This window comes from Streptomyces fructofermentans (assembly GCF_014651055.1).
Classification (GTDB): domain Bacteria; phylum Actinomycetota; class Actinomycetes; order Streptomycetales; family Streptomycetaceae; genus Streptomyces; species Streptomyces fructofermentans.
Genome location: NZ_BMWD01000028.1, coordinates 1 through 57,671, shown reverse-complemented (window position 1 = coordinate 57,671; position 57,671 = coordinate 1). Strand labels below are relative to the sequence as shown.

The 57,671-nt window shown below is 71.3% G+C and carries 53 protein-coding genes (1 of these 53 running past the window's edge); 39 read left to right on the top strand and 14 right to left on the bottom strand.

The window, feature by feature from the left end:
* The 4 genes from mqnE to IE265_RS30700 all read left to right on the top strand — a co-directional run.
* Positions 1-1,015: the 3' portion of an aminofutalosine synthase MqnE gene (gene mqnE, locus IE265_RS30715; protein WP_190039005.1), read on the top strand. Its footprint begins 149 nt before the window's first position; the window shows 1,015 of its 1,164 coding nt (coding positions 150-1,164); the start codon falls outside the window, past its left edge; the stop codon is at positions 1,013-1,015.
* Positions 1,016-1,190: 175 nt separating this feature from the next.
* Positions 1,191-1,721 carry a GNAT family N-acetyltransferase gene (locus IE265_RS30710; RefSeq protein ID WP_190039004.1) on the top strand — a complete coding sequence of 177 codons (531 nt, stop codon included), beginning with the start codon at positions 1,191-1,193 and terminating at the stop codon, positions 1,719-1,721.
* 109 nt (positions 1,722-1,830) lie between these two features.
* Positions 1,831-2,133 (top strand): DUF4229 domain-containing protein, encoded by a 303-nt coding sequence (locus IE265_RS30705; RefSeq protein WP_190039003.1) that lies wholly within the window; start codon positions 1,831-1,833, stop codon positions 2,131-2,133.
* Positions 2,134-2,223: 90 nt separating this feature from the next.
* On the top strand, positions 2,224-2,865 hold the full coding sequence (locus tag IE265_RS30700; protein WP_190039002.1) for a TetR/AcrR family transcriptional regulator: 642 nt from the start codon (positions 2,224-2,226) through the stop codon (positions 2,863-2,865).
* Here IE265_RS30700 and IE265_RS30695 read toward each other — a convergent pair.
* On the bottom strand, positions 2,851-3,726 hold the full coding sequence (locus IE265_RS30695; protein WP_190039001.1) for a MaoC/PaaZ C-terminal domain-containing protein: 876 nt from the start codon (positions 3,724-3,726) through the stop codon (positions 2,851-2,853). The two genes, IE265_RS30700 and IE265_RS30695, sit on opposite strands and share 15 nt — an antisense overlap.
* Positions 3,727-4,106: 380 nt before the next feature.
* Here IE265_RS30695 and IE265_RS30690 point away from each other — a divergent pair, with 380 nt between their 5' ends.
* A complete protein-coding gene (locus IE265_RS30690) occupies positions 4,107-6,008 on the top strand; it encodes an AMP-dependent synthetase/ligase (protein WP_190039000.1) in 1,902 nt (633 codons plus the stop codon).
* Positions 6,009-6,181: 173 nt separating this feature from the next.
* On the opposite strand, the gene IE265_RS30685 is transcribed toward IE265_RS30690, so the two are convergent.
* Complete coding sequence (locus IE265_RS30685) at positions 6,182-6,385, bottom strand: cold-shock protein (RefSeq protein WP_033319512.1); 204 nt, start codon at positions 6,383-6,385, stop codon at positions 6,182-6,184.
* A gap of 357 nt (positions 6,386-6,742) precedes the next feature.
* On the opposite strand from IE265_RS30685, the gene IE265_RS30680 reads away from it, so the two are divergent.
* Both IE265_RS30680 and IE265_RS30675 read left to right on the top strand, forming a co-directional pair.
* Positions 6,743-7,615 carry a menaquinone biosynthetic enzyme MqnA/MqnD family protein gene (locus tag IE265_RS30680; RefSeq protein WP_190038999.1) on the top strand — a complete coding sequence of 291 codons (873 nt, stop codon included), beginning with the start codon at positions 6,743-6,745 and terminating at the stop codon, positions 7,613-7,615.
* Between the two features lie 59 nt (positions 7,616-7,674).
* A complete protein-coding gene (locus IE265_RS30675; RefSeq protein WP_190038998.1) occupies positions 7,675-9,444 on the top strand; it encodes a serine/threonine-protein kinase in 1,770 nt (589 codons plus the stop codon).
* Positions 9,445-9,559: 115 nt separating this feature from the next.
* Here the strand turns inward: IE265_RS30675 and IE265_RS30670 are convergent, their stop codons facing one another.
* Positions 9,560-14,158, bottom strand: a complete 4,599-nt coding sequence (locus IE265_RS30670) for an FtsK/SpoIIIE domain-containing protein (protein WP_190038997.1) — start codon at positions 14,156-14,158, stop codon at positions 9,560-9,562.
* 281 nt (positions 14,159-14,439) lie between these two features.
* Between IE265_RS30670 and IE265_RS30665 the strand changes: the two genes are divergently transcribed.
* Together IE265_RS30665 and IE265_RS30660 are read left to right on the top strand one after the other, a co-directional pair.
* Positions 14,440-14,745, top strand: coding sequence for a WXG100 family type VII secretion target (locus tag IE265_RS30665; protein ID WP_190038996.1), 306 nt, complete (start codon positions 14,440-14,442; stop codon positions 14,743-14,745).
* Between the two features lie 266 nt (positions 14,746-15,011).
* Positions 15,012-15,572: a hypothetical protein gene (locus IE265_RS30660; protein ID WP_190038995.1), complete on the top strand. Its 561-nt coding sequence runs from the start codon at positions 15,012-15,014 to the stop codon at positions 15,570-15,572.
* Between the two features lie 61 nt (positions 15,573-15,633).
* Here the strand turns inward: IE265_RS30660 and IE265_RS30655 are convergent, their stop codons facing one another.
* From IE265_RS30655 to IE265_RS30625, 7 genes are all read right to left on the bottom strand, one after another.
* Entirely contained in the window at positions 15,634-16,233 is a 600-nt protein-coding gene (locus tag IE265_RS30655) for a hypothetical protein (protein WP_190038994.1), read from the bottom strand.
* Positions 16,230-16,868 carry a hypothetical protein gene (locus IE265_RS30650; protein WP_190038993.1) on the bottom strand — a complete coding sequence of 213 codons (639 nt, stop codon included), beginning with the start codon at positions 16,866-16,868 and terminating at the stop codon, positions 16,230-16,232. The genes IE265_RS30655 and IE265_RS30650 overlap by 4 nt, the downstream gene beginning before the upstream one ends.
* A complete protein-coding gene (locus tag IE265_RS30645) occupies positions 16,861-17,253 on the bottom strand; it encodes a hypothetical protein (RefSeq protein WP_190038992.1) in 393 nt (130 codons plus the stop codon). Before IE265_RS30645 ends, IE265_RS30650 begins: the two co-directional genes overlap by 8 nt.
* A 34-nt stretch (positions 17,254-17,287) precedes the next feature.
* Entirely contained in the window at positions 17,288-18,640 is a 1,353-nt protein-coding gene (locus IE265_RS30640; RefSeq protein ID WP_190038991.1) for a hypothetical protein, read from the bottom strand.
* 88 nt (positions 18,641-18,728) lie between these two features.
* Positions 18,729-19,031, bottom strand: coding sequence for a DUF6317 family protein (locus tag IE265_RS30635; protein WP_190038990.1), 303 nt, complete (start codon positions 19,029-19,031; stop codon positions 18,729-18,731).
* Positions 19,032-19,430: 399 nt separating this feature from the next.
* A complete protein-coding gene (locus IE265_RS30630) occupies positions 19,431-20,423 on the bottom strand; it encodes a hypothetical protein (RefSeq protein WP_190039061.1) in 993 nt (330 codons plus the stop codon).
* A 41-nt stretch (positions 20,424-20,464) separates the two neighbouring features.
* On the bottom strand, positions 20,465-21,118 hold the full coding sequence (locus IE265_RS30625) for a hypothetical protein (protein WP_190038989.1): 654 nt from the start codon (positions 21,116-21,118) through the stop codon (positions 20,465-20,467).
* Between the two features lie 315 nt (positions 21,119-21,433).
* On the opposite strand from IE265_RS30625, the gene IE265_RS30620 reads away from it, so the two are divergent.
* From IE265_RS30620 to IE265_RS30575, 10 genes are all read left to right on the top strand, one after another.
* Positions 21,434-22,081, top strand: a complete 648-nt coding sequence (locus IE265_RS30620) for a hypothetical protein (protein WP_190038988.1) — start codon at positions 21,434-21,436, stop codon at positions 22,079-22,081.
* Between the two features lie 662 nt (positions 22,082-22,743).
* On the top strand, positions 22,744-23,457 hold the full coding sequence (locus IE265_RS30615) for a hypothetical protein (protein ID WP_190038987.1): 714 nt from the start codon (positions 22,744-22,746) through the stop codon (positions 23,455-23,457).
* Positions 23,458-23,479: 22 nt separating this feature from the next.
* Complete coding sequence (locus IE265_RS30610; RefSeq protein ID WP_190038986.1) at positions 23,480-24,331, top strand: hypothetical protein; 852 nt, start codon at positions 23,480-23,482, stop codon at positions 24,329-24,331.
* On the top strand, positions 24,328-25,638 hold the full coding sequence (locus IE265_RS30605; RefSeq protein WP_190038985.1) for a TadA family conjugal transfer-associated ATPase: 1,311 nt from the start codon (positions 24,328-24,330) through the stop codon (positions 25,636-25,638). Before IE265_RS30610 ends, IE265_RS30605 begins: the two co-directional genes overlap by 4 nt.
* Positions 25,639-25,669: 31 nt before the next feature.
* Positions 25,670-26,605 carry a type II secretion system F family protein gene (locus tag IE265_RS30600; RefSeq protein ID WP_190039060.1) on the top strand — a complete coding sequence of 312 codons (936 nt, stop codon included), beginning with the start codon at positions 25,670-25,672 and terminating at the stop codon, positions 26,603-26,605.
* Positions 26,602-27,528 carry a type II secretion system F family protein gene (locus IE265_RS30595; protein WP_190038984.1) on the top strand — a complete coding sequence of 309 codons (927 nt, stop codon included), beginning with the start codon at positions 26,602-26,604 and terminating at the stop codon, positions 27,526-27,528. The genes IE265_RS30600 and IE265_RS30595 overlap by 4 nt, the downstream gene beginning before the upstream one ends.
* Positions 27,529-27,571: 43 nt before the next feature.
* Positions 27,572-27,823 carry a hypothetical protein gene (locus IE265_RS30590; RefSeq protein ID WP_055610899.1) on the top strand — a complete coding sequence of 84 codons (252 nt, stop codon included), beginning with the start codon at positions 27,572-27,574 and terminating at the stop codon, positions 27,821-27,823.
* A 73-nt stretch (positions 27,824-27,896) separates the two neighbouring features.
* Positions 27,897-28,346, top strand: a complete 450-nt coding sequence (locus IE265_RS30585) for a TadE family protein (RefSeq protein ID WP_229916732.1) — start codon at positions 27,897-27,899, stop codon at positions 28,344-28,346.
* A complete protein-coding gene (locus tag IE265_RS30580; protein WP_373303066.1) occupies positions 28,347-28,877 on the top strand; it encodes a TadE/TadG family type IV pilus assembly protein in 531 nt (176 codons plus the stop codon). It abuts the gene before it with no gap.
* A complete protein-coding gene (locus IE265_RS30575) occupies positions 28,877-29,368 on the top strand; it encodes a pilus assembly protein TadG-related protein (protein WP_373303065.1) in 492 nt (163 codons plus the stop codon). The genes IE265_RS30580 and IE265_RS30575 overlap by 1 nt, the downstream gene beginning before the upstream one ends.
* A 31-nt stretch (positions 29,369-29,399) precedes the next feature.
* Here the strand turns inward: IE265_RS30575 and IE265_RS30570 are convergent, their stop codons facing one another.
* Positions 29,400-29,723: a hypothetical protein gene (locus tag IE265_RS30570; protein ID WP_190038983.1), complete on the bottom strand. Its 324-nt coding sequence runs from the start codon at positions 29,721-29,723 to the stop codon at positions 29,400-29,402.
* Between the two features lie 497 nt (positions 29,724-30,220).
* Here IE265_RS30570 and IE265_RS30565 point away from each other — a divergent pair, with 497 nt between their 5' ends.
* From IE265_RS30565 to IE265_RS30545, 5 genes are all read left to right on the top strand, one after another.
* Positions 30,221-33,268 carry a bacterial transcriptional activator domain-containing protein gene (locus tag IE265_RS30565; RefSeq protein WP_190038982.1) on the top strand — a complete coding sequence of 1,016 codons (3,048 nt, stop codon included), beginning with the start codon at positions 30,221-30,223 and terminating at the stop codon, positions 33,266-33,268.
* A complete protein-coding gene (locus tag IE265_RS30560) occupies positions 33,265-33,996 on the top strand; it encodes a prepilin peptidase (RefSeq protein ID WP_190038981.1) in 732 nt (243 codons plus the stop codon). Before IE265_RS30565 ends, IE265_RS30560 begins: the two co-directional genes overlap by 4 nt.
* Before the next feature lie 71 nt (positions 33,997-34,067).
* Positions 34,068-35,267, top strand: a complete 1,200-nt coding sequence (mqnC, locus tag IE265_RS30555; RefSeq protein ID WP_190038980.1) for a cyclic dehypoxanthinyl futalosine synthase — start codon at positions 34,068-34,070, stop codon at positions 35,265-35,267.
* 18 nt (positions 35,268-35,285) lie between these two features.
* Positions 35,286-35,735 carry an imidazolonepropionase-like domain-containing protein gene (locus IE265_RS30550; protein WP_190038979.1) on the top strand — a complete coding sequence of 150 codons (450 nt, stop codon included), beginning with the start codon at positions 35,286-35,288 and terminating at the stop codon, positions 35,733-35,735.
* 866 nt (positions 35,736-36,601) lie between these two features.
* Positions 36,602-37,297, top strand: coding sequence for a demethylmenaquinone methyltransferase (locus IE265_RS30545; RefSeq protein ID WP_190038978.1), 696 nt, complete (start codon positions 36,602-36,604; stop codon positions 37,295-37,297).
* Between the two features lie 34 nt (positions 37,298-37,331).
* On the opposite strand, the gene IE265_RS30540 is transcribed toward IE265_RS30545, so the two are convergent.
* Both IE265_RS30540 and IE265_RS30535 read right to left on the bottom strand, forming a co-directional pair.
* A complete protein-coding gene (locus IE265_RS30540; protein ID WP_190038977.1) occupies positions 37,332-37,670 on the bottom strand; it encodes a PASTA domain-containing protein in 339 nt (112 codons plus the stop codon).
* Between the two features lie 122 nt (positions 37,671-37,792).
* Positions 37,793-38,299 carry a GNAT family N-acetyltransferase gene (locus tag IE265_RS30535; protein ID WP_190038976.1) on the bottom strand — a complete coding sequence of 169 codons (507 nt, stop codon included), beginning with the start codon at positions 38,297-38,299 and terminating at the stop codon, positions 37,793-37,795.
* 113 nt (positions 38,300-38,412) lie between these two features.
* On the opposite strand from IE265_RS30535, the gene IE265_RS30530 reads away from it, so the two are divergent.
* A complete protein-coding gene (locus tag IE265_RS30530) occupies positions 38,413-39,717 on the top strand; it encodes a geranylgeranyl reductase family protein (RefSeq protein WP_190038975.1) in 1,305 nt (434 codons plus the stop codon).
* Positions 39,718-39,956: 239 nt separating this feature from the next.
* Here IE265_RS30530 and IE265_RS30525 read toward each other — a convergent pair whose 3' ends face one another.
* Entirely contained in the window at positions 39,957-40,781 is an 825-nt protein-coding gene (locus IE265_RS30525; RefSeq protein WP_190038974.1) for a C40 family peptidase, read from the bottom strand.
* A 766-nt stretch (positions 40,782-41,547) separates the two neighbouring features.
* On the opposite strand from IE265_RS30525, the gene IE265_RS30520 reads away from it, so the two are divergent.
* From IE265_RS30520 to nuoN, 14 genes are read left to right on the top strand one after another with little or no spacing between them, the layout of a single operon-like run.
* Positions 41,548-41,907, top strand: coding sequence for an NADH-quinone oxidoreductase subunit A (locus tag IE265_RS30520; protein WP_033319564.1), 360 nt, complete (start codon positions 41,548-41,550; stop codon positions 41,905-41,907).
* Between the two features lie 32 nt (positions 41,908-41,939).
* Entirely contained in the window at positions 41,940-42,494 is a 555-nt protein-coding gene (locus IE265_RS30515) for a NuoB/complex I 20 kDa subunit family protein (RefSeq protein WP_010041554.1), read from the top strand.
* Positions 42,491-43,234, top strand: coding sequence for an NADH-quinone oxidoreductase subunit C (locus tag IE265_RS30510; protein WP_190038973.1), 744 nt, complete (start codon positions 42,491-42,493; stop codon positions 43,232-43,234). The genes IE265_RS30515 and IE265_RS30510 overlap by 4 nt, the downstream gene beginning before the upstream one ends.
* A 55-nt stretch (positions 43,235-43,289) precedes the next feature.
* Complete coding sequence (locus IE265_RS30505) at positions 43,290-44,606, top strand: NADH-quinone oxidoreductase subunit D (protein ID WP_190038972.1); 1,317 nt, start codon at positions 43,290-43,292, stop codon at positions 44,604-44,606.
* Complete coding sequence (gene nuoE / locus IE265_RS30500; protein WP_190038971.1) at positions 44,603-45,466, top strand: NADH-quinone oxidoreductase subunit NuoE; 864 nt, start codon at positions 44,603-44,605, stop codon at positions 45,464-45,466. The genes IE265_RS30505 and nuoE overlap by 4 nt, the downstream gene beginning before the upstream one ends.
* Entirely contained in the window at positions 45,466-46,839 is a 1,374-nt protein-coding gene (gene nuoF / locus IE265_RS30495; RefSeq protein ID WP_190038970.1) for an NADH-quinone oxidoreductase subunit NuoF, read from the top strand. The genes nuoE and nuoF overlap by 1 nt, the downstream gene beginning before the upstream one ends.
* The gene (locus tag IE265_RS30490) at positions 46,836-49,340 is read left to right on the top strand and encodes an NADH-quinone oxidoreductase subunit G (RefSeq protein WP_190038969.1); all 2,505 of its coding nucleotides are present in this window, start codon (positions 46,836-46,838) and stop codon (positions 49,338-49,340) included. Before nuoF ends, IE265_RS30490 begins: the two co-directional genes overlap by 4 nt.
* Positions 49,337-50,725: an NADH-quinone oxidoreductase subunit NuoH gene (nuoH, locus tag IE265_RS30485; protein WP_190038968.1), complete on the top strand. Its 1,389-nt coding sequence runs from the start codon at positions 49,337-49,339 to the stop codon at positions 50,723-50,725. Before IE265_RS30490 ends, nuoH begins: the two co-directional genes overlap by 4 nt.
* Positions 50,718-51,359 (top strand): NADH-quinone oxidoreductase subunit NuoI, encoded by a 642-nt coding sequence (gene nuoI, locus IE265_RS30480; RefSeq protein ID WP_190038967.1) that lies wholly within the window; start codon positions 50,718-50,720, stop codon positions 51,357-51,359. The genes nuoH and nuoI overlap by 8 nt, the downstream gene beginning before the upstream one ends.
* Positions 51,356-52,165 (top strand): NADH-quinone oxidoreductase subunit J, encoded by an 810-nt coding sequence (locus IE265_RS30475; protein WP_190038966.1) that lies wholly within the window; start codon positions 51,356-51,358, stop codon positions 52,163-52,165. Before nuoI ends, IE265_RS30475 begins: the two co-directional genes overlap by 4 nt.
* Positions 52,162-52,461: an NADH-quinone oxidoreductase subunit NuoK gene (nuoK, locus tag IE265_RS30470; protein ID WP_004927567.1), complete on the top strand. Its 300-nt coding sequence runs from the start codon at positions 52,162-52,164 to the stop codon at positions 52,459-52,461. The genes IE265_RS30475 and nuoK overlap by 4 nt, the downstream gene beginning before the upstream one ends.
* 11 nt (positions 52,462-52,472) lie before the next feature.
* Positions 52,473-54,413 carry an NADH-quinone oxidoreductase subunit L gene (gene nuoL, locus IE265_RS30465; RefSeq protein WP_190038965.1) on the top strand — a complete coding sequence of 647 codons (1,941 nt, stop codon included), beginning with the start codon at positions 52,473-52,475 and terminating at the stop codon, positions 54,411-54,413.
* A 5-nt stretch (positions 54,414-54,418) separates the two neighbouring features.
* Positions 54,419-55,990: an NADH-quinone oxidoreductase subunit M gene (locus IE265_RS30460; protein ID WP_190038964.1), complete on the top strand. Its 1,572-nt coding sequence runs from the start codon at positions 54,419-54,421 to the stop codon at positions 55,988-55,990.
* Positions 55,987-57,636 (top strand): NADH-quinone oxidoreductase subunit NuoN, encoded by a 1,650-nt coding sequence (gene nuoN / locus IE265_RS30455; RefSeq protein ID WP_190038963.1) that lies wholly within the window; start codon positions 55,987-55,989, stop codon positions 57,634-57,636. The genes IE265_RS30460 and nuoN overlap by 4 nt, the downstream gene beginning before the upstream one ends.
* Positions 57,637-57,671: the final 35 nt, after the last annotated feature.

Here is a 57,671-nt window from a genome sequence, read left to right as displayed (position 1 = left end):
CGTCGTCCACTTCAACGTCAACCGCCACCTGAACATGACGAACGTGTGCACCGCGTCGTGCGCCTACTGCTCGTTCCAGCGCAAGCCGGGCGAGAAGGACGCGTACACGATGCGCATCGAGGAGGCCGTCCGCCTCGCCAAGGCGATGGAGGGCGAGAACCTCACCGAGCTGCACATCGTCAACGGCCTGCACCCGAACCTGCCGTGGCGCTACTACCCGCGCTCCCTCAGCGAGCTGAAGAAGGCCCTCCCGAACGTCTCCCTCAAGGCGTTCACGGCCACCGAGATCCACCACTTCGAGACCATCTCCGGGCTGTCCGCCTCGGAGATCCTCGACGAGCTGATCGAGGCCGGCCTGGAGTCCCTCACCGGTGGCGGCGCCGAGATCTTCGACTGGGAGGTCCGGCAGCACATCGTCGACCACCGCACCCACTGGGAGGACTGGTCGCGCATCCACCGGCTCGCGCACGAGAAGGGTCTGAAGACCCCGTGCACGATGCTGTACGGGCACATCGAGGAGCCCCGGCACCGCGTCGACCACGTCCTGCGGCTGCGTGAACTCCAGGACGAGACCGGCGGCTTCCAGGTCTTCATCCCGCTGCGCTACCAGCACGACTTCGTGGACCTGAAGGACGGCAAGGTCAGGAACCGGCTCCAGGCGCGCACGCAGATGGCGACCGGTGCCGAGGCGCTGAAGACGTTCGCGGTCTCGCGGCTGCTGTTCGACAACGTCCCGCACGTCAAGGTCTTCTGGGTCATGCACGGCGTCCAGACCGCGCAGCTCGCCCTGCAGCACGGCGCCGACGACATGGACGGCTCGGTCGTCGAGTACAAGATCACGCACGACGCCGACAACTACGGCACGCCGAACAAGCTGACCCGTGAGGACCTGCTCGACCTGATCCGCGACGCGGGCTTCCGCCCCGTCGAGCGCAACACGCGCTACGAGATCATCCGCGAGTACGAGGGCGCCGACCCCGGGCGCCGCGAGTCGCCCCAGCCGATGCGGGTCTGACTCCCTCGCCCCGCACCTCCCGCACGCCCCCGCCGGTGGCGCGTCCGGGCCCCGGGCGCGGCGGCCCCGGCCCGCGCCGGGGTCGGGTGCGCGCTCCGGTGCGTGGTGGTGTGCGGCGGTGCGCGTTCCCCGGAACGGCTTGAGCCGGACATGATGTAATGGTTATTCTTGACTTATGGCCCTTACGTTCGAGCTCGATCCCGCTGTCGGTCCCGCGCTGCGCGACAGCGTCGTCGATCTGTGGGTCGACGTCTCCAACGCGGGCGGTTCCGTCGGCTTCGTGCCGCCCGTCTCACGCGAGACGGTCCGGCCGGAACTCGTGAGGCACCTGGTCGCCATGAGCGAGGGGCGCACACGGCTGCTGATCGGCAGGGACGAGGGCGGGGAGGTCGTCGCGACGGTCTTCATCGCCTCCAACACGCACCGGCTGATGGCCCACTGGGTGTGGCTCCACACGGTGATGGTGCACCCGCGCCACCAGGGCAGGGGCTACGGGCGGGACCTGCTCGCGGCCGCCGCCGACGCGGCCCGCGGCCTGGAGGGGATCGAGGCGATACGGCTCACCTGCCGGGGCGGGCAGGGGCTGGAGCGGTTCTACGCCTCCTGCGGCTACAAGGAGGTCGGCCGCGTGCCGGACGCGATCCGGGTGGCGCCCGGGGAGGACCGGGACGACGTCACGATGCTGCTGCCGCTGGGCGTGGTCTGAGCCCCGCGGGACACCCAGGCCCGCGGTACCCCCGTGCGGGACCGCGCCCCGCGCGTGCTTCACTGGACGGTGCCCTTGGGGAACATTCGGACGGGAAGAGTGGATTGAGATGCTCCGGTACACACTGATGCGCCTTGGGATCTTCGTGGGCTGCCTCGTGGTCGTCTGGGCCCTCGTCTACTCCGGCGTCGCCCCGCGCGGCCTCGGCGACTCCAACGGCATGTGGGTCGTCCTGCTCGCCCTGCTGGTCTCGGCCCCCATCAGCTTCGTCGTCCTGCGCAGGGAGCGGGACCGCGCCTCGGAGCGGATCGTGCAGCGCGTGGACCGGATGAAGTCCGGCCTGGAGGCCAGCCGCAACCAGGAGGACGCCGTCGTGGACGGGACGACCGGGGCGCCGGGCCGCACGTCCTGACGGGACTCCCACGAGGTGCCGCGCCCCACGGGGGCCGCGGGACCCCGGAGTCCGCCGGCCCGTCGGCGCACTACTCGTACTCTTGCGCGTATGGGTGCAGTGAAGAGCAAGCGGATGCCGCGTGCCGTGCGCGAACGGCAGATGCTGGACGCGGCCGTGCGGACCTTCGGGCAACGGGGTTACCGGGCCGCTTCGATGGACGAGATCGCCGATCTGGCGGGCGTCTCCAAGCCGTTGGTGTACCTCTACCTGAACTCCAAGGAAGACCTCTTCACCGCGTGCATCAGGCGCGAGGCCCAGGCGCTCACGGCCGCCGTGCGCGAGGGCGTCCGGCCGCGCCTGCCCGCCGACCGCCAACTCTGGGAAGGATTGCGGGCGTTCTTCTCCCACACCGCGCAGAACCCGGACGGCTGGGCGATCCTGCACCTCCAGGCGCGCACCCACGGCGAGCCGTTCGCCGCCGAGGTCAGCGCGATGCGCGAGGAGATCGTCGCGTTCGTCACGCGGTTGATCGCGGTCGCGGCGCGGGACGCCCGACGCGATCCCTCACTGCCCGAGCACGAGGTCGCCGGACTGGCGGAGGCGCTCGTGGGCGCCGCCGAGTCCCTGGCCGCATGGGCCAACGCGGCCACCGGGGTCTCGGCCCGGCAGGCCGCCGCCACGATGATGAACTTCGCCTGGGCGGGGCTCGGTGACCTCATGGAGGGCCGGTCCTGGTCAGAGCAGCGGTAGCGGCTCCACCCGACCGTTCAGGTGCAGCCGCCCACCGGGCCCGCGCAGCTCGAACGCGGCACCCTCCGCGCCGTACGCCACCGTTCCCGGCAGCAGCACCGGAGCCCTGAACTCGGCCCGCACCAGGGCCGATCCGGGCACCCCGTGGTCGGCGAGGCAGCGCGCCACGCTCCACATGCCGTGCGCGACGGTCCGGGGGAATCCGAACAGCCGGGCGGTGAGCGGGTGCAGATGGATCGGGTTGCGGTCGCCCGAGGCCGCCCCGTAGCGACGCCCGACATCCCCCGGGAGCTGCCACCGCGCGCGCTGCGGCAGCGGCGCGCGCTCCCGCGTGCCCGGGGGCGGCCCGGCGCCGTCCGCGGTGGTGCGGTGCCGGGCGAGATAGGTGCTGCGCGACTCCCACACCGGAGTGCCGCCCACCCGCACCCCGGTCACCACGACGGCCTCGGTCCCGCGCCGATGGGGCACCAACTCGTCCACGTACACCGTCAGTTCGTACTCCCCCGAGGCCGGGAGCGGGCGGTGGCGGCGGATCTCCACCGAGGTGTGGACCAGGCCGAGCAGCGGGAGCGGGAACGCGCGCCCGCTCATCAGCCGCATGGCCAGCGGGAAGCCCAGGACGTGCGGATACGTCACCGGCAGGTCGTCGGCGCCGACCCCGAACCCGCAGACCCGCTCGTAGGCGGCGAGCGCCGACAGGTCGATCCGGACGCCCGGCAGGGTGAGCCCCCGCCGGGGCGCCGTGACTCCCGCGCGCGGCCGCTTGAACGGTGACAGGACGGCCCCGCGGGCGAGCAGCGGTCCGAGCGACGGCGGCCGGCCGAGAGTGCGCGCGGCCTCGCCGGCCCGGATGTCTCCCATGTCGGCCCCTCTTCCTGCGCGTGCCGGGCGGCGGCCGGCCCCGGGTCCGCCTCCCGGTGCTGCCGGAGGCGCTCCGATTCACTTGCCCCGAAGTGGGGTTACCGTGGGTAAGTCTACGTCGCCGGTGAAGGGCGGGTCGAGGGGGGGCCGCCCCCGGAGCGGGGCCGCCGATCCCCCGGCCGGGCACCCCTCCCGGACACCCGGCACCGGGCCGGTGCCCGCTTCGCCCCCGATACCGGGGCGTGGCGGACAGAAGAAGAACGACCGTCCGAGCACGCACGAAGTTCTCACTCTTCCGCACACAAGCCCCCCGGTTTCCCGGGTGAACCCCCCACTTCACAGGTCCGTAATGGGAGCAGCGAAAGAGTTAGGAGCCGCCCGTGTCCCGCGATACCTCCGCCCGCCCCCGACCCGTCCTGCCCGAGCCCGAGGTGAGGAAGCTGGACGGAGTCGTGCGGGAAGTCTCGGTCCCGCCGCTCGTGCGGCCGGTGACCCACGGCTCCCTGGCGGACATCCCCTTCGACAACGCCGAGCAGGCGCCCGACGACGCCGTGCTCAGCCGCAAGGGACCGGACGGCCGCTGGAGGGACGTCACCGCGGCGGAGTTCGCCGACCAGGTCCTGGCCGTCGCCAAGGGCCTGATCGCCGAAGGGCTGATGCCCGGCGACCGGCTCGCGATCATGGCCCGTACGACGTACGAGTGGACGCTCCTGGACTTCGCGGCCTGGGCCGCGGGACTGGTCACCGTCCCCGTCTACCCGACCTCGTCCGTCTTCCAGACGCGCTGGATCCTGCACGACTCGGGCGCCGTCGCGCTGGCCGTCGAGCACGTGGCGCAGGCCGCCGCGCTCGGCCCGGAACGCGAACGGCTCCCCGACCTGCGCCACATGTGGGTCTTCGAGAAGGGGCACACCGACCGCCTCGCCGAACTGGGCCGCGAGATACCGGACCAGGAGGTCATCGTGCGCCGCGGGGTCCTCGGCCCGGACTCGCTCGCCACCCTCATGTACACCTCCGGCACGACGGGCCGCCCCAAGGGCTGCGCCCTGACCCACGGCAACTTCTTCGCCGAGGTCGACAACGCCGTCGAACTGCTCCACCCGATCTTCAGATCCAGCTTCAAGGACCCCGCGTCCACCCTGCTCTACCTGCCCCTGTCGCACGTCTTCGGCCGGATGGTCGCCGTCGCCTGCATGCGTGCCCGGGTGCGGCTCGGCCACGCCCCGAGCATCCGTACGGACGAACTGCTGGCCGACCTCGCGGGCTTCGGGCCGACCTTCCTCCTCGCCATCCCGTACGTCCTGGAGAAGGTCTACAACACCGGCCGCGCGACCGCCGAGAGACTCGGGCGCGCCGCCTCCTTCGACAGGGCGGCCCGGGTCGCCCGCGGCTACGGCGAGGCGCTGGAGGCGCAGCAGCACGGCACCGGACCGGGTCCGGGCGCGAAGCTCAGGGCGGCCCGCGCGCTCTACGACCCGCTCGTCTACCGGCGCATCCGCGCCGCGCTCGGCGGGCGGGTCCGCCAGATCGTCTGCGGAGGCTCGCCGCTGGGCCGCCGGCTGGCCTCCTTCTACGCGGGCGCGGGCATCCAGGTCTTCGAGGGCTACGGGCTGACCGAGTCGACGGCCGCCGCCACCCTCACCTATCCGCACCGGCCCCGGATGGGCACGGTCGGCTGGCCGCTGCCCGGCACCCGCGTCCGGATCGCTCAGGACGGCGAGGTCCTGCTCAGCGGGCAGCAGGTGTTCCGCGGCTACTGGGACCCGCAGGCCGGCGGGGTCGTCCCGGCCGACCAGGACGGCTGGTTCGCCACCGGGGACCTCGGCGAACTCGACGGCGACGGCTACCTCACGATCACCGGCCGCAAGAAGGACATCCTCATCACCACCAGCGGCAAGAACGTGGCGCCCGCCCCGCTGGAGAACTGGCTGCGCGCGCACCCCCTCGTCAGCCAGTGCGTGGTGGTCGGGGACAACCGCCCCTACGTCACGGCGCTGCTGACCCTCGACGCCGAGGGCATGGACCACTGGTGCCGGATGACCGGCAAGCCGCCCCTCCCGGTCGACGCCCTGGTCACCGACACCGACCTGCGCGCCGTCCTGCAGCGCGCCGTGAACGACGCCAACCGCCTCGTCTCCCGGGCCGAGTCCGTACGCCGCTTCACCGTGCTGCCGTCCGACCTCACCGAGACGGAGGGCCATCTGACCCCCACGATGAAACTGCGCAGGGCCGTGGTCACCCGGGAGTTCTCCCGCGAGATCGAGGAGATGTACGCGCGGTAGCGGCCCGGCACGCTCGCGCCACCGGGCGGAGGAGGCCGGTGCAGGAGGACGGCGGGCCGGACCCCGGGCGCGCGGCGGGAAAAGGCAGGAGCCCCGGCACCTGACGGTGCGGGGCTCCTTGGGTACTGCTCTCAGTTCCGGATCAGAGCATGCTGCTCATGAACGCCGAAGGATCAGACGGGGGTGACGTTCTCCGCCTGCGGGCCCTTCGGACCCTGGGTCACGTCGAAGGTAACCGCCTGGTTCTCTTCGAGGGAGCGGAAACCGCTCGCGTTGATCGCGGAGTAGTGGACGAAGACGTCCGGGCCGCCGCCTTCCTGGGCGATGAAACCAAAGCCCTTTTCGGCGTTGAACCACTTCACGGTTCCGGTAGCCATAAGCCCTCCTTGGGCCCAAAGGGTTGCCCTGCTCCAGAACCTGCAAGTCTGTAAACAACTGCTTGTAAACAACTGCATTCGTCTGAAAACGACGAGAGCCCGCGGTTACATGCTCCGCAGGCTCTGTACTGCAAGGGAAACCAAACTGCAACTTGCGGGCGAGCCTAGCACGCAGGCAGCCGAAAGCAATAGAGGGCAAGATCACGTCACCCGGAAGTTTGGCGAATGCGCCGAAGGGGTTGACGCGGCGGTGCGGCGGCCGTGCCGAAAGGGTTGACACGAGCGGCCCGGAGGGTCCAGGAACCACACCGGCACCCTGGGTCCTGCACCGTACCGCATGGGGGCTAGCCTCGCGATGTGGACAATTCTCCCGAGGGGCGTCCCGACGCCCGCCGCTCCCGGCCGCGCGTCGGCCACATCCAGTTCCTGAACTGCCTGCCCCTCTACTGGGGGCTCGCGAGAACGGGCACGCTCCTCGACTTCGAGCTCACCAAGGACACCCCCGAGAAGCTCAGCGAGCAGCTCGTGCGGGGTGACCTCGACATCGGCCCGATCACGCTCGTCGAGTTCCTCCGCAACGCCGACGAACTCGTCGCCTTCCCCGACATCGCGGTCGGCTGCGACGGCCCCGTCATGTCCTGCGTGCTGGTCTCCCAGGTCCCGCTGGAGCAGCTCGACGGCGCCCGGGTCGCGCTCGGCTCCACCTCGCGCACCTCCGTACGGCTCGCGCAGCTGCTCCTGGCGGAACGGTTCGGCGTGCGCCCCTCCTACTACACGTGCCCGCCCGACCTGGGCCTGATGATGCGGGAGGCGGACGCGGCGGTGCTGATCGGCGACGCCGCCCTGCGCGCCAACCTCCTCGACGGTCCGCGCTACGGCCTCGCCGTGCACGACCTGGGCACCCTGTGGAAGGAGTGGACGGGCCTGCCGTTCGTCTTCGCGGTGTGGGCGGCCCGCCGGGAGTACCTGGAGCGCGAGCCGGCCGTCACGCGCACGGTGCACGAGGCCTTCCTCGCCTCCCGGGACGTCTCCCTGGAGGAGGTCGCCAAGGTCGCCGAGCAGGCGGCCCGCTGGGAGGCCTTCGACGCGGGCGTCCTGGAGCGCTACTTCACGACGCTCGACTTCCGCTTCGGCGGTCCGCAGCTCGACGCGGTCGCGGAGTTCGCGCGCAGGGTGGGCCCGACGACCGGGTTCGCACCGGACGTGAAGGTGGACCTGCTGACGCCGTGACGCGCGGCACTACTCTGCTGGGAGCGCGGCGCAACGGGGAGACGGGGGAGGCGCGCACCATGCAGCCACTCGAAGCGGACGCACCCACCGCCGTGGGGCCCTACCGGCTGCTCGGCCGGCTCGGCTCGGGCGGGATGGGCCGCGTCTATCTGGGCCGCAGCGCGGGCGGCCGTACGGTCGCGGTCAAGGTCGTGCACCCGCACTTCGCGCTGGACGAGGAGTTCCGCGCCCGGTTCCGCCGGGAGGTCGAGGCGGCGAGGCGGGTCGGCGGCGCCTACACGGCCCCCGTCCTCGACGCCGACCCGGACGCACCCGTCCCCTGGGTCGCGACGGGCTACGCGGCGGGTCCCGCGCTGGGCGCCGCGGTCGCCGACGCCGGACCGCTCCCGGAGCACTCCGTGCGCGTCCTCGGCGCCGGACTCGCCGAGGCGCTGGCGGCCGTGCACCGGCTGGACCTCGTGCACCGCGACGTGAAGCCCTCGAACGTCCTGCTCACCCTGGACGGCCCGCTCCTCATCGACTTCGGCATCGCCCGCGCGACCGACGGCACGGCGTCCCTCACCTCCACGGGCGTCTCCGTCGGCTCGCCCGGCTACATGTCGCCCGAGCAGATCCTCGGCAGAGGGGTCTCCGGGGCCGCCGACGTGTTCTCCCTGGGCGCGGTCCTCGCGTACGCGGCCACGGGCGCGTCCCCGTTCCCCGGCGACTCCTCGGCCGCGCTCCTCTACAAGGTGGTGCACGAGGAGCCCGAACTCGGCTCCCTTTCGGGCACGTTGCGGGACGTCGTCGCCGGGTGCCTGGCGAAGGACCCGGCCGCCCGGCCGTCCCCCGCCGCTCTCGCCGCCGCCCTCGCGCCGGAGGGCGCGGCGGGACTCGTGACCGCGGGATGGCTGCCGGGTCCGCTGGTCGAACAGGTCAGCCGCAGCGCGGTGCGGCTGCTGAACCTCGAAGCGGCCGGGGCCGGGCCCTCGGGCGTCATCGGCTTCAGCAGCCCCTCGGTGGGCGACTTTGGGGCGCCGGCAGCGGAAGCGGGGCGTGCGGGGACCCCGGCGGCGGGGGTGTTCGGCCCGCCCGACCCCTCGTACGCGTCCCACCTCCCGGCCGCCTCAGGACCGGGGCCCGGCCCGGTCCCCTCCGGTACGCACGCGCCGGGCGCGCCCGGGTCCTCCGGCGCGGCCGTTCACGGGGCCGGCGCGCCCACGTACGTGCCGGGGGCGCGCGACGGCGCCGGGAAGGGCGCGGGCGGGGTGTCCGTCAGTGTCGCCGCGACCTCGGTGCCGGGCCCCGGCGGCCGGGGCCGCCGGCTGAGCTGCACGGTGGCGCTCGCCGTGGCCGGGGCGCTGGCGGCGGTGACGCTCGGCTCGGTGTTCGCGTTCGACCTGCTGGAGGGCGAGGGCTCGGGTGGGCCGGACGACTCCGGAGCGGTTCCGCCCCCGGCGGCGACGGCGAGCGCCACGGAACCCGCCGAGGGAGCCACCGCGGTCCCCGGCTCCTACCTGGGCACCTGGGAGGGCGACGGCTTCGCGCTCGACGGCAAGCTGCCCATGGGCACGTTCCGGGTCACGGTCCGCCAGGCCGCGGTGGGCGAACCGCTCGGCACCTTCCGGCAGACCGACCTCATCGGCGGCACCTGCGACACCGACCTGGTCCTCGAGAAGGCCACCGCCGAACGGCTCGTCGCCACCAGCGTGTCCAAGCCCTCCACCACGTCCCGGTGCACGACGCGGCGCCACGAGGTCCGCCTCACCCGGGTCGGCGACGACCTGCGGTACGAGACGGACAACGCGGAGGCGGGGGACCCGGTGGCCCGGATGTCGAAGGTGGAGTGACGCCGGCGACGCCCCGTGGGCGGGCGTCCGGCACGGCGGCGGCGGGCGGTTCCGCCGCCGTCGTGAACGGGTCACGGCGGCGGCGTGTGGCGGGTGGTGCCGCCCCGCCGGTGGGTCACAGCGGCACGGTGACCGTGACCGGTTCTCCCGAGCCCAGGTGCAGCATGCCCTTGCCGGGGGTGACCGGTCCGCCCACCATGCTGCGGGTCGTGCGGATGCCGATCAGCTCGCCGGCGCCGGAGTCCTGCGGCGAGAGCAGGATGCCGCGGCGGCCCTTCTTCGCCTCGACCTGCCAGCCGGAGAACCCGCCGCAGACCTCCTCCTCGTCGCCTCCGATCACGAGGGCGAGCCCCCGGTCGGCGCCGCGCTGGACCAGCCGCTTCAGCTCACGCTCGCAGTCGCAGTCCTCCAGCACCTCGCCGTCGTCCACGATCACGACGATGGGCTCCTCAGGGGACGCCGACTCGATCGCCTCGTTGAAGTCGTCGCTCTCGATGTCGTCGTCCGTGAACACCTTCACCACGCCCTCCCGGCCGTCGAGTTCACGCAGCGGGGACGGGCGCGGCGCCGCGATCACGAGACGTACGCCCTGGAGGAGGTACGAGCGGGCCAGGTTGAGCAGCGCCGTGCTGCGGCCCGACTTGGCGGGGCCCGCCACCACGAACGTCGGCACGCCCTGCGAGAGGTCCGGGCCGAACGCCATGATGTCGTCGCCGCCTATCCCGGCCAGACCCCACAGCCGCGACCGCGCGACGGCCGGGTCCCGCATCTCCCAGGCCTCCGCGAAACCGATCCGGGACGGCAGCATGTCCACCCGGAACGGGCGCCGCGCACGCGGGACTTCGGCGTCGCGCGCGGCCGCCGCCTCGCCGATCGCGGCGAGCGCAGCGGCCTGTCCCTGACCGGACAGGTCGTCGGAGAGCAGCGCGAACTGCGTCTCGGTCGCCGTCTCGTTCCGGAAGCCGCGGCCCGGCGGGATCTCCTCCGGGACCTTGCGGGCGTTGATGCCGAGCATCGTGAAGTCGGAGCGGTCGGCGAGCCGCAGGCCGTACTTCTCCTCCGTGAGCGAGGCCATCCGGCCGAGCAGCACCTGCCGGTCGCCCGTGACGACGAGGTGGATGCCGACGCTCGCGCCCTCCCGCATGATCGTCTGCAGCTCGTCCGTCAGCTCGCCGTGGTTGTACTCGCCGAGCGTCGGCAGCCAGCCCTCCCACCGGTCGAGCAGCACCACCAGGTGCGGCAGCCGCTCGTCCTCGCCGACCGACGAACGCTGCTCGCCGATGTCGGCGAACCCCTTGTCGGACAGCAGGTCCTGACGACGTGTCAACTCACCCTTGAGGCGCGTGACCAGCCGCACGGCCCGCTCGGTCTGGTTGCGCGAGACGACGGCACCGCAGTGCGGCAGCCGGGTCAGCGCGTTGAGCGCGCCGTTGCCGCAGTCGATGCCGTACAGGTGCACGTCCGCCGCCGAGTGGGTGCGGGCGAGGGAGCCGGCGAGGGTGCGCAGGATCTGCGAGCGCCCGCTGCGCGGGGCGCCGCCGACGAGGAGGTGCCCGAAGGAGGCGAAGTCCACGACGACCGGCCTGCGGGCCTGGTCGGACGGCAGGTCCTCGACACCGTACGGGGCCGGGGGCAGCCTGCCCGGGGCCAGGGCCGCGGGGGCCGGCATCCCGACCTCGTCCAGCAGGAGCGTCTCGGGGAGCGCGGGCAGCCAGGGGCTGTGCTGGGCGGGGATGCCGAGTGAGCGGTTGGCCTCGCCGACGGCGTCGACGAGCACCTTGAGATCGGTGATCTCCTCCTCGTCGCGGGCCTCGACCCTGGGCTTGACGAGCGCGGCCCGGCCAAGGTCCTCCCAGGTCAGCGGGCCTGCCCAGGGGGCGAGCAGCCGCGGGTCCGCGGCTCCGGGCCGCCGACCGCCCACCCGGCCCGACTGGAAGGGCACGAGTGAGGCGTGCCCGAGGCGCACGTACGCCCGGCCCGGCGTGCTCTTGGAGATGTGCCCCGCCTCCGGGGAGTCGATGACGTCGCTGGACTCCCCGCCGTCCGTCACCCGCAGCGCGATGCGGAGGTTGGTGTTGGCACGGATCTCGGGGGACACGACACCGCTCGGCCGCTGGGTCGCGAGCAGCAGGTGGATGCCGAGCGAACGGCCCCGCTGGGCGATGTTGACCAGGCCGGTGACGAAGTCTGGCAGGTCGCGCACCATCGAGGCGAACTCGTCGATGACGATGAGGAGTCGGGGCAGCGGACGGTGCGTGGGATCGCGCCGCACCAGGTCCTGGTAGTCCTCGATGTCCTTGGCGTCGGCGGCCGCCAGGATGTGCTCCCGGCGGTGCAGTTCGGCGCCCAGCGACTCCAGGGCGCGCTCGACGAGGTGCGCGTCGAGGTCGGTCACCATGCCCACGGTGTGCGGCAGGTTGACGCAGTCCTTGAACGCGGCGCCGCCCTTGTAGTCCACCAGGACGAACGTCATGTTCTCGGGGGTGTTGGCCACGGCGAGCGCCGCCACGATGGTCTGGAGCAGCTCGGACTTGCCGGAACCGGTCGTACCGGCGATCAGGCCGTGCGGTCCGTCCCGCCGGATGTCGATGCCGAAGGGGCCGTCGTACGACTCGCCGACGACCGCCATCGTCGACTGGCCGCCCAGCCGCCAGCGGGCGGAGATCGCCTCGCCCGTCGGCGGCTCCAGCTGGAGCACGTCGAGCAGCCGGCTCGAGCCGGGCAGCGCGGAGTCCTCGGTCTCGCCGCTGATGTCGCGCAGCGGCGACAGCGCGCGGGAGAGCCGTGCGCACCAGCCGGCGGACACGAAGTCGGGCCGTACGTTCCTGACCCGGGCCGTGCCCGTCTGCTCGACGCGCAGCCGCAGGTGGAGGGGCTCGTGCTCGTCCGCGGTCCCGTCGTCGGCGTCGGAGGCGTGCCAGGCGTGGAAGGAGGGGAAGCCGTCGGCGCCCGCCTGGTAGCCGCGGCCCGCCGGTTCGGCGGCCGCCCCGGCGCCGGTCGCGCCGGGCCTCGGGTGCTCCTCCGGCTTCGGCTCGGCGACGACGACGGCCTGGCACTCGCCCGGCAGGAACCGCTCCTCCGCGTCCAGGCAGATCGCGTACATGCTGACCGCGGGACCCTCCCGCAGCAGCCGTACGACACCGGGCATGGACCGCAGCCGCCGGGAGCCGTCCCACACGACCACGATGTCCGGGTCGGTGAACGTGGACTGGCGGCCGTTCTCCCGGGCGGCCTTCCGGCGGGCGTCGAGGAGCTGCGTCAGCTCGCCGATGCGCGCGCCGACGGTCTCGGCGTCCGTACCGATCAGCACGTTGGCGTCCTGGGCGCCGGACGGACGCGAGTGCGGCAGCCAGCGGACCCAGTCCCAGCCCTCCCGCGAGCCGTTCTCGGTGAGGACGTAGAACTGGACGTCCAGCGGGCTGTGCAGGACCGCGGCCTGCGCGACGATCCACCGGCCGAGCGCCTGCGCCGAGTCGCCGGGACCGGCGATGCCGACGACCCCGCGCTCGCGCAGCGGCAGCGCCACCGGGGCGTCCTCGATCCGCCAGGTGACCTCGCGCTTGTGGTCGTCCTGCTCGGGGTCGTCGAGCACGACCTCCGAGGGCAACTGCCCCGTGCCGACCCGCAGAAGAAGGTGGTCGGCGTCGGTGCGCCGCCGCTCCCACAGCCGCGTACGGGGCCCGGTGCCCAGCGACAGCACCCCGGCCGGGTCGAGCACCGCCGCCCTCCGGTCGAGCCGTTCGGTGACCAGGGCCTCCTGGGCGTCCTTCTCGATCCGCTCCTTGTGCTCCTTGTACTCCTTGACCTGCTTCGCATGGGACGTACGCCCGTGCTTCTTGTCCATGAAGTAGTTGCCGAAGAGGATCAGCGGGCTCAGCAGGGCCATGATCATGTAGTACCAGCGCCCGAAGATCATCACCGCCACGACGGCTCCGACGAGCGGCGTGAAGGCCATCAGCCACGGCAGCGGCCGGGCCTCGAAGTCCCGCGGCGGCGTGGGCAGCCTGAACCGCGTCTGGCGCTCGGGGGGTTGGAGGCGAGGGGGCCGGTTGTAGTCGAGCCCCGCACCGTCCTCGGACCACTTGAGGGCGGCGTTCGGCGGTGAGTAGCGGTCGAGTTCGAGAAGCGTGTTGCCCACGGCGACCTGGGCGCCCAGCGGCCAGTCCGTACCGTCGAGGGGTTCGCCGTCGAGGGTCACGCCCTCCTTGTCCGCGTCGTCGCCGTGCAGGGCGATCCGGCAGGTCCCGTCCGTTGCAACTGACAACGTCAAAGCACGCGGCAGGAGTTCGGGATCGGCGACGCGCAGCGCGGCGGCGGGACCGCTGCCTATGTCGTACCGGCCGATGCCGAGCCGGTGCACGGATCCAGCCGCGGGGCCGCCCGCGACCCGCAGCTCGACCAGTCCGCCCGGCTCGCCCGGCAGGCAGCCGGCGGGGTCGTGCAGGCTGACCACGGCACCCTCGCGCAGGGGGGAGGTGCCGATCGTGGAGTCGGGGTCGACGGGATGCCCGTCCACGTACGCGAGGGGCGCCCCGCCGGGCGGGGCCTGCTGCCCGTGGTGCCCGATGGGGATGATCTGCGCCCCGCCGCCGTGGCCGACGTGTGCCGCCAGCTCCTTCGTGATGTCCCCCACGGAGGACTCGGGATCGGCGTCGAGCACCACGTCGGCGCTGGCGCCGCCGAGCGGATCGACGACGGTCAGAGTCAGGCGCACGATCGTCCTCCCCGAAATCCCCGGACCCGCCTCGTCCCCGGCGGACGGCGGGCCGCAGTGACCACTGAACTGCCTGTTGACTGACCAGTGACGATATCCGCTCCACCCTTCCCACGGGCAACGGCGTATGTGCCCGTTCCCTGAAGGCTCTTGACGGATCCGGGGTGTGCGGCTGCAAGCGTGCTGCGTAAGCTGCAAGTTCCGCGGACGATCGCATCATCCGCACCGGGAGCCACGGGGGTTGGCCCTGCGGCACGTCGAGTTGTTTCGGAGGACGCCACATGGCCGGCGGCAAAGACGCAGACATCACTTATGACGAGATGCACAAGGCGGCTACCAAGCTGACCGATGCCAAGGACAAGATCGACGAGAAGCTCGACGCCCTTGAGCGGTACATCCAGGGCCTCGTCAAGGACGGTTACACCACCCGCAAGGGCTCGCAGGCCTTCGAGGACTCGTTCACGGAGTTCAAGAAGGGCGCGAAGGACACGATCGAGGGCCTGACCGGCATGTCCAAGTTCCTCACCAGCGCCGCGAAGGCGTACCAGGACCTGGACGAGGAGCTGGCCAAGGGCGTCAAGGGCTAGTCGGCGGACCGGCTGCAGGGCCGCCTGCAGGGCCGGTGCGGACCGGTGCGGCGGGGCGTGCGTGTGCCTCGCCGTACCGGTCCGTGTCGTACCGGTCCGTGTCGTACCGATCCGTGTCGCACGGGAAGTGGACGGCCGATCACGGCACGGGCTTCGGGTCCACCGCCGTGGGCCGCCGCCGCGATCCCTGGCCACGGCTCACGCCCGTGGGCCCGTCTCCGTGGGCCGCCGGACGGGGACGGCGGCGCGCACTCGAAGGGAATGTGATGACCGAACGCGGGGGACGGCTCGGATTCGCCGTCCAGGCCGTGCTGTTCGTGGCCGTGCTGGCGGCTCTCGCGGGGCTGTTCCTGTTCGGCGCCGCAACTGTGAAGTCGCTCGTCCGCGGGGTGGTCCCGACCCTGCTCGACCGGCCCGGCGGTCCCTGGACGGTCGGCGCGGGACTGGGACTGGTCACGGTGCTCGGCGGGTTCGGCGGCAGGTGGCTCTCCGGCGGGCTCTCCGGCGAACGGTCCGGTGGAGGCCGGCTTCGCGGCCCGCTGCGCTCGGCGGCGTCCGGCGCGTGCTGGGCGGTGGCGTGCGGCGCCGCCCTCTTCGTGCTGTTCGCCCTGCCCGGCAAGAACTGCTCCGGCCGGTCGTTCTGCGCGTACATCCCCGGCACGGGCACCGTGCTGCTCGCGTACGCGCTGACCGCGGGCGCCGTGGGCCGGCTGCTCCACCGCTGGACCCGCGCACGCGACGAGGAACGCCGCGCACGGCACCGGGAGCGGATGCGGAAGCTGCGGCGAAGGGGCAAGGGGAGGAGCCGGGCGGCGCGGGAGGGGTGAGGGGGGCTCGGGGGCGGAGGTTCCCGGGTCTGCCGGGGACGAGCCGAACCACCTATGGATGTCAGGCCGGTTGCGGCCCCTCCGGGGCGTCCGCCAGCCACAGGCTCCGTGCGAAGGCGTCGACCTCGTCGAGGTGCGCCGCCAGCCACCCGGGATCGTCCGCGACCGTGCGCACCGACAGATCGACCCCGAACTGCTCCGCCCGCCAGGCGAAGTTGAGCGACATCATGAGCGCCCCCTCACGAGAACCCCAGTACCGGAGGGAGCGCAGACCCTCGCCGAGCCGCTCGGTCGTGAACGCGTCCACTTCGGTCGGGCGTACGGGGCTTTCCCGGTCCGCCTGCACGACCTCGCGGAGCACCGTGTCCCGGTCGCCCTCGGTCGGCGCCGTGAGAGCGAAGAACGCCAGCGGGGTTCGACGCGGATCAGGGGCGTACAGGAAGACCTGGTGCGCCGGAATACGGCCGGGGATCCCCTCCGCCAGCATGTCCAGGCGCTTCGCCAGCGCGCGGACCTCGCGCCGCTTGGGCCGCTTCTCGCGCAGCCTCCACAGCATGTCCGCGTTCTTGGCCGCCCACTCCTGGCGTTCGTCGGCACCGTTCCACCGCAGCGGCATCAGGAGCCACTCCAAGGGGTCCGAATCGGTCTCGAGGAAAATCACGCGTAACTCCAGCGGAACGTCGTCATCACGGCATCGAAGAGCTCGACCAGGACATCGGCGAACTCGCTGTGGGGGTCCCCGTCGGCGATGGTGCTGAAGCAGACCGTCACCCACTGGGCGACGGGGCTCCCCGGCACCGGAAGCACGTAGTCGATGCGCCGGGAGGCCTGTTCCACTTCCCGCTCAGGGTCGGCTGCGACGGTCTTGTCCACACGCACGCCGTCGGAGCCGTCGACGGTGACCGGTCCGCTCCCCGCGCCCTCCGCCAGCAGTTCGGCGACGACCTCCCCGTGTCCGATGCCGACCCCGGGGCCGCTGAGTGCCTCGGAGACGATGATCGAGGCGCCTATCAGCGTGCCGTGGATGCGCTCCACCGGGAGGTAGAGCGTCAGCCCGCCCGCCCGGCGGGCCTGCTGGGCGGCCTTGTTGAGCCGCTTCATCAGCTCCAGGCGCGCCTTGATGACGTCGTCCTTGGGTATGTCCTCGGAAAGCCGCGCCACCGCCCGGTCGACGATGCGCTTGACCGCTTCGTCCGTGCCGTCCCGCAGGGGGACCATGTCCCAGCCCGGGGGCGGTACCAACCGGTAGCCGAGGGGGAGCGTCGGGGCGATCGTCTCGCCGGAGGCCTCAGGCACGCCGGAACCTCTCCGCGGCGGCCGAGCCGGCCACCAGCAGCGGAGTGACGAGCGCGCCGACGACTCCCGGCCAGAACGCCGTCACCAGCGCCGGGAGCAGCAGGGTGCAGGAGACGAGCAGCGCGTGGGTGAGTCCCTCGGGACGGCGGCTGTGCCACGGGTGCCGAGCGAAGATCCACAGCACTCCGAGGATGCCCGCGGACACCACGGCGCGCTCCGTCCAGAGCCAGACCGGGACGAAGGAGCGCGGACTCACGGCGACCAGCAGGAAGTACACGACGATGAACACGGCCGGCACGATGACGCACAGCCGCGCCGCCGCCACGACTCCGCCGCCGAGGCGTGTGACCACCGCCGACGTGGCAAGTGCTTGGTTGGGGGGCATCAGTTCTCCACCTTCGTCCGGGCGCCGTGCCGACCTACCAGTGCGTGTCGACGGGCGGCAGCCACGTGTTCGCCTTCCAGTCGTTGTACGTCTCGCTGAAGGGCTTGTCCGGAGTGCCCCACACGCCGTGCGCCCCGGCGATCGCGTCGCTCTGCCCCAAGCTCTTGTCGACGAGGTCGGCACCGGTTCCGATGTACGCGCCGGCCAGTGACACGCCGTACCCGACGTTGGAGCCGACGCGGGTGGCGGTCGAGACGGCCTCGGGGAAAGCCTGCCCGTTCTTGGCGATGTTGGCGTACAGTCCGGCGGCCTCGTCGTCGCCCATGTTGATGGCCTTGGCGAGCTTGCCGATCTCCGGGGAGTCCAGGGACACCCGTCCCGCGTCGTCCAGGATCTTCTTGCGGATGAAGAGCCGCATCTCCTTGGCGAAGATCCGGGTCGCGTCGTCCGAGGACGTGGCGGCAAGCCGGCCCAACTGGTCCATGACACGGGAGTGGGCGCGGACACCGTCCTTGAGTTTGCCGATGCGCGAGGCGGCGGCGGCCGCCTTGGTGCTGGCGTTGGCGCCCTTGAGCAGGGCGACACCCAGGCGTCCCATGCCCATGGTGAGCAGACCGATGGAATCCATGGCGACGTCCATCCAGCTCGCGTCGCCGGACGCCACGAGCATGATCCTGGTTCCCAGGACGATGAGCCCGGCGACCAGCAGCAGGATCGCGAGGTTGAGTCCGGGTACGAACATGGCTATGACGCCCGCGATGGTCGCGAGCCAGCCCAGCACGTCAATGACGACTTTGATCCAGTCCGCGTTCTCGTGGACCCAGCCCTTGATGTTGTCCCACGTGCTGTCCTCGATGACGTCGTCGAGCTGATCGCGGATCTTCTTGGCGTGGTGGCGGGCGCGGTCGTCGCGGTCACCCTTGATGCGGTCCAGGTGGTCGCGGAACTCCTGCAGCGGATCGCCGTCCGTGCCGTCCCCCGACGACTTGGGTGAATCCCCGGCACTCGGTTCCTTCTTCTTCTCCGCGTCGACCTCGTCCTGCTTCTCCTTGGCCTTGCGCAGGACCGCGTCGGCTTCGCCCTGGTAGTGCTCCAGGTCGTCCGCCCAGTTCGTCAGGTGCCCGTGCACACGCTCGTAGCGTCCCGCGACCTCGCGCAGGTGTTTCTCCAGGACACCGGATTCCTCTTTCAGCTTTCCGGCGTACTTGCCCTTGAGCTCGTCGTCGTCGCCGATTCCAAGCAGCAGTCGTGATTGTTCGCGGAGCGACTCCGCGACACCTTTCATGCGCTTCACCTCGGCGCGGATCTCCTCCGCGTCCCCGGGCACCGGGTCGGACTCGGCGAGCGGATGCCAGTCCCGCGGCCTGGCTTTGGATGATGCGGCCACTGCTTTCCACGTCTCCCCGTCATTGGGCCCGCCGGTTGCCTTCCGTGTGCGGAGCTGGTGCCGGACACGGAGTGCGACGGGCCGGAGTTTACTTCTTCGCGCCTTCTCGCAGACCTTTGGCCAGGTCGCCGTCCAGGCCGTTGAACCCGTCGACCGTCGACTTGACCAACTCCCCCACGGTCTCGATGCTCTTGATCATCTTGGCCCGGTAGTCGTCCCAGTTGTCCACGAATTCGCCCATGGCGTCCTCGATTTCACCGCTGCCCCAGTAGGGGCTCATTCCGTCGGTGTGGTCGCCGAGGCCCTTGAATTCGCGCCGGATGCTCTTGAGGCGGGACTCTGATTCCACGAGAAGGTCGACGTTGACCCGGAGGTCCGCATCTTTCCCCATTGGTGACGTACTCCTGTGGGTCGGGATCGGTTCGGCTGCGGCGGTCGGTGCGAGCGGCCGGCCCGTCCGGCGTCACGGTTGCCGGCGAATTGCCTGCGGGCATGGCCGACCGGTGTGACCACGGTGACGACCGTATCCGGGGCGTGCGCTGTTTCACCAGTGCGAAGGGCGGGAGGGCGCCGAGCCGGCCGCGATGCCCGCATTGTGGGGAATCAGCCAACTGCAGGGCCTTCCGTACGGTGACTCCCGTGCGCCGAGGGCGTGTTCAGATGCAATGAGGCCGAGGCGGCGGTTTCCGGCGCGGTGCCTGGTGGACCGGGTCCGGTCGCCGCAGCGGGCGGCCCCGAACGCCCTGGCTGGCGCTCGGGGCCGACGCGCGGGCCGTTCCACCGCTGTCGGCTACCGGTTGACCGACTGGATCTCCTGGACCGTGATCTCCTGATCGGCGCCGAACGTGCCGTCGGGCAGCCGGGTCGGGGCGGGGTTGCCGGTGCCCGTCCAGCTGATCTCCCACGTGATGGTCGCCTGGAGCTTGAACTTGCCGTCGCCGGAGGAGCGCAGGTACTTGATCCCGCACGGCGGGGTCTCGTCGGACTTGCCCTTGGCGTAGGGCTCGCCGATCGAACCGTCGTCGTTGATCCGGCACTCGCCCGAGGCCGGGTAGGTCTCCGCGTCCTCGGTGCCCGGCTCCAGCCTGAGGGAGACCGGCTTGGCCGTGGTCGTCGCCTGGATGTTGAGGCCGCCGGCGTCGAGTTCGGCGGTGACGTCGACCTCCTTGAACGTGGCCTTGTCGAGCCAGGCCCACGTCGGGAGGTTCACCTTGGTGTTCTCCTCGGGAGCGAGCGTCACCTCGGTCTCGGGGAGTTGGAGCCTGTTGTAGGCGAGTTCGGCGAGGATCTGCGGGGTGACCGCGTTCGGGACGCCCGGGTCGTCACCGTTCTCGACCCAGAACGGCATCTCGTCGCACGTCTGCGCCTCGGGCTCCATCCAGCGGTCCTCGTCGCGGACGGACACCCACCAGTTGCCCTCGTCGGCCTTGTCCTTGTTGTAGTCCTTGTACTCGCCGTCCTTGTACATGGACCGGTACATCCCGACGGCGGACTTGGCGTAGCTGTGCTGGCCCGGGTAGTTGACCGTCTCGGTGTACATCTCCTCGACTGACTTGCCGAACTGCTCGGGCGTACGCGGCTCGTACCAGCAGGCGGGTGGGTCCCAGTCGCCGACGGGCCGCACGTTGCCGGTCCGCTTGCCGCCGCCGCCCGTGCTGCCGCTGTACGTGACCAGCGACTCGATGGACCCGCCACTCCGGTTGCCGCTGGTCTGGGCGTTGCCGCCCTGTGAGTTGTTGCCGCCCTTGTCCGCGAATGCGGTGCCTGGTGACGCGATCAGCATCGCGGCCGTCGCACCTGCCACGAGCCATCGTCCCCGCGTCGTCACGGAGTGCACTTCGCGTTCCCCCTCTCCGACAGCAGACTCGTGGTCTGCCAGACCCCCTGATCGTTCTTCTGCAAGCGCGCGCTGTACGTGACGTAGGAGTTCTTGGTCGCGGCCGTCTTGTCGGCCTTGCCGGTCTTCCGGTCCTTGTCGTAGGCCTTGCTCTCGTCGGAGCAGTACGCGACGGCCGCGGTGTCCTTGTCGACGACCTTCAACTCGGGCTTGAAGTAGCGCGTCGTCCCCGTGATCGAGCGTCCGTCCTTCGCGTATCCCTGGACCCACTCGACGGCACCGATCAGCGCCTCGCCCTCGTAGTAGAACTTGATCCCGTCGGAGTCCGGGTCGCCCGCGCTGATGGCCGCGTCCGTGGCGTTGACGCGGCGGGTGACGTCCGCGAGCACCGCGTCCTTCGTCGCGTCGCCCGTCTTCCAGTTCTCGAAGACATTGTCGATGTCCTTCGGGAGCGTGACCTCGGGCCGCTCGACGGAGTCGGAAGCCGCCGCACTCGGCGAGGCCGAGCCCTCCTCCGACTGACCCGCCCCCGCGATCTTGTCGCTGTCCTTCGACGTGTCGTCCTCGCCCCCACAGGCCGTCAGCAGCAGAGCTGCGCTCGCGGCAAACGCGGCAGCAACGGGCAAAGTACGGCGCTTCACAGTGGACTCCCCGTGAGAAATAGGTTCAGGCAAGAGCAACGACGGTATCCATGGGGCCAACGGTTTCGCCAGAGCGAAGGTGTCCCGCTGATTCGGGTATGGGCGGTGTCCGGTGGTTTGACTGTGACGCTCCCCGCACGAGCCTCCGCGGACGTACCCGGGTCCGGCCCTGTACCGAGCGGCCGGAAAGTCCTCCAACGAGCTTGACCGCAAGGCGGAGGGGCGGCCCCGCGCGCCTGCGGGCGCGGCAACCCGCGCACCCCCTCGTAGGCTTGCGCACACCAGTCCGCCCCTCGAACGGGAGAACACACCCTCATGGCCCGCTACATGGAGTCGCTCACCATCGAGCGCGGCGGATTCCGGATCAAGGTGCCCGAGTCGTGGTGGGAGTTCGACGTGCGGCCCGAGTCGCGGGACGACTCGATCCGGCGCATGGTGTCCGAACGCATGGCGCAGCAGCCCGAGTTGTCCAAGTACAAGGACACGTACACCGCGTTCCTGCGCAAGGCGTCCGCCGACGCCTGGAAGTCGGGCGCCCTGTACTGCGGCTGCATGGCCGAGAGCTTCGGTGGTGACACGCCGATCACCGGCTCGATCACCGTGTCCCTCGTCGGCGGCCGTACGAAGGACGGGGCGCCGCTCGCCACCGATCCGCAGGCGGTGATCGAGAGGCTCGCCGTGCGGGAGGCCAGGAAGGCGGGGGACGCGTGGCGGAAGGTCACGACGGTCGACATCCCGGGGGTTGGGCAGGCGGCGCGCACCTACGGCATCGAGGACATTCCGGTGCCGGACGACAGCCTCGACCGCACCGTGCGGGCCGTGCTCATGCAGACCTTCATCCCCGTGCCGGGGCAGGAGGGCAAGGTCGCGCTCGTCGCCGGGAGCAGCCAGGTGCTGGACCTCGCCGACTCGTTCTTCGACATCTTCGACGCGATCACGTCCACCTTCCGGTTCGCCGAGTAGCGCCTTCCTCCCGGGAGACGCGGGGCCGGCCGAGGGGCACCCGGAGAGCGGCGAGGGCGGCTGCGTCGAGTTCGAGAACCGGCACGGCGAGGTGCGGCGGGTCGAGTGGCGCGGGGCGTGGCCCATCGCGGAATGGGACACCCCGAAGGGGCAGTCCCGCGAGATCGGTGCCGAAGCACTCCTGGCCACCCGGCCCACCCCGGAGCGCGCGCCCGCCGTCCCCGCCGCTCACCCCGCCAACTCCGTACCACCGCCTACCCCGCACCACCGCCCGCCCCGTCAACTCCGCACCACCGCCGCCCGCAACGACCCCGTCCCAACCTCGTGAGCGACTCGTGCAGGGATGGTCACCACGGCGTAACGAGTGCCGCCCGCCGCCCCGACGGAGGCTTCGCGGCTGCACAGTTGGCGGCAGGCGCACAGCCCTGTCCCCAACGGGGAACCGAACAGCACCCGTTGCGCGTGGTCAACGTTGCGAAGTGTGATGTGGGCGGCCACGGAAGCGCCTTGAGGGGCTTATGTGCTGCTGATACGGTGCGATGACTTGACACTCGTTCCAACACAGGCCATTTGCCCAGGTCGGGCGGTACGTCCGGTGAGAGCGATGTGTGCGAAGTGTCCTGAATGACGAAAACCATCTTGGGTGTACGGGGAGCGGTTGCGTGAGGATCCAAGAGCGTACGGGGGCGGGCAACAACCGTGCCGCCGCGCCGGTTCAGCCGACCACGGGGGAGCGCCTTCCCGCGCCGCCTCGCGAGCGCAAACCGGCACTGGCCGCTCTCGCGGTGCTGCTCATCCTCGTCGGTGCGCTCGGGGCGACGACGCTCGTGCTGCGCGCCGGGGAGCGGGTCGAGGTCGTGAAGGTCACCGGTGACATCCAGGCCGGCGAGTCCGTCGGCGACAACGTGGACCCGGTCCTGGTCGCGGACGACGCGGGGATCAACTACGTCAAGTGGACGCAGATCGACGCCCTCAAGAAGCTCAAGGCCAAGTCCAAGATCTACGCGGGCACCCTGGTCATCGGTGAGATGTTCGCCGCCGGGAACGACCTCCCGGCGGGCAAGGCCGTCGTCGGCCTCTCCCTCAAGGAGGGCCAGTACCCGCTGGGCATCGAGGGGGGCGACACCGTGGCCGCGTACCTCGTCGGCAACTCCGGTTCGTCCTCGTCCTCGTCCTCGGACGATGAGGCAAACACCAGCGGGGCGCCGATCGTGGCGGACGCCGTCGTCAACAGCGTGCCCGCCGACAAGAGCGACTCCACGATCAGCAGCACCACCAAGCGCATCACGGTGACCGTCGACGTGAGCGACGCCGCGGCACTGGCCCGCGCCGCCGCGGCGAACCAGGTCGCCCTCGTCAAGGTCCCCGGCAACTAGCGGCGAGAGAGTTCTCTGACCCATGGCCCTCATCGCGCTCGCCGCAGACAAAGGCTCCCCCGGTGTCACCACCGCGGCCGTCGCCCTCGCCGCCGTCTGGCCCCGGCGGGTCCTGCTCGCCGAGACCGATCCGGCGGGCGGCGACCTCGTCTACCGCAGCGCCGCCGCGCACGGCGGGCCGCTCAACCCGAACACCGGGATGCTGTCCATCGCCGCCACCGCCCGCCGCGGTCTCGTACCCGATCAACTCTGGGACCACGTGCAGCCGTTGAGCGGCGGGCTCGAGGTGCTCGTCGGGCTCGGCAACGCCGAGCAGGCGGCCGGACTCGCGGGGCTGTGGCCCACGCTGGGCCGCGCCTTCGCCCAGCTCGCCGACTCCCCGCAGGCGCCCGCCGACGTGATCGCGGACTGCGGCCGGATCAGCGGCGACACCCCGGCCGTCGAGATGTTCCCGCAGGCCGCTCTCGTCCTGCTGGTCTCGCGCACCGAGCCGGAGGCCATCGCCCGCGTGCGCGACCGGGCCGCCGCGCTCACCGCCAAGCTGCACGGCGGCCCGCGCGGGGCGTCCGCACTCGGCACCCCTCTCATCGGAGTCGTCCTCGTCGCCGACCCGGGGGAGTCCGGCAAGCTCGTCCACCAGGTCAACGACATGCTCGTGGCCGCCCAGACCGGCGCCCGCGTCGTCGGGACCATCGCCGACGACCCCGCGGGCGCCGAGCAGCTCGCGGGCCGCAGGCGCGGCAGGCTCGACAAGTCGCTGCTGATCCGCTCGGCACGCAAGGTGACCGCGGACCTGTACCAGCAGTTCGGGGCGGCCTGGGCCGTGCCGGCCGACGGACCCGGCGGCCGGGCCGCCGCCGGAGCCGGCCGATGACCGCGGTCGACCACCAGCTGGTCAAGCGGTTCCGGCAGGAGGCGGGCGACCGCATCTCCGAGCAGCGCCGCCTCGACCAGGTGTCCGGCGTCACGCCGATGTCCAACGAGGACGAGCGGCAGTACGCCCGCGCGGTCATAGCCCAGATCCTGGAGGAGCACGCCCGTACGGAGATCAACTCCGGGCGCACCCCGCTGGACGCCGAGACCGAGGAGCAGTACGCGGCCGCCGTCCACGCCGCGCTCTTCGGGGTGGGGCGCCTGCAGCCGCTGCTGGACGACCCCGAGGTCGAGAACATCGACATCAACGGGTACGACCAGGTCTTCGTCGGCTACGCGGACGGACGCGAGGCCAAGGGCGAACCCGTCGCCGAGACCGACGAGGAACTGGTCGAGCTGATCCAGATCCTCGGCGCCTACTCCGGCCTCTCCTCCCGGCCCTTCGACTCCGCGAACCCCCAGCTCGACCTGCGGCTGCCGGACGGCTCGCGGCTGTCCGCCGTGATGGACGTGACCCGCAGGCCCGCGCTGTCCATCCGCCGGGCGCGCATGGGCAAGGTCTTCATGTCCGACCTGGTCGGCAACGGCACCCTGACACCGGAGGTCGGGCACTTCCTGGCGTGCGCGGTCAGGGCCCGCAAGAACATCATGATCGCGGGCGCGACCAACGCCGGCAAGACGACGCTGCTGCGCGCCCTCGCCAACGAGATCCCGCCGCACGAGCGCCTGATCACCGTCGAACGCGCGCTGGAACTGGGCCTGGACACCTTCGCCGACCTGCACCCCAACGTCGTCGCCTTCGAGGAGCGGCTGCCCAACTCCGAGGGCCAGGGCACCATTTCGATGGCCGAGCTGGTCCGGCGCTCGCTGCGCATGAACCCGTCCCGGGTCATCGTCGGCGAGGTGCTCGGCGACGAGATCGTGACCATGCTGAACGCGATGTCGCAGGGCAACGACGGTTCTCTGTCCACGATCCACGCCAACAGCTCCAGCGAGGTCTTCAACCGCATCTCCACGTACGCGCTCCAGGCCACCGAGCGGCTGCCCATCGAGGCCAGCCAGATGCTCGTCGCCGGCGCGGTCAACTTCGTCGTGTTCATCCAGCGGCGCAACAACTACCAGACGGGCGGGCGGCTCCAGCGCATGGTCACCTCGATCCGCGAGGTCAACGGCGTCGACGGGCGCGTCCTGTCCAGCGAGGTGTTCGCGGAGGCGTCGGACGGCCGGATCGTGCCGCACGCCCCCCTCGCCTGCCTCGAGGACCTGATCCAGCACGGCTACCGCCTGCCCGGCGGGAACTGGGGGTGAGCGGGCGATGAATCTCGACAGACTCGGCTCCATGGGCGGGCTGTTCTCCACGACGGTCCTGTACGCGCTCGCGTGCGGCATCGCGGTCGGCGGCGGACTCGCGCTGCTCACCGTCGCCGTCCGCGGGCTGCCGGCCAAGCCCGAGCACGAGCGGCAGAAGGCCGCCGAACGCGTCGCCGAGCTGGTGCGGTTCGCCGGCCGGCGCGGCACGGTCGCGGCCGGCGCAGGCATCGTCGTCCTGCTGCTCACGCGGTGGGCCGTGGCGGGTATCGCGACCGCCGTCCTCGTCTTCTTCTGGGACAAGCTCTTCGGCGGGGCCTCCGAGGAGAAGTCCGCGATGCGGCGGGTGGAGGCCCTAGCCTCCTGGACCGAGTCGCTGCGCGACACCATCGCGGGAGCGGTCGGCCTGGAGCAGGCCATCCCCGCCTCGGCCCGCGCGTCGGCGCCCGTGCTGCGCCCGCACCTCGACGCGCTCGTCGACCGGCTGCGCTCGCGCACCCCGCTGCCCGAAGCGCTCCAGCAGCTCGCCGACGAGATCGACGACGCGTCCGCCGACATCATCGTGGCCGCGCTGATCCTCAACGCGCGGCTGCGCGGGCCGGGACTGCGCCAGGTCCTCGGCGCGCTCGCGAAGTCGGCGCGCGAGGAGGTCGACATGCGGCAGCGCGTGATGGCCCAGCGCGCCTCGACCCGCCGGTCCGTGCAGATCGTCGTTGCGGTCTCCATCGCGTTCGTCCTCGGCCTGTCCATCTTCAACCGGGAGTTCGTCGAGCCGTACGGCACGGCCGTCGGACAGCTCGTACTCGCCTGTGTCTGCGGCCTGTTCGCCCTCGGCTTCTGGTGGCTGCGGAAACTGTCCACCATCGAGACGCCGGAGCGGTTCCTGGTCCGGGACGAGTCGTCGGTTCAGTTCGTCCGCCCCCGGATGCCGTCGCCGTCCCAGACCGAGGAGGGGGTACGCCGATGAACTCGACCCTGACCATGCCCGTCCTGGTGGGCGCAGTCCTGGGGCTGGGCGTCTACGCCCTCGTACGGGCCCTGATGCCGTCCCGGCGCAGCGCGGTCGCCCAGGTCGCACGGATCGACGCGATGCGGGCGCGGGGCGCGGCGTACGAGTCCTCGCACCGCACCGCGGACACGGGACGCCTGAGCGGCGTACGGGCCCAGGTGGGCGCGCGGGTGGCCGAGGTCTACCTCCAGCAGGGCTGGGAACTGCGGTCGCTGCGGGCGGACCTCGCGGTGCTCGACCGGAGCTGGGAGAACTTCCTCGCCACCAAGGTGCTGCTGGCGGCGGCGGGGCTGTTCTTCGGCCCGTTCATGTTCGCCGTGGTCTGGACGCTCGGTTTCGACAGCAGTCCCGTCGTGCCGGTCTGGCTGGCACTCCTGTGCGCGGCGGTCTTCTTCTTCCTGCCCGACCTGGAGGTGCGCAGGGACGCCGCCGAGAAGCGTCGCGACCTGCGGCGGGTGATCGGCGCCTACCTCGACCTGGTGTCGATGAGCCTGGCTGGCGGCCGGGGTCTCCCGGAGGCACTGATGGCCGCCGCCGAGGTGTCCGACGGATGGGCGACGCGGCGTATCCGCAACGCGCTGGCGGACGCCAGGATCACCGGCATCAGCCAGTGGCAGGCGCTCGGCTCGCTCGGCGAGGAGCTGGGCGTCGAGGAACTCAAGGACCTGTCCGCCTCGTTGGCACTCGTCGCGGACGACGGCGCGAAGGTACGGGAGTCACTGGCCTCCCGTGCCGAGACGATGCGGCACCGCGAACTCGCCGAGATCGAGGGCAGCGCGGGCGAGAAGTCGCAGTCGATGCTCGTCGCGCAGCTCCTGCTCTGCGCGGGCTTCCTGGTCTTCCTGATCTTCCCGGCGGCGATGCGCGTGTTCCAGGTCTGACGCCGACTCCTTCCCTACGCGAACTCCGAGAGGACAACTCATCATGAACGGACGGAACTTCAGCACCGGCATCCCGGGGGTGGACTTCCTGATCACCTTCCTCCAGGGCCGGGTGCAGCGCGCCCGCTCCGGTGAACTCGACCGCGGGGCCTCCGCGGTGGAGTGGGTCATCATCTCGGCGGTCGTCGTCGCGATCGTCGGCGTGGTCGCCGCGATCATCAACGCCGCGCTGAGCGACGGCGCCAACAAGGTCGGCGACTGCATCAAGGGCGCGGACGCGGGCAGCACCTGCTGACCCCGGCACCGTCCGGTCCCGCCCGCACGACCATGTCCCGCACGACCACTTCTCGCACGACGTCCATACGGGGTTGCTGGTGAGCGTACGAAGCTGGCTGCGCCGCAGGGTGGAGGCCGCCTCCGCCCGCGGCGACTCCGGCATGACCGCGATCGAGTTCGTGCTGCTCACGCCCCTGCTCTTCTTCATGATCTTCGCGACGGTGCAGTTCGCGCTGTACTTCTTCGCGGACCATGTGGCGCAGGCCGCGGCTCAGGCAGGCGCCCGCAAGGCACGTGCCACGGCCGACGAGTCGCCGGGCGCGTGGCGCGGCGAGGCGCAGGACGTCGTGGCCGGCTACATCGCGCAACTGGGCCCGCAACTGGTGCTGTCGCCCGACGTGCGGACCGTGCAGCCGCAGGCGAACACGGTGGGCGTGGAGATCACTGCGAAGGTGCCGTCGGTCTTCCCGGGCCTCGACCTGACCGTGCACGCGCAGTCGGTGGGACCGGTGGAGCGGTTCGTGAAGGAGGGCGAGAACTAGATGCTCCCGTCCGCACGCCAACGGGACTCCTCCCGGCCCGGCGCTGTGTCCCGGCCCCGCGCCGCCTGCACAGCCCCCACCGCACGCGCCTCGACTGCCGTGTCTGCCACGCACTCCCGGCTCCGCCCCTCGGGGGAGGACCGCGACCGCGGGCTGTCCACCATCGAGGTGGTGATCCTCGCCCCGGTGATGATCCTGTTCATCCTCGTGCTGGTGGCCTTCGGCCAACTCGTCGACGGACGCGGGGCGCTCGACGGGGCGGCCCGGGACGCGGCACGCTCCGGCTCGCTCCAGCGGGACGCGGCCTCCGCGATGGCCGAGGCGCAGAAGGCCGCCGACGCGGACCTCGCCGACGTGTGCGCGGGCCCGGTGACGGTGGACAAGACCAGCCCGGGGTTCGAGGACGCCGACCTCTTCACCGTGGAGGTGAGCTGCGAGGTGCGGGGCCTGGCGATGCTGGGCCTGGACGTGCCGACCCGGCTGACCTCGACGTTCACGTCGCCGCTGGACCCGTTCAAGAGGAAGGCGTGATGAGGGGGATGCGCGGGACGGCAGGACGCGTCCAAAGCACCGTGCGGACGTGGGCGGACGCACGCCGCGCACGCCTGGACGACCGCGGCTCGGGCGCCGGCGCGGTGATCATCTTCGCGCTCGTCTTCCTGTCCCTGTCGGCGTTCGTCATCGACGGCGGCCTGTCCATCTCCAAGCGCGAACGCGCCGCCGACATCGCCGAGCAGGCCGCCCGCTACGCCGCCCAGGACGTCGACCTCGAAGAGCTCTACGAGAACGAGGGCGCCGGTGCGCCCATCCTTTTCGAGAACTGCGGCGAGCGGGTGCGGGAGTTCGCCCGGGAGATGGGCATGACCGGCGCGGACGTCGCGGCCACGCGCTGCGTGGCCGCCACGGCGGACGAGGTCGAGGTCGAGGTCCAGCTCACGTACTCGCCGGTGTTCACCGGCATGTTCTACGGCGGTGACGTGGTGGTCAGGGGCCGTGCCGTGGCGGAGAACGAGGTCGGCTGACCGGCCCCGGCAGCCCGGCCGGGAGCGCCTGCTACTCCTTGCCGCCCGTGTCCTCGGACCGCACACCCTCGGAGACCTGCTTGGCCAGGTCGTCGTCCAGCTTCTTGAACTCGCGGACGACCGCCTCGGACATCTGGGCCAGCGCGTCGAGCTGCTGGTTGATGTCCTCGCGCCCGTCCTCCCAGTTGGACTCGAAGTCCTCCAGCTTGTCGTAGACGCCGCCGTCGCCGATGTCGTCGCGGTACGACTCGAAGAGCTTCTTGGTGTGGTTCATCCGCGTCTTGATGTCACGCAGCCGGGTGCCGTAGTCCTCCAGCTCGCTCAGCGGGAGCGCGAGGTCCGGTTTGCTTCCCATGGTCAGGTCCCCCCTGTGGTGCGCGTGCCGAGAGCGGGCCGGTGTGCCCCGCGAACCGGAAGGTACCCGCAGGGGCGCCGAAGAGGTAGGGGACGCCCGCGCGGGAGCGGGGAAGGCGCCCCTGCGGGAGACGGGCACGGCGGGCCGGCGGTTCCCTCGACGGGCGGGTGCGCCGGTGAACGCGGCGTCCGGACGTCCCGGTTGTGAGGATGCGGCGACTGCCGGGCGGGGACGGTGTGGTGACCGTGAGGTTCGTGACAGGACGGTTGCGAACGGCCTCCCGCGGCGGACGGAACACCCCAAATGCGGACGCCGGCGCGGCCTGCCCGGGTACGCGCATCACCGAGCAAGTCCGGCCAACCGGGCGGGTGGTGAGGAATCCGGCGCCTCGTCTGCGGCGGCACCCTGTCAGCCCTTCGACACCCTCAATAGGATCTAAGTAGGCTCGGTGCACCCCCGCATCCACTCCCTCCCCACACGACACCAGGACACCCGCCATGGCGCGACGTACCACTTCCAACTCGACGGGAACCTCGCCGGGTCCGAGGAATCGGACGCCGCAGCCCCTGCCCCGCCGCCGCCGTACGGTCGGGGACTTCGCCAAGGCGCTCCTCGCCCTCGTGGCACTCCTGGTGCTGCTCGTGGGCGTGCCGGGAGCGCTGGCCACCCAGATCGGCTGGCCGCTGCCCTCCGGGTCGCCGGGTCTGGACTGGCTCCAGAGGCCGATCACCGTCGACACGTTCGTCAACGTCCTGACGGTCGTCGTCTGGTTCGCCTGGGCCCAGTTCACCGCGTGCGTGCTCGTCGAGGTGAAGGCCGCGCTGTCGGGGGTCGGCCTGCCGAACCGAGTGCCGGGGGCGGGCCCGAGCCAGTTGCTCGCCCGCCAACTGGTGGCGGCGCTGCTGCTCGTCGGTGCCACGGCGGCCAGCTTCGCGCCGGGACTCTCCCAGCTCGGCCAGCAGTTGGAGGGCAACCAGCGGCCGGTGGCCGCGGCGGCGCAGCAGACGCCGGGCGGACTCCTCGGCAGCCAGGAGCAGAACGCCTCGGCCGCCGCCGCGCTGGCCGAGCAGGCGCTGCACGCCGCGGCCCGCGCCGAGGCCGCGCAGGGCGCCCAAGTGGGCGATGACGACACGAAGTTCTACCGGATCCAGCCGCCCGAGGGCCGCCACCACGACTCCCTGTGGGAGATCGCCGAGCGGCACCTGGGCGACGGACGCCGGTACAAGGAGATCTACCGGCTGAACAAGGACCGTACGCAGCCGGACGGTTCGAAACTGTCCGAGGCCAGCCTGATCCGGCCCGGCTGGATCATGGAGATGCCCGGCGACGCCCGCGGCGGCGACCTCGTCGAGGTGCCCGACGAGGCTCCCGCGGTCTCCGAGGAGGCGCAGCGGCAGATCTCCGACTACGCCAGGACCGGCGACGGCGACCGGCGGCAGGGCGGCGCACGGCAGGAGGGCGCGGGGCAGGGCGGCGGGTCCGTCGACCGCGACACCGCCCACATCAGCCTTCCCGAGCAGCGCCCGGCGCCGGACCGGGGGCACGGGCAGCCGGAAGGCAGGGGCCAGGGAGACGACCAGGAGCAGGGCCAGGGGCAGGGCGGAGACGCGCAGGGGGACCGGGAGCACGCGGCGCCCGCCGCGGGCGAGGACGGCGGCTTCGGACTGCCGCAGGCCCTGCTCGGCGCCCCGCTCCTCGCCGCCGGACTCCTCGGGGCCCTGGGCAGGCGCCGCCGCCAGGCGCTCTGGCACTCCGCCCTCGGGGCCGTCGGCGGACGCCGCGGCATGGAGCCGCCGACGCCCACCGGCGCTGCCGCCGACGCGCAGGACGCGCTGCTCGTGGGGGCCGACCCCGAGGGCGTCCGCCTCCTCGACCGGTCGCTGCGCGGGCTCGCGGCGGCGCTCGCCGGGGAGTCCCGCCCGCTGCCGACCGTGTACGCGGCCTGGATGAGCGGCAACGGCGACCTGCACCTCCAGCTCGCGCAGCCCGCCGGCAGGCCGCCGACGCCGTGGCAGCTCGGGCAGGACCAGACGTTCTGGATGCTCGCGCGGGCCGACGCCGAGCGGTACGAGGACGTGGACACGGCCGCCCCGTACCCCGGACTGGTCAGCCTCGGCACGATGGACGACTCGCGGCTGCTGCTCAACCTGGAGTCGGTGCCCGGCATCGTCTCGCTGAGCGGCCGCGAGCAGGACCGGGCGGGCGTCTTCGCCTCGGTGGCCGCCGAGTTGGCGACCAGCGGCTGGTCCGACCGCATGACGATCACCCTCGTCGGGTTCGGCGAGGACCTCACCCCGCTCGCGCCCAACCGGCTGCGCCACCTCGACGACGTCGAGGCGCTCGTGGAGACCATGGAGGCGGAGACCCGGCAGCGGCGGGGTGCGCTCGGCGCCGCCGGGCAGGACTCCGTCCTCACCGGGCGCACGGGCCCCGCGCAGCACACCCGCTGGGCCCCGCACCTCGTGCTCCTGGCCGCCGAACCGTCCGCCGAGGACGCCGTCAAGCTCGCCGAACTGGCCGCCGACGCGAGCCGGTTGGGCATCGGGTACCTGGTCGGAACGGAGTCCGGCGACCTGCCGGGCGCCGCCTGGGAGATGGAGATCACCGGCGAGGGCAGGCTGCTGGCGCCGCTGCTCGGCCTCGAACTCGACGCGCAGCTCCTGCCGGTGGCCCAGCAGCGGGCCGTCGTCGAGCTGTTCGTCGACGCCGACCCCGAGCACTCCGACGACCGCCCCGCGACCACCCCGCCGTTCCTCGTCGACGTCAGCGAGCAGGGCCGCCCCGCGGTGTACGCGCGGCTCGTCGGACCGTACGAGATCATCGGGCTCGACACTCCGGACGGCGAGCGCAGCGCTCTGCTGCACGAGGCGCTCGCGCTGCTGCTCCTGCACCGCGAGGGCGTCCACCCGCGCGTGCTGTCCTCCGCGCTGTGGCCGCGCGGCGTCACCGACGACGTGCGCGACGCCCTCGTGGAGCGCCTGCGCGGCTGGCTGGGCGGCGACCCGGACGGCACACAGCGGCTCGGCAGCGACGCGACCGGCCGGCTCACCCTCGCCAAGTCCGTCGTCTCCGACTTGGACGTGCTGCGCTCGCTCTACCACGAGGCCACCCAGGGCCGCGGGGCCGACAGCCGCGCGGTGCGCGGGCGGCTGCTGACCGACGCGCTCGTGCTGGTACGGGGCCCGCTGCTCGCCGAGCGCCCCGACGGACGGTACGGCTGGCTTACCCACGAGATCATCGACGCGCAACTGCCCCTGCTGGTAGCGGACATCGGGCTCGCCCTGTCCGCGTTCCACCTGGAGAAGGACCGCGCGGAGAAGGCCATCGAGGCGCTCGACGCGGCGCTGGGCTCCGCGCCGGACGACGAACGCCTGTGGAACGAACTGCTGCGCGCGACCCACGCCACCGGTGACAGCGAGCGCCTGAGGCGGCTGGCCGCCGACCTCGTGGCCCGCAGCGGCGCGCGCGGGCTGCCGTCGCGGACCGAGGCCCTGCTGGACGAGCTGCTGCCCACGTGGCGCAGCGGCGCGGCTGCCGTGGGATGAGCGGCGACCCGCTGCTGATCGCCGCCGCGGCCCTGTGGGGCGCGGCGGCCGGCCTCCTCGTCCCGAGGCCCGCCCACCGCTTCTCCGTCACCCCCGACGAGGAGTGGCGGACGACGTGCCCCGAGGGCCACCCGATCACGGGGCCGCTCGGTCCGGCACGCTGCCGGGCCTGCGGGGGGCGCGCGTACGGGCCGGGTGCCGTACGGGTCTCCCTCGCCGCGGCACTGGTCTGCGCGGCCCTCGCCGCGGCCACCGGGACCCGTCCCGAGCTGGCCGTCTGGCTGCTCCTCGCCCCGCTCGGCGTCCTCCTCGCGGTCGTGGACTTCTCGGTGCAGCGGCTGCCCGACGTGCTGACGCTGTCGCTCGCCGCCGCCGCGCTCGCGCTGCTGGGGGCCGCGGCCGCGCTGCCGGAGCACGCCGGGGACTGGCCGCACGCCCTGTACGGGGCCCTGGCGCTGGGCGGCGGCTACTTCGTCCTGTTCCTCGTCAACCCCGCCGGCATGGGCTTCGGCGACGTGAAGCTCGCCCTCGGCCTCGGCGCCGTCCTCGGCTGGTACGGCTGGGGGACCGTGCTGCTCGGCACCTTCGCCGGGTTCCTGTTCGGCGGCCTGTACGGGGCCGCTCTGGTCGTCGCGCGCCGGGCCGGGCGCAAGACCTCCATCCCCTTCGGCCCGTTCCTCATCGGCGGTGCCCTCGCCGGGCTGCTGGTGGGGGCGTACACGGCCTGACGTCGGTCCCGGCGATCGCCTGGCGTACGCTGGATCAGTCCGTCCACACCCCTATGAAAGGGACCGCTCCGGTGACCGAGAAGGCCGACCTCCAGTCCGTCCTCGACCGTGCCGCCGAGGGTGGGCGGATCACCCCGGAAGAGGCGCTCGACCTCTACCGCGACGCCCCGCTGCACGCGCTCGGCGCGGCCGCCGACGCCGTGCGCCGCCGCCGCTACGCCGGTACGGAGCACATCGCGACGTACATCATCGAGCGGAACATCAACTACACGAACGTCTGTGTCACGGCGTGCAAGTTCTGCGCGTTCTACGCCCCGCCGAAGGCCGAGGACAAGGGCTGGACCCGCGACCTCGACGACATCCTGCGCCGCTGCGCGGAGACCGTCGAGCTGGGCGGCACGCAGATCATGTTCCAGGGCGGGCACCACCCGGACTTCGGTGTCGAGTACTACGAGGAGCACTTCTCCGCGATCAAGGCCGCGTACCCGCAGCTCGTCATCCACAGCCTGGGGGCGAGCGAGGTCGAGCACATGGCCCGGATCTCCAAGGTCTCCGCGAAGGAGGCCATCGAGCGCATCCACGCCGCCGGTCTCGACTCCTTCGCCGGCGCCGGTGCCGAACTGCTGCCCGCGCGGCCCCGGAAGGCCATCGCCCCGCTGAAGGAGAGCGGCGAGCGCTGGCTGGAGATCATGGAGATCGCGCACAACCTCGGCGTGGAGTCCACGTCCACGATGCTCATGGGCACCGGCGAGACCAACGCCGAGCGCATCGAGCACCTGCGGATGATCCGTGACGTGCAGGACCGCACGGGCGGCTTCCGCGCCTTCATCCCGTACACGTACCAGCCCGAGAACAACCACCTCAAGGGCCGTACGCAGGCCACGCTCTTCGAGTACCTGCGGATGATCGCGATCGCGCGGCTGTTCATGGACAACATCGCCCACATCCAGGGCTCGTGGCTGACCACCGGCAAGGAGGTCGGCCAGCTCTCCCTGCACTACGGCGCGGACGACCTCGGCTCGATCATGCTGGAGGAGAACGTCGTCTCCTCCGCCGGCGCCAAGCACCGCTCCAACCGCATGGAGATCATCGACCTGATCCGCAAGGCGGGGCGCGTCCCGGCCCAGCGGGCGACGACGTACGAGCACCTCGTCGTGCACGAGGACCCGGCCCAGGACCCGGTCGACGAGCGCGTCCAGTCGCACATCTCCTCCACGGCGATCGAGGGCGGCACGGCCCACCCGGAGCTGAAGCTCCTCGCCTCCAACTGAGGCGGGCGGGAAGGCCAGTTGGAGACGATCCACACCGCCGGGGAGGTACGCCTCGACTGGGAGGGCGGAGAGCCGATCCCGGACGGGGCGGTCGTCGTGGCGGGGGACCGGGTGGCGGCCGTCGGTACGTTCGCGGAGGTCCGTGAGCGGTTCCCGCGGGCCCGTGTGCGGCGGTGGCCGGGAGTGCTCGGGCCCGCCCTCGTGCACCGGGGGCCCGTCCCGGACGCCCCCACACCGCGCGAGCGGGTCCACGCGGTGCTGAAGCTGGGGGCGGTGGCCGTGCTGGAGGAGTACGCCGACCTGCCCGGGCTGCGGGCCGCCGCCGGGCGTACGGACGTGGTCGTCGTGGCGAGTGCGGCGCCGCCGGTGGTGCGGGAGGCGGGGCGGGCCGACCTGGCCGTGTTCGCCGAGGACGGTGTCTGCGTGGCCACGGTGTGCGCGGGGCGGCTGGTCCACCGCCGGCACTAGCGCGGCTCGCTCCGCGTCTGGGCCGCACGTTTCCCTGTGCGGGTGCGTTGCGGCCGGAGTGCGCAGGTCCCCGCGCCCCTGGGGTGCTCGGGGTCCGCCCCGACCTGCGGGTCCGTCGCGGCTGCCCGCGCCACTGGGGGTCCGGGTCCGCTGGGACCTGCGGGTCTGTTGTGGCTGGCCGCGCAGTTCCCCGCGCCCCTGGGCGAGTTGGGCGCGCCCGTGCCCTTGAGGGGCGCGGGGAACGGCGCGCTCAGCCCTCGCGGGGCGGCAGTCGGCGATGCACGGGGTGCACCCGTGCCTTTCAGGGGCGCGGGGAACGGCGCGCTCAGCCCCTGCCGGGGCGGCAGGCGGCGATGCACCAGGTGCACCCCGCGCCCTTGAGGGGCGCGAGGAACTGCGCGCTCAGCCCCTGCCGGGCCGCAGTCGGCGATGTATCGAGGGGCACCCCGTGCCTTTCAGGGGCGCGGAGAACGGCGCGCTCAGCCCTCGCGGGGCGGCAGTCGGCGATGCACCGGGTGCACCCGTGCCTTTCAGGGGCGCGGGGAACGGCGCGCTCAGCCCTCGCGGGCCCGCAGGCGGCGATGCACCGGGTGCACCCCGCGCCCTTGAGGGGCGCGAGGAACTGCGCGCTCAGCCTCTGCCGGGCTGCAGTCGGCGATGTATCGAGGGGCACCCCGTGCCTTTCAGGGGCGCGGGGAACTGCGCGACAAGCCCTCGCCGGGGCGCGGCCCGGGGACTCGCGGGGTGCCCACCCCGTGAAGGCCCGGGCGAACGCCCCCACATCGGCGGGCCCGCGGGACCGTGCCGCACGCGGCTGCGGGCCGGGTGCCGGAGTGCCGCCCGGCCCGTACTGCCACAATGGGACGGTGACCCGCGCATCCCTGAACAAACAGCCGCACGAAGTCGCTTCGATGTTCGACGACGTGGCGGAACGCTACGACCTGACGAACGACGTGCTCTCGCTCGGCCAGGACCGGGTGTGGCGCAAGGAGGTCGCGAAGGCCGTCGACGCGCGGCCCGCGCAGAAGATCCTGGACCTGGCGGCCGGCACGGCCACCTCGTCGCTGCCGTTCGCCCGCACGGGCGCCTACGTGGTCCCGTGCGACTTCTCGCTCGGCATGCTCAGGGTCGGCAAGAAGAACCACCCCTGGCTGCCGCTCACCGCGGGCGACGCCACGAAGCTGCCCTTCAAGGACGACACCTTCGACGCGGTGACGATCTCCTTCGGCCTGCGCAACGTGCAGGACACGGACACCGCCCTGCGCGAGCTGCACCGCGTCACGAAGCCGGGCGGACGCGTGGTGATCTGCGAGTTCTCGCATCCCACCTGGGCGCCCTTCCGCACGGTCTACACCGAGTACCTGATGCGCGCGCTGCCGCCGGTGGCCCGCGCGGTCTCCTCCAACCCCGAGGCCTACGTCTACCTCGCCGAGTCCATCCGCGACTGGCCGGACCAGCCCGCGCTCGGGGACCGCCTGGTGAAGGCCGGCTGGTCGAAGGTGGCGTGGCGCAACCTGTCCGGCGGCATCGTCGCGCTGCACCGGGGCTTCAAGCAGGGCTGAGCCGGCGCCCCCGCCCGGGGCGCGTCGGCGCCGTTCACCGCAGTACCTCGAACGGGGCTCCCGGCACGTCGAGTTCACGCCGGAGCCCACCCGGCGGAGGCTGCGCCGGACGGGGCTCGCGCACCCCGGCACCGCCGCCGCCCTCACCCTCGCCGAAGTCGAACCACACCGTGACGACCGCGCCCTGCGGCACCGTCGCACCCGGCGGCGGGTACTGGCGAACGACGTGGTCGACCACCGCCAGATGCAGCTCCGGCCGGTCGGGCGAGGCGAGCAGCACCCCGTGCGCCTCTGCCGTCTCACGCGCGTCCACGGCCATCAGGCCGACGAGCCGCGGTACGCGAATCTCGGGTGTCCTGGGTGTCAGGCGCATGGTCGTCACCCCCAGCGGTACCGGCAGAGTAGGCCCTGCCGGGCCCGTCCGGAAGGCGTCGCGAGCGGCTCCGGAGCCGCTCCGGAGCCGTTCCCGAGACCGCGGGGGCTCGCCGGGGTCCGTCAGAGTGCCAGCCGGAAGCAGTGCCCCAACTGCTGCGAGGAGGGCGACGTGAACGTCTCGGCCAGCTCCATGCCCAGCCGTCTCGTCACGGCGATGGAGCGCTCGTTGCGCGAGTTCACCATCGCCACCACGCTGCGTACGCCCCTCGCGCGCACCCGCTCCACGGTGGCCCGCGCCGCCGCCGTCGCGTAGCCCTTGCCCCAGTGCTCGCGGCCGAGGCGCCAGCCGATCTCGATCTCGCCCTTGGGGCCCCACTCGTAGGGCCACGGCTGCGCTCCGGTGAAGCCGAGGACGCGGCCCTCGTCGTCGAGCATCGTCCAGAAGCAGAAGCCGTGCTCCGCGTCGTGGCGCCGCTGCCGGGCGGTCAACTCCTCGTAGACGGACAGCTCGGCCCGCTTGCCGCCGTGGAACTCCATCACGTCCGGGTGCTCGAAGGCCCGGTGCCAGGCGTAGGCGTCCTCGTCGGTCGGGACGCGCAGGTGTACCACGGGGAGCGCTCGGTTCACGGGGCAGCCCTTCAGCCAGGTGATCGGTAACGCTGCATAGACTGCCCATGTTCAGTGCCCGTCAGCACGCAGATTTCGAGACTTCGCACCGTCGAGACTTGGGAGAAACCGTCGTGACCGAGTCCCAGCCCCTCTCCGAGCACACCGCCGATGTGATCGTCGTCGGGGCCGGGCCAGCCGGTTCCACCACCGCGTACTACCTGGCCAAGGCCGGGTTGGACGTCCTGCTCCTGGAGAAGACCGCCTTTCCCCGCGAGAAGGTGTGCGGGGACGGGCTGACCCCCCGCGCCACCAAGCAGCTCGTCTCGATGGGCATCGACATCTCCGAGGAGGCGGGCTGGCTCCGCAACAAGGGGCTGCGCATCATCGGCGGAGGGGTGCGCCTCCAGCTCGACTGGCCGGACCTGGCCGCCTACCCGGACTACGGACTCGTCCGCAAGCGCGACGACTTCGACGAGCAGCTCGCCCGGCAGGCGCAGAAGGCGGGCGCCCGCCTGCACGAGCGCTGCAACGTCGGCGCCCCGATCCTCGACGAGCGCACGGGCCGCATCATCGGGGTCCACGCGAAGATGGGCGACGCCGACTCCAAGGAGAAGCGCGAGGTCACCTTCCACGCGCCCCTCGTGGTCGCGGCGGACGGCAACTCCACGCGGCTGTCGCTGGCGATGGGCCTGCACCGCCGCGAGGACCGTCCGATGGGTGTCGCGGTGCGCACGTACTTCACGTCCCCGCGCCACGACGACGACTACCTGGAGTCGTGGCTGGAGCTGTGGGACCGCCGCGGCCCCGGCGAGGACCGCCTGCTGCCCGGCTACGGGTGGATCTTCGGCATGGGCGACGGCACGTCGAACGTCGGCCTGGGCGTCCTCAACACCACGTCCTCCTTCAAGGAACTGGACTGGCGCGAGGTCCTCAAGGCCTGGTGCGCCTCCATGCCCGAGGACTGGGGCTACACCCCCGAGAACATGACGATCCCGATCCGCGGCGCCGCCCTGCCCATGGCCTTCAACCGCCAGCCCCACTACACGAAGGGCCTGCTGCTCGTCGGCGACGCGGGCGGCATGGTGAACCCGTTCAACGGCGAGGGGATCGCCTACGCCATGGAGTCCGGCCAGATCGCCGCGGACGTCATCGTGCAGGCCCACGCCCGCGCCACGCCCGCGCAGCGCGAACTGGCGCTCCAGCGCTACCCGAAGGTCCTCAAGGACACCTACGGCGGCTACTACACGCTGGGCCGCGCCTTCGTGAAGCTCATCGGCAACCCGAAGGTCATGAAGATCGCGACGCAGCGGGGCCTGACCCACCCGCTCCTGATGAAGTTCACGCTGAAGATGCTCGCCAACCTCACCGACCCGACGGGCGGCGACGCGATGGACCGCATCATCAACGGACTCTCGAAGGTCGCCCCGAAGGCCTGACCGCGCACGGCCGCACCGGCCGGCCCCGCACCGCACGCGCCGGCCGGCGGCCCGGCACGCGCGGTCCCGCGGACGCGTGCACGCCCGCACGGGGCCCTGTGCGGGCGTGTGCCGCCCCAAAATTCCGAGGCGGACCGAGGCGGACCCGCTGCGCGCGACAGGGCCCCTCGGAGCGCCCAGGGGCACGCCGAAGGGCCGTTCCCCCCATGCGGGAAACGGCCCTTCGGAACGACCTCCGGTCAGAGCACGCGCACCGCGCCGCTCGCCGGGTAGCCCGAGAGGTCCTGGATGACGACGCCCTTCGAGGGGTTGGCCGCGTCCAGGTACTGCCCGCCGCCGATGTAGACACCCGTGTGGTACGCCGAGCCCTTGCCACCCCAGTACAGGATGTCGCCGACCTGGATGTCGGAGAGCGCGACCGGGGTGCCGGCCATCGACTGGTCCTGGGAGACGCGCGGCAGGTCGACGCCGACCTGCTTGAACGCCGCCTGCACCAGGCCGGAGCAGTCCCACGCGTTGGGGCCGGTGGCACCCATCACGTACGCGTCCCCGACCTGTGCCTTCAGGAAGCTGATGACGGTGGCGACGCTCCCGCTGGAGGGCGCGGCGACGTTGCTGCTCGCCGTGGTGGCGGTCAGCGTGGCGCGGTCGGCGGTCCGGCTGGCGCGCTCCGCGGCGGCCTTGCGCGCGGCCTCCGCCTTCGCCTTGGCCTTCTCCTTCGCCACGGCGAGGTCGGCCTTGGCCTGCTTGGCCGCCTTCGCGGCTGCCGCGTCGCGCTCGGCGCGCAGCTCGTAGTCGGCCGCGGCCTGCTGGGTGACGTCTGCCGACGCGGCGACCTGAGCGGACAGGTCGGCCGTGAGGGCGGGCAGCTCGATGGTCTGGGTCACCGGCTCGGCCGCGACGGCCGTTCCGGCGGCACCGGCCACGGCCAGGGTGCTGAGGACGCCACCGGCAACTCCGGCGCGCATCGCGAGCGACGAGTTGCTCCGAGGCCGGGGTTTCCGGTGGCTGCGTATGTGAGCGGTGTGGGACATGGGTACAACCGGTATCAGGGGCTCCCTCATACCTACAAGAAACGTGTGGTGCGCCACAATTGCTCAACGGCGGCCCCGAATTTCCTTCGGGCGGACCCTTATTGACGCCTTAACGGGCATTGCGGACACGGCCCGTCCCGCCTGTGATCATGGGCTTTTCGCGTTACGTCCGAATTGCCCGCGGCCTAGCATCTGTTGAAGCCGTTGGCCAAGCCCGGTTGATTCCGCGCCGTTCCGGTGTGACGGAGGTCACGGAACGGTCACCGCGGGGGCCGCGTCCCGCGCGGGCGGCCGGCCGGGGTCGCGGGAGCGGGCCCGGCGGCGCCTCCCGCTCGTGAACGGATGCACGCGCCCGATCCGTCCACACCGGGCACTCCAACTCCCCCCGAAGTGTGAACGAGTTCCACTATCAAGCGACGAAGTCCAGCGCCAATTTGCCTTCGATCCGGGTCCCTTGATAGTGAACCAGGCCTCCGACCAGCGGCGATGAGCGAAAATGTCACCTCTGGTGATCACTCGGACGCTTCTCGTACGAAGATCGGCACTCATCCGACTTCAAGATCTTTCGACGGGTGGTGGAGATCACAAAGGCGTTGTCGTACCCCGTGTCGCAGATCACAGACCGGCAGGCATAGGATGCGGGGCAGTTGGGCTTGTGACCTGCTTCACATGAGCACGATCTTCGTGGAGCCGCACGGGGCTTGAGAGTCCGGTGGGGCCCGCGGGGTTCGCGAGGCAGGTGTGACGCCCGATGCAACCGCCAGCAGTCAATGCCGACTGAGAGGAGCGAGGAGCGGTGAACGCGTATGCGCCCATCCTCGTGCTGGGAGCCCTCGGGGCAGGCTTTGCGATCTTCTCCGTGGTCATGGCCACGCTTATCGGTCCAAAGCGATACAACCGGGCCAAGCTCGAGGCTTACGAGTGCGGAATCGAGCCGACCCCCACGCCGGCGGGCGGCGGGCGGTTCCCCATCAAGTACTACCTGACGGCGATGCTCTTCATCATTTTCGATATCGAGATCGTCTTCCTCTATCCCTGGGCCGTCACCTTCGACGCGCTGGGGGTTTTCGGGCTCGTGGAGATGCTGCTCTTCGTGCTCACCGTCTTCGTCGCGTACGCGTACGTATGGCGGCGCGGCGGCCTGGAATGGGACTGAACCCCGCATAGGGGACAGAGGAGCCACTGAGCATGGGACTCGAAGAAAAGCTGCCGAGCGGATTCCTGCTGACCACCGTCGAGCAGGCCGCGGGGTGGGTGCGGAAGTCGTCCGTCTTTCCCGCCACCTTCGGCCTCGCCTGCTGCGCCATCGAGATGATGACGACGGGCGCCGGCCGCTACGACCTGGCCCGCTTCGGGATGGAGGTCTTCCGCGGATCGCCCCGCCAGGCGGACCTGATGATCGTCGCGGGACGCGTCAGCCAGAAGATGGCGCCGGTACTGAGGCAGGTCTACGACCAGATGCCGAACCCCAAGTGGGTCATCTCCATGGGGGTTTGCGCTTCCTCGGGCGGCATGTTCAACAACTACGCGATCGTGCAGGGCGTCGATCACATCGTCCCTGTGGATATCTACCTGCCCGGCTGTCCGCCGCGGCCCGAGATGCTGATGGACGCGATCCTCAAGCTCCACCAGAAGATCCAGACCTCGAAGCTCGGCGTGAACGCCGAGGAGGCGGCCCGCGAGGCGGAGGAAGCGGCGCTCAAGGCGCTCCCCACCATCGAGATGAAGGGCCTGCTGCGGTGAGCGACGCGAACGGCACGAACGGCACGAACCCCGAGAAGGACCTGGGCGGCTCCAACCTCCCGGGCCAGCGGGGCGACGGCGGCGAGGAGATCCGCGTCCAGCGCGGCATGTTCGGCGCCCAGAACGGCGGGGACACCTCCGGCTACGGCGGCCTGGTCCGCTCGATCCGGCTCCCCGGGCCGGCCGCCCGACCGTACGGCGGCTGGTTCGACGAGGTCGCCGACGAGCTGGAGGGCGCCCTGGAGGAACAGGACATCGTCCCCGGGAACGCGATCGAGAAGACGGTCGTCGACCGCGACGAGATCACCTTCCACGTCGAACGCGAGTACCTGGAACGGGTCGCCCGGACACTGCGCGACGACCCGGCGCTGCGCTTCGAGCTGTGCACCGGCGTGAGCGGAGTGCACTACCCGCACGACAAGGGCCGCGAGCTGCACGCCGTCTACCACCTGCGATCGATCACCCACAACCGGTTGATCCGCGTCGAGGTCAGCGCCCCGGACAGCGAGCCGCACATCCCCTCGCTCGTCGCGGTCTATCCGACGAACGACTGGCACGAGCGCGAGGCGTACGACTTCTTCGGCATCGTCTTCGACGGTCACCCGGCGCTGACGCGGATCATGATGCCGGACGACTGGCAGGGCCACCCGCAGCGCAAGGACTACCCGCTCGGCGGCATCGCCGTCGAGTACAAGGGTGCCCAGATCCCGGCTCCGGACCAGCGGAGGTCGTACTCATGACTGCCTGTCCGCCGGCAGACCACCGTCCCTCCACCACTCCCTCCGGGAGGCCTCAATGACGCACGCATCCGCCCGAGAGACGACCGAGGGCACCGTCTACACGGTCACCGGCGGCGACTGGGACGAGGTCGTCCAGACCGCGGCCCGGGCCGACGACGAGCGCATCGTCGTCAACATGGGACCCCAGCACCCGTCCACGCACGGCGTGCTCCGGCTCATCCTGGAGATCGACGGCGAGACGGTCACCGAGGCCCGCTGCGGCATCGGATACCTGCACACCGGAATCGAGAAGAACCTCGAATTCCGTACGTGGACGCAGGGCACGACCTTCGTGACGCGCATGGACTACCTGACGTCCTTCTTCAACGAGACCGCGTACTGCCTCGGCGTCGAGAAACTGCTCGGCATCGAGGATCAGATCCCGGACCGCGCGACGATCATCCGCGTGCTCCTCATGGAGCTGAACCGGCTCTCCTCCCACCTCGTGTGCATCGCCACCGGCGGCATGGAGCTGGGCGCCACCACGATCATGATCTACGGATTCCGTGACCGTGAACTCATCCTCGACATCTACGAGCTGATCACCGGCCTGCGCATGAACCACGCGTTCATCAGGCCCGGCGGACTCGCCCAGGACCTGCCCCCGGGCGCGGTCGACCAGATCCGCGAGTTCGTGAAGACGATGCGGAAGAACCTTCCCGAGTACGACAAGCTCGCCACCGGGAACCCCATCTTCAAGGCCCGTATGCAGGACATCGGCCATCTCGACCTGACGGGCTGCATGGCCCTGGGGGCCACCGGGCCGATCCTCCGCTCGGCCGGTCTGCCGCACGACCTGCGCAAGGCGCAGCCGTACTGCGGATACGAGACGTACGACTTCGACGTCCCGACCACCGACACGTGCGACGCGTACGGGCGCTTCCTGATCCGGCTGGAGGAGATGCGCCAGTCGCTGTCGATCGTCGAGCAGTGCCTGGACCGGCTGGAGCCCGGCCCCGTCATGGTCGCGGACAAGAAGATCGCCTGGCCCGCCCAGCTCGCGCTCGGCCCCGACGGCCTCGGCAACTCGCTCGACCACATCAAGAAGATCATGGGCACCTCCATGGAGGCCCTGATCCACCACTTCAAGCTGGTGACCGAGGGCTTCCGCGTCCCGCCGGGACAGGCGTACGCGGCCGTCGAGTCACCCAAGGGGGAACTCGGCGTGCACGTCGTCTCCGACGGCGGCACCCGCCCCTTCCGGGTCCACTACCGCGACCCGTCCTTCACCAATCTGCAGGCCATGGCGGCGATGTGCGAGGGCGGCCAGGTCGCCGACGTCATCGTCGCCGTCGCGTCCATCGACCCCGTGATGGGAGGCGTCGACCGGTGACCACCACTCCTTCCGAGCAGGGTGTCAGTCTGGGCATGCCCCAGCTGCCCGCGCCCGACTACCCGGACGACGTCCGCGCCCGGCTGGAGGCGGACGCGCACGACGTGATCGCGCGCTACCCGGACTCCCGGTCGGCCCTCCTTCCGCTGCTGCACCTCGTGCAGTCGGAGGAAGGCCACGTGACCCGTACCGGCATGAGGTTCTGCGCCGACGTGCTCGGCCTGACCACGGCCGAGGTCACCGCGGTCGCCACCTTCTACTCCATGTACCGGCGCAGGCCGAGCGGCGACTACCAGGTGGGCGTCTGCACCAACACGCTGTGCGCGGTCATGGGCGGCGACGCGATCTTCGAGGCCCTCCAGGACCACCTCGGCGTCGGCAACGGCGGCACCACCGACGACGGCAAGGTCACGCTGGAGCACATCGAGTGCAACGCGGCCTGCGACTTCGCGCCGGTGGTGATGGTCAACTGGGAGTTCTTCGACAACCAGACCGTGTCGAGCGCGAAGGCGCTCGTCGACGACCTGCGCGCGGGCAACCAGGTCGACCCGACGCGCGGCGCGCCGCTGTGCACGTTCAAGGACACCGCCCGCATCCTGGCGGGCTTCCCGGACGAGCGCGAGGGCGCGGTCGAGGCGAGCGGAAGCGCCGGCCCGGCCTCGCTGATCGGTCTGCGGCTGGCCAGGGGCGAGACGTCCGCGGCGCGCGTGGTGCACCCGCGCGGCCCCGGAGCCCCCCGGGACGGCGCACCGCACGACCCGTCGCCGACCGAGCACCTCAGCTCGCACGACGCGCCGCAGGACACGTCGGCCTCCGACCCCGCCCACCCGGCCGGGCCCGCAGCCGAGGAGGGGGAGTGATGACCTTGTCCACTCAATACGGGGGCACCTCCCAGCCGGAGGCCGGCGGCGGAACGCCCGAGAAGCTGCTCTCGCCCGTACTCTCCGCCTTCTGGGACGAGGACAGGGCCTGGTCCCTGGACGTCTACCGCAGGCACGACGGGTACGAGGGCCTGCGCAAGGCCCTCGCCATGTCGCCCGACGACCTCATCGCGTACGTGAAGGACTCCGGTCTGCGCGGGCGCGGCGGCGCGGGATTCCCCACCGGGATGAAGTGGCAGTTCATCCCGCAGGGCGACGGCAAGCCCCACTACCTGGTGGTCAACGCCGACGAGTCGGAGCCCGGGACCTGCAAGGACATCCCGCTCCTGTTCGCCAACCCGCACAGCCTCATCGAGGGCATCGTCATCGCCTGCTACGCGATCCGGTCCTCGCACGCCTTCATCTACCTGCGCGGCGAGGTCGTCCCCGTGCTGCGCCGGCTGCACGAGGCCGTGCGCGAGGCCTATGCCGCGGGATACCTGGGCGAGAACATCCTGGGCAGCGGACTCGACCTCCAGCTCACCGTGCACGCGGGCGCCGGCGCCTACATCTGCGGTGAGGAGACGGCTCTCCTCGACTCGCTCGAAGGGCGCCGCGGCCAGCCCCGGCTGCGTCCCCCCTTCCCCGCGGTCGCGGGCCTCTACGCCTGCCCGACCGTGGTGAACAACGTGGAGTCGATCGCGTCGGTTCCCGCGATCCTCCACAGGGGCAAGGAGTGGTTCAGGTCGATGGGCAGCGAGAAGTCCCCGGGCTTCACGCTGTACTCGCTCAGCGGCCACGTCACCAGCCCCGGCCAGTACGAGGCGCCGCTCGGCATCACCCTGCGCCAGCTCCTCGACATGAGCGGCGGCATGAGGGCGGGCCACCGGCTCAAGTTCTGGACGCCGGGCGGCTCCTCCACCCCGATGTTCACCGACGAGCACCTCGACGTCCCGCTGGACTACGAGGGAGTGGGCGCCGCGGGCTCCATGCTCGGCACCAAGGCGCTCCAGTGCTTCGACGAGACGACCTGCGTGGTCCGGGCGGTCACCCGCTGGACCGAGTTCTACGCCCACGAGTCCTGCGGCAAGTGCACGCCCTGCCGCGAGGGCACGTACTGGCTCGTGCAGCTCCTGCGCGACATCGAGGCCGGCAAGGGCGCCATGTCCGACCTCGACAAGCTGAACGACATCGCCGACAACATCAACGGCAAGTCCTTCTGCGCCCTCGGTGACGGCGCCGCCTCGCCGATCTTCTCCTCCCTCAAGTACTTCCGCGAGGAGTACGAGGAGCACATCACCGGCCGCGGCTGCCCCTTCGATCCGGCGAAGTCGACGGCCTGGGCGGACAAGCACACGGAGGTGAACGCATGACCGTGACCACGAGCGCTCCCTCCGGGGGCGGAGAGGCGGCGGTCCCGCCGGAGGATCTCGTCTCGCTGACGATCGACGGCGTCGGGATCAGCGTGCCCAAGGGCACCCTGGTCATCAGGGCCGCCGAGGAGCTCGGCATCGAGATCCCCCGCTTCTGCGACCACCCGCTCCTCGACCCGGTCGGCGCCTGCCGGCAGTGCATCGTCGAGGTCGAGGGCCAGCGCAAGCCGATGGCGTCCTGCACCATCACCTGCACCGACGGCATGGTGGTGCGGACCCAGCTCACCTCGCCCGTCGCCGAGAAGGCCCAGCACGGGGTGATGGAGCTGCTGCTCATCAACCACCCGCTGGACTGCCCGGTCTGCGACAAGGGCGGCGAGTGCCCGCTGCAGAACCAGGCCGTGTCGCACGGCAGGTCCGAGTCCCGCTTCGAGGGCAGGAAGCGGACCTACGAGAAGCCCGTACCGATCTCCACCCAGGTGCTCCTCGACCGCGAGCGGTGCGTGCTGTGCGCCCGCTGCACCCGCTTCTCCAACCAGATCGCGGGCGACCCGATGATCGAGCTGATCGAGCGCGGCGCGCTCCAGCAGGTCGGCACCGGCGAGGGCGACCCCTTCGAGTCCTACTTCTCCGGCAACACCATCCAGATCTGCCCGGTCGGGGCCCTCACGTCCGCCGCGTACCGCTTCCGCTCCCGGCCCTTCGACCTCGTCTCCTCGCCCTCCGTGTGCGAGCACTGCTCCGGCGGCTGCGCGACCCGTACCGACCACCGGCGCGGCAAGGTCATGCGGCGCCTCGCGGCCCCGGACGCCGAGGTCAACGAGGAGTGGCTCTGCGACAAGGGGCGGTTCGGCTTCCGGTACGCGCAGCAGCGGGACCGGCTGACGACACCGCTGCTTCGGGGCGAGTCCGGGGAACTGGAGCCCGCCTCGTGGCCCGAGGCGCTGGAGGCCGCGGCCCGCGGACTGCTGGCCGCGCGCTCCAGGTCCGCCGTCCTCACCGGCGGCCGGCTGACCGTCGAGGACGCCTACGCGTACAGCAAGTTCGCGCGCGTGGCGCTCGACACCAACGACATCGACTTCCGGGCCCGCGTGCACAGCGGTGAGGAGGCCGACTTCCTGGCCGCCCGGGTCGCCGGACGCGGACGGGACCTCGACGGCACGGGCGTCACGTACACCCTGCTGGAGAAGGCACCCGCCGTCCTGCTCGCCGGGTTCGAGTCCGAGGAGGAGGCCCCCGGCGTCTTCCTGCGGCTGCGCAAGGCCTCGCGCGGGCACGGGCAGAAGACCTTCTCCCTCGCCACGCACGCCACCCGCGGACTGGAGAAGGCGGGCGGCACCCTGCTGCCGGCCGCGCCGGGCACCGAGACCCAGTGGCTGGACGCGCTGGCCTCCGGCACCGGACTGGAGGGCGACGGGGCGAAGGCCGCCGAGGCCCTGCGGGCCGAGGGTGCCGTGATCGTCGTCGGCGAGAGGCTGGCCTCCGTGGCCGGCGGGCTCACCGCCGCGGTACGGGCCTCGGCCGCCACCGGCGCCCAGCTCGTCTGGATCCCCCGCAGGGCCGGTGAGCGCGGCGCGATCGAGGCGGGCGCGCTCCCCTCGCTGCTGCCCGGCGGACGCCCGGCCACCGACCCGCGCGCGCGGGACGAGGTCGCCGCCGCCTGGGGCGTCGCCGAACTGCCGCACCGCTACGGCCGCGACACCGGTCAGATCGTCGAGGCCGCCGCCACCGGTGAACTGTCCGCGCTCGTCGTGGCGGGCGTGGAGGTCGCGGACCTCCCCGACCCGGCCCGGGCGCGCGAGGCGCTGTCCGCCGTGGGCTTCCTCGTCTCGCTGGAGCTGCGGCCCGGCGAGGTCACCCGGCACGCCGACGTGGTCCTCCCCGTCGCCGCGGTCGCCGAGAAGGCGGGCACCTTCCTCAACTGGGAGGGCCGGGCGCGCCTGTTCGACGCCGCCCTGAAGCCCGACCAGATGACCCGACGGGTCGCGCCCGCCGACGCCCGCGTCCTGCAGATGCTGGCCGACGCCATGGACGTGCACCTGGGGCTGCCCGATCTGCGCACCGCGCGCGCCGAGCTGGACCGGCTCGGCGGCTGGGACGGGCCGCGGGCCACCGCGCCCGCCGAGGCCGCAGTGCAGCCGCCGAGGCCCGCCGCCGGCGAGGCCGTGCTCGCGGGCCACCGGCTGCTGCTCGACCGGGGCCGCCTCCAGGAGGGCGACGAGGCGCTCGCCGGGACCCGGCACGCCGCACGCGCGCGTGTCTCGGCCGCGACGGCCGCCGAGGCGGGCGTCAAGGACGGCGACACCCTGGCCGTCCGGGGTCCCGCCGGAGCGGTCGAACTCCCGCTGCAGATCACCGAGATGCCCGACCGCGTGGTCTGGCTCCCGCTGAACTCCGCCCAAGGGGGCGTCGCCTCGGACACGGGCGCCCTGCCCGGCGCACTCGTCCGCATCGGCCCGGCGACGCCCGCCACCGAGTCCCCCAAGGAGGTGGAGGCATGACCGGGAACCTCGCCGCGCCCGTGTACCTGGCCGCGGAGGACCTCTCCATGTTCGGCCGCGACCCCTGGTGGCTCGTCGTCGTCAAGGCGGTCTTCTGCTTCGCCTTCCTGATGGTCACCGTGCTCTTCTCCATCGTGTGGGAGCGCAAGGTCGTCGCCTGGATGCAGCTGCGCATCGGCCCCAACCGCCACGGCCCCTGGGGCATGCTCCAGTCGCTCGCCGACGGCGTGAAGCTGATGCTCAAGGAAGACCTGATCGTCAAGCGCGCGGACAAGGTCGTCTACGTCCTCGCGCCGATCGTCGCCGCGATCCCGGCCTTCATGGCGATCGCGGTGATCCCCTTCGGCCCGGCCGGCAACGAGATCTCGATCTTCGGCCAGCGCACCACGATGCAGCTCACCGACCTGCCGATCGCGATGCTGTACATCCTCGCGGTCGCGTCGGTGGGCATCTACGGCATCGTGCTGGCCGGCTGGAGCTCCGGCTCCACCTATCCGCTCCTGGGCGGCCTGCGCTCCTGCGCGCAGATGATCTCGTACGAGATCGCCATGGGCGCCGCGTTCGCGTCGGTGTTCCTGTACTCCGGCTCGATGTCGACCTCGGAGATCGTCGCCCAGCAGCAGGACCGCTGGTACGTCCTCCTGCTGCCGGTGTCGTTCCTGATCTACATCGTGACGATGATCGGCGAGACCAACCGCGCCCCGTTCGACATGCCGGAGTCCGAGGGCGACCTCGTCGGCGGCTTCAACACCGAGTACTCCTCCATCAAGTTCGCGCTGTTCATGCTCGCCGAGTACGTGAACATGGTGACGGTCTCGGCGGTGTCGGTGACGCTGTTCCTGGGCGGCTGGCGGGCCCCGTGGCCGGTCAGCACCTTCTGGGAGGGCGCCAACCACGGCTGGTGGCCGATGCTCTGGTTCGTCATCAAGGTGCAGCTGCTGCTGTTCTTCTTCATCTGGCTGCGCGGCACGCTGCCCCGGGTCCGCTACGACCAGTTGATGAAGCTCGGCTGGAAGGTCCTCATCCCGGTCTCCGTGGTCTGGCTGATGCTCGTGGCGACCGTGCGGACCCTCCGCAACGAGAACTACGAGTTCGCCGACATCGCCCTGTACGTGGGCGGCGGAGTCCTGTTCCTGCTGCTGCTCTCCTTCGTGGCCGACACGCTGCGTGACCGGAAGGCATCCCAGGAGACGCCTCCCGAGCCCGTCGCCTTCGACCCCATGGCGGGCGGATTCCCCGTGCCGCCGCTGCCCGGACAGGAGCTGCCCGCGGTGCCGCGGCGACGCCCGCGCCGGGAGCGGGAGTTGATTGTCAGTGGCGGACCCGATACTGCCAGTGACGGACCCGATGGACCTCGTGACGGAAAGGAGGCGTCCGATGGCTGATGAGCAGAAGGAGACCAAACCCGGTTTCCAGAATCCCGTCGCAGGCTTCGGCGTGACCTTCAAGGCCATGTTCAAGAAGCGGCTGACCGAGCAGTATCCGGAGCAGCCGAAGACCACCGCCCCGCGGTTCCACGGCCGGCACCAGCTCAACCGCCACCCGGACGGCCTGGAGAAGTGCATCGGCTGCGAGCTGTGCGCCTGGGCCTGTCCCGCCGACGCCATCTACGTGGAGGGCGCGGACAACACCGAGGAGGAGCGCTACTCCCCGGGCGAGCGGTACGGCCGCGTCTACCAGATCAACTACGCCCGCTGCATCCTGTGCGGCCTGTGCATCGAGGCGTGCCCCACGCGCGCGCTGACGATGACCAACGAGTTCGAGCTGGCGGACAGCAGCCGCGCCAACCTCATCTACACCAAGGAGCAGCTGCTCGCCGGTCTGGAGGAGGGCATGGTCGACTCGCCGCACTCGATCTTCCCGGGCACGGACGAGCAGGACTACTACCGGGGACTGGTCACGGAGGCCGCGCCCGGTACGGAGCGCCAGGTCGCCGTCTCCCGGGGCGAGGTCCCGCAGGAGGCCGCCTCGACCTTCGGCGAGGACGAGCCGGCGTCGGGGAAGGTGGTCGGGCGATGACGGATGTCGCCGCCTACGCCACCTCCACCGGCGAGGCCTTCCAGTTCTGGGTCCTCGGCACCGTCGCCGTCGTCGGCGCCCTGTGCACCGTCTTCATGAAGAAGGCCGTGCACAGCGCGCTCTGCCTCGCCGGGACGATGATCGTCCTCGCGGTGTTCTACCTGGCCAACGGCGCCTATTTCCTGGGCATCGTGCAGATCGTCGTCTACACCGGCGCGATCATGATGCTGTTCCTCTTCGTGGTCATGCTCGTCGGCGTCACCGCGGCGGACTCGCTGAAGGAGACCATCAAGGGCCAGCGCTGGCTGGCCCTCCTGTGCGGTCTCGGCTTCGGCATCCTGCTCTGCGCGGGCATCGGGAACGCCTCGCTCCAGGAGTTCAACGGCCTGGCGCAGGCCAACTCCGGCGGCAACGTGGAGGGCCTGGCGGCCCTCATCTTCACGAAGTACGTCTTCGCCTTCGAGATCACCGGTGCCCTGCTCATCACGGCCGCCATCGGCGCCATGGTGCTCACGCACCGCGAGCGCACCGAGCGGGCCAGGACGCAGCGCGAACTGGCCGAGCAGCGCGTCAGGGAGGGCAAGCAGCTTCCGCCGCTGCCCGCTCCGGGCGTCTACGCCCGGCACAACGCGGTGGACGTCCCGGGCCTGCTCCCGGACGGCACCCCGTCCGAACTCACCGTCAGCCGGACGCTGCGCGAGCGCGGCCAGATCCGTGATGTCTCCGACGAGGCGATCCAGGATCTCAAGGCCCTGGAGCAGCGCGCCGGAGAACGCCTCGGCCGTGAAGAGGGGGTCGCGAAGTGAATCCCGTCAACTACCTGTACCTCGCCGCCCTGTTGTTCACGATCGGCGCCACCGGCGTGCTGATCAGGCGGAACGCGATCGTGGTGTTCATGTGCGTCGAGCTGATGCTCAACGCCTGCAACCTCGCGTTCGTGGCCTTCTCCCGTATGCACGGCAACCTCGACGGCCAGATCATCGCGTTCTTCACGATGGTCGTCGCCGCCGCGGAGGTCGTGGTCGGGCTCGCGATCATCGTGTCGCTGTTCCGTTCCCGCCACTCGGCCTCGGTCGACGACGCCAGCCTGATGAAGCTGTGAGGGGCTGAATCGTGTCCAACGCTGAGAATCTGATTGCGCTGCTCGTCGCGGCGCCTCTGCTCGGAGCGGCCGTCCTGCTCTGCGGCGGCCGGCGGCTGGACGCCGTCGGCCATGTGATCGGCACGGCCCTGTCGACCCTCTCCTTCGTGATCGGCGTGGTCCTCTTCGCCGACATGCTGGGCAGGGGCGCGGACGACCGCGCCATGTCCCAGCACCTGTTCAGCTGGATTCCCGTCGAGGGCTTCCAGGCGGACGTGGCCTTCCAGCTCGATCAGCTGTCGATGACGTTCGTACTGCTGATCAGCGGTGTCGGCTCGCTCATCCACCTGTACTCGATCGGGTACATGGAGCACGACGAGCGGCGCCGCCGCTTCTTCGGCTACCTGAACCTGTTCCTCGCGGCGATGCTGCTGCTCGTCCTCGCGGACAACTACCTCCTGCTGTACGTCGGCTGGGAGGGCGTCGGCCTCGCCTCGTACCTGCTGATCGGCTTCTGGCAGCACAAGCCCAGCGCCGCCACTGCCGCGAAGAAGGCCTTCCTGGTCAACCGCGTGGGCGACATCGGCCTGTCGATCGCGATCATGCTGATGTTCACCACCTTCGGGACCTTCGCCTTCGGGCCGGTCCTCGGGGCCGCCGACGAGGCCGGAGAGGGAAGGCTCACGGCCATCGGCCTGATGCTCCTCCTCGCCGCCTGCGGCAAGTCCGCCCAGGTGCCGCTGCAGTCCTGGCTCGGCGACGCGATGGAGGGCCCGACCCCGGTCTCGGCCCTCATCCACGCGGCGACCATGGTGACCGCGGGCGTGTACCTGATCGTCCGCTCCGGGGAGATCTTCAACGGCGCCCCGGACGCGCAGCTCGTCGTCACCGTGGTCGGAGCGGTCACGCTCCTCTTCGGTGCGATCGTCGGTTGCGCCAAGGACGACATCAAGAAGGCGCTCGCCGGTTCGACCATGTCGCAGATCGGCTACATGATCCTCGCGGCGGGCCTCGGCCCCATCGGCTACGCCTTCGCGATCATGCACCTGGTCACGCACGGCTTCTTCAAGGCCGGGCTCTTCCTCGGCGCCGGTTCGGTCATGCACGGCATGAACGACGAGGTCGACATGCGCAAGTACGGCGGCCTGCGGAAGTACATGCCGATCACCTTCGTCACGTTCGGCCTCGGCTACCTCGCCATCATCGGGTTCCCGGGCCTGTCCGGCTTCTTCTCCAAGGACAAGATCATCGAGGCGGCCTTCGCCAAGGGCGGCACCGAGGGCTGGATCCTCGGCGGCGTGGCCCTGCTGGGCGCCGGGATCACCGCGTACTACATGACACGCGTGATGATCATGACCTTCTTCGGTGAGGAGCGCTGGCGCAAGTCGGCGGCCCCGGCCGAGCCGGGCGTCGCGCCCGCGTCCGGGGAGCACGACGAGCCCCACCCGCACGAGTCCCCCCGGAGCATGACGATCCCCATGATCGTGCTGGCCTTCGGATCGGTCTTCGCCGGCGGCTACTTCAGCATCGGCGAGCGGTTCGTGCACTGGCTGGAGCCGGTCACCGGATACGACCACGGCCACCCGCCGGTCAGCGCCCTGACCGTCACCCTGGCCACCATGGTGATGCTCGTCGTCGGCGTGGGCATCGCCTACGTCCAGTACGGGCGCGGCCCCGTCCCGGTGCTCGCCCCGCGCGGTTCCCTGCTCACCAGGGCCGCCCGGCGCGACCTCTACCAGGACGACTTCAACCACGTCGTGCTCGTACGCGGCGGAGAGCACCTCACGCGCTCCCTCGTGTACGTGGACCACACCCTCGTCGACGGGGTGGTCAACGGTACGGCGGCCTCGATGGGCGGCCTCTCCGGACGGCTCCGCAAGCTCCAGAACGGCTACGCGCGGTCGTACGCGGTCTCGATGTTCGGCGGCGCGGCGATCCTCGTCGCCGCGACCCTGCTGATGAGGGCGGTCTGATACCGATGTCCTTTCCCCTCCTGACAGCGACGGCGGCGCTCCCGGCCCTCGGGGCGATCGCCACGGCCGCCGTGCCGGCCGCGCGCCGTACCGCGGCCAAGTGGCTGGCGCTGCTCGTCTCGCTCGCCACGCTGGTGCTGGCCCTGGTCGTCATGGTCCGCTTCGACCCCGGCGGCGACCGCTACCAGCTCACCGAGTCGCACCCCTGGATCAGCGACTTCGGGGTGCGCTACGAGCTGGGCGTGGACGGCATCGGGGTGGCGCTCATCGCGCTGACCGCCCTGCTGATCCCCTTCGTGATCCTCGCGGGCTGGCACGACGCCGACCCGCTGGAGACCCACAGCAGCCGCTGGCGGCCGACGCAGGGCTTCTTCGCCCTGATCCTCGCCGTCGAGGCGATGGTGATCATCTCCTTCGAGGCCACCGACGTCTTCCTCTTCTACATCTTCTTCGAAGCCATGCTCATCCCGATGTACTTCCTCATCGGCGGCTTCGGGGACCGGGCCCACTCGGGCACCGACGAGAACGCGGCGGCCCAGCGCTCGTACGCGGCCGTGAAGTTCCTCCTCTACAACCTGGCCGGCGGCCTCATCATGCTGGCCGCCGTCATCGGGCTCTACGTGGTCGCCGGGAGCTTCTCGCTCCAGGAGATCGCCGCCGCCCGTGCCGACGGGTCGCTGGAGATGGCGACCACCACCGAGCGCTGGCTCTTCCTGGGCTTCTTCTTCGCCTTCGCGGTGAAGGCGCCCCTGTGGCCGCTGCACACCTGGCTGCCCAACGCGATGGGGGAGGCCACCACACCGGTCGCCGTCCTCATCACGGCCGTGGTCGACAAGGTCGGCACCTTCGCGATGCTCCGCTTCTGCCTCCAGCTCTTCCCGGAGGCCAGCAAGTGGGCGACGCCCGCCATCCTCGTCCTCGCCCTGATCAGCATCATCTACGGGGCGCTGCTCGCGGTCGGCCAGCGTGACATCAAGCGCCTGGTGGCGTACGCCTCGATCTCCCACTTCGGCTTCATCATCATGGGCATCTTCGCGATGACGAGCCAGGGCCAGTCGGGCGCGACGCTCTACATGGTCAACCACGGGATCTCGACCGCCGCGCTGATGCTGGTGGCCGGCTTCCTGATCTCGCGCCGCGGCTCGCGGCTGATCGCCGACTACGGAGGAGTGCAGAAGGTCGCCCCGGTGCTCGCCGGCACCTTCCTGATCGGCGGTCTGGCGACCCTGTCCCTGCCGGGGCTGGCGCCGTTCGTGAGCGAGTTCCTGGTGCTGGTCGGCACGTTCGCGCGCTACCCGGTGATCGGGATCATCGCCACCTTCGGCATCGTGCTGGCCGCGCTCTACACGCTGGTCCTGTACCAGCGGACGATGACGGGCCCGGTCAAGCCCGAGGTGTCCACGATGCCCGACCTCAGGGTGCGTGAGCTCCTTGTGGTCGCCCCGCTGATCGCACTGCTGATCTTCCTGGGCGTCTTCCCGAAGCCGGTGACCGAGATCATCGACCCGGCGGTCCAGCAGACCCTGTCCGACGTCCAGAAGAAGGACCCCCAGCCCGAGGTGGAGGCGGCCAAGTGAGCGCAGCAGCCGTCCACAGCCTGTGGACAATGGCGGCCGACCCGATCGACAAGATCGACGCGCCGAAGATCGAATACGGGCAGTTGTCGCCCATCCTGATCGTCATCGGTGCGGCGATCGTCGGGGTGCTGATCGAGGCCTTCGTGCCCCGGAAGTCCCGTTACCACGTCCAGGTGTTCATGTCCGTCGTCGCCCTCGCCGCCGCCTTCGCCGCGGTCGTGGGGCTCGCGGCGGGCGGATACGGCACCACCAAGGCCGGCATCGCCGCGATGGGAGCCATCGCGGTCGACGGACCGGCGCTCTTCCTGCAGGGCACGATCCTGCTGGCGGGCGTGCTCGGCGTCTTCACCTTCGCCGAGCGCAGGCTCGACCCGGTGGCCCACGGCAACCGCGTCGACTCGTTCGCCGCCCAGGCAGCCTCCGTGCCGGGCAGCGAAAGCGAGAAGGCCGCGGTCAAGGCCGGGTTCACCACCACCGAGGTGTTCCCGCTGCTGCTCTTCGCCATCGGCGGGATGCTCGTCTTCCCCGCGGCGAACGACCTGCTGACCCTGTTCATCGCCCTGGAAGTCTTCTCGCTGCCGCTCTACCTGCTCTGTGCCGTGGCCCGCCGCAAGCGGATCCTGTCGCAGGAGGCCGCGGTCAAGTACTTCCTGCTCGGCGCCTTCGCGTCCGCGTTCACCCTCTTCGGCATCGCCCTCCTCTACGGCTACGCGGGCTCCGTCTCGTACGCGACGGTCGCCCAGGTCGTGGACGGCTCCATCGAGACGGTGAACCCGGCGCTCGCCGACACCATGGGCAACGACGCGCTGCTGCTCATCGGCGTCGCGATGGTCGTGATGGGCCTGCTGTTCAAGGTCGGCGCCGTCCCGTTCCACATGTGGACGCCGGACGTCTACCAGGGAGCGCCCACCCCGGTCACGGGCTTCATGGCCGCCGCGACCAAGGTGGCCGCCTTCGGCGCGCTGCTGCGGCTGCTGTACGTGGTCCTGCCGGGCCTCAGGTGGGACTGGCGGCCCGTGATGTGGGGTGTCGCGGTCGTCACGATGCTGGGCGGCGCGATCGTCGCGATCACCCAGACCGACATCAAGCGGCTCCTCGCGTACTCGTCGATCGCGCACGCCGGGTTCATCCTCGCGGGTGTCATCGCGACGACACCGGAGGGCGTCTCGTCGGTGCTCTTCTACCTGGGCGGGTACTCGTTCGTCACGATCGGCGCCTTCGCGGTGGTGACCCTCGTGCGGGACGCGGGCGGCGAGGCGACGCACCTGTCCAAGTGGGCCGGTCTGGGGCGCAGGTCCCCACTGGTGGCCGCCGTGTTCGCGGTCTTCCTGCTGGCCTTCGCGGGCATTCCGCTGACCTCGGGCTTCGCCGGGAAGTTCGCGGTGTTCAAGGCGGCGGCCGAGGGCGGCGCGGGCGCGCTGGTCGTGGTCGGTGTCATCTCGTCGGCCATCGCGGCGTTCTTCTACATCCGTGTGATCGTGCTCATGTTCTTCAGTGAGCCGCGTCCCGAGGGGCCGACGGTCGCCGTGCCGTCGCCGCTCACCATGACGGCGATCGGCGTGGGCGTGGCGGTCACGCTGGTGCTCGGCGTCGCGCCGCAGTACTTCCTCGACCTGGCGGGACAGGCGGGCGTGTTCGTCCGCTGACCCGGCACGTCGCGGGCGACGGCCCGGCCCCCTCC

Coding starts and splice junctions, on each gene's coding strand:
- IE265_RS30710 (WP_190039004.1), top strand. CDS start 1,191: ATGGCCCTTACGTTCGAGCTCGATCCCGCTGTCGGTCCCGCGCTGCGC.
- IE265_RS30705 (WP_190039003.1), top strand. CDS start 1,831: ATGCTCCGGTACACACTGATGCGCCTTGGGATCTTCGTGGGCTGCCTC.
- IE265_RS30700 (WP_190039002.1), top strand. CDS start 2,224: ATGGGTGCAGTGAAGAGCAAGCGGATGCCGCGTGCCGTGCGCGAACGG.
- IE265_RS30695 (WP_190039001.1), bottom strand. CDS start 3,726: ATGGGAGACATCCGGGCCGGCGAGGCCGCGCGCACTCTCGGCCGGCCG.
- IE265_RS30685 (WP_033319512.1), bottom strand. CDS start 6,385: ATGGCTACCGGAACCGTGAAGTGGTTCAACGCCGAAAAGGGCTTTGGT.
- IE265_RS30675 (WP_190038998.1), top strand. CDS start 7,675: ATGCAGCCACTCGAAGCGGACGCACCCACCGCCGTGGGGCCCTACCGG.
- IE265_RS30665 (WP_190038996.1), top strand. CDS start 14,440: ATGGCCGGCGGCAAAGACGCAGACATCACTTATGACGAGATGCACAAG.
- IE265_RS30660 (WP_190038995.1), top strand. CDS start 15,012: ATGACCGAACGCGGGGGACGGCTCGGATTCGCCGTCCAGGCCGTGCTG.
- IE265_RS30645 (WP_190038992.1), bottom strand. CDS start 17,253: ATGCCCCCCAACCAAGCACTTGCCACGTCGGCGGTGGTCACACGCCTC.
- IE265_RS30635 (WP_190038990.1), bottom strand. CDS start 19,031: ATGGGGAAAGATGCGGACCTCCGGGTCAACGTCGACCTTCTCGTGGAA.
- IE265_RS30630 (WP_190039061.1), bottom strand. CDS start 20,423: ATGCTGATCGCGTCACCAGGCACCGCATTCGCGGACAAGGGCGGCAAC.
- IE265_RS30620 (WP_190038988.1), top strand. CDS start 21,434: ATGGCCCGCTACATGGAGTCGCTCACCATCGAGCGCGGCGGATTCCGG.
- IE265_RS30610 (WP_190038986.1), top strand. CDS start 23,480: ATGGCCCTCATCGCGCTCGCCGCAGACAAAGGCTCCCCCGGTGTCACC.
- IE265_RS30605 (WP_190038985.1), top strand. CDS start 24,328: ATGACCGCGGTCGACCACCAGCTGGTCAAGCGGTTCCGGCAGGAGGCG.
- IE265_RS30600 (WP_190039060.1), top strand. CDS start 25,670: ATGGGCGGGCTGTTCTCCACGACGGTCCTGTACGCGCTCGCGTGCGGC.
- IE265_RS30595 (WP_190038984.1), top strand. CDS start 26,602: ATGAACTCGACCCTGACCATGCCCGTCCTGGTGGGCGCAGTCCTGGGG.
- IE265_RS30590 (WP_055610899.1), top strand. CDS start 27,572: ATGAACGGACGGAACTTCAGCACCGGCATCCCGGGGGTGGACTTCCTG.
- IE265_RS30580 (WP_373303066.1), top strand. CDS start 28,347: ATGCTCCCGTCCGCACGCCAACGGGACTCCTCCCGGCCCGGCGCTGTG.
- IE265_RS30575 (WP_373303065.1), top strand. CDS start 28,877: ATGAGGGGGATGCGCGGGACGGCAGGACGCGTCCAAAGCACCGTGCGG.
- IE265_RS30570 (WP_190038983.1), bottom strand. CDS start 29,723: ATGGGAAGCAAACCGGACCTCGCGCTCCCGCTGAGCGAGCTGGAGGAC.
- IE265_RS30565 (WP_190038982.1), top strand. CDS start 30,221: ATGGCGCGACGTACCACTTCCAACTCGACGGGAACCTCGCCGGGTCCG.
- IE265_RS30560 (WP_190038981.1), top strand. CDS start 33,265: ATGAGCGGCGACCCGCTGCTGATCGCCGCCGCGGCCCTGTGGGGCGCG.
- IE265_RS30540 (WP_190038977.1), bottom strand. CDS start 37,670: ATGCGCCTGACACCCAGGACACCCGAGATTCGCGTACCGCGGCTCGTC.
- IE265_RS30525 (WP_190038974.1), bottom strand. CDS start 40,781: ATGAGGGAGCCCCTGATACCGGTTGTACCCATGTCCCACACCGCTCAC.
- IE265_RS30515 (WP_010041554.1), top strand. CDS start 41,940: ATGGGACTCGAAGAAAAGCTGCCGAGCGGATTCCTGCTGACCACCGTC.
- IE265_RS30505 (WP_190038972.1), top strand. CDS start 43,290: ATGACGCACGCATCCGCCCGAGAGACGACCGAGGGCACCGTCTACACG.
- nuoF (WP_190038970.1), top strand. CDS start 45,466: ATGACCTTGTCCACTCAATACGGGGGCACCTCCCAGCCGGAGGCCGGC.
- IE265_RS30490 (WP_190038969.1), top strand. CDS start 46,836: ATGACCGTGACCACGAGCGCTCCCTCCGGGGGCGGAGAGGCGGCGGTC.
- nuoH (WP_190038968.1), top strand. CDS start 49,337: ATGACCGGGAACCTCGCCGCGCCCGTGTACCTGGCCGCGGAGGACCTC.
- nuoI (WP_190038967.1), top strand. CDS start 50,718: ATGGCTGATGAGCAGAAGGAGACCAAACCCGGTTTCCAGAATCCCGTC.
- IE265_RS30475 (WP_190038966.1), top strand. CDS start 51,356: ATGACGGATGTCGCCGCCTACGCCACCTCCACCGGCGAGGCCTTCCAG.
- IE265_RS30460 (WP_190038964.1), top strand. CDS start 54,419: ATGTCCTTTCCCCTCCTGACAGCGACGGCGGCGCTCCCGGCCCTCGGG.